The organism is Halorubrum sp. 48-1-W (assembly GCF_003287355.1).
Lineage (GTDB): Archaea > Halobacteriota > Halobacteria > Halobacteriales > Haloferacaceae > Halorubrum.
This window is the reverse complement of record NZ_QMIM01000036.1, coordinates 1-48,094: the sequence shown is the minus strand read 5'-3', so window position 1 is coordinate 48,094 and position 48,094 is coordinate 1. Positions and strand designations below refer to the sequence as shown.

The 48,094-nt window shown below is 64.4% G+C and carries 43 protein-coding genes, 2 tRNA genes and 1 pseudogene; 26 read left to right on the top strand and 20 right to left on the bottom strand.

What is annotated here, in order from left to right:
- Nucleotides 1-417: 417 nt before the first annotated feature.
- Nucleotides 418-1,731, bottom strand: coding sequence for a KaiC domain-containing protein (locus tag DQW50_RS15160; RefSeq protein WP_112080102.1), 1,314 nt, complete (start codon nt 1,729-1,731; stop codon nt 418-420).
- Between the two features lie 117 nt (nt 1,732-1,848).
- Between DQW50_RS15160 and DQW50_RS15155 the strand changes: the two genes are divergently transcribed.
- The gene (locus DQW50_RS15155; protein WP_112080101.1) at nt 1,849-2,670 is read left to right on the top strand and encodes an NAD(+)/NADH kinase; all 822 of its coding nucleotides are present in this window, start codon (nt 1,849-1,851) and stop codon (nt 2,668-2,670) included.
- Between the two features lie 62 nt (nt 2,671-2,732).
- On the opposite strand, the gene DQW50_RS15150 is transcribed toward DQW50_RS15155, so the two are convergent.
- Nucleotides 2,733-3,218, bottom strand: a complete 486-nt coding sequence (locus DQW50_RS15150; RefSeq protein ID WP_241964452.1) for a hypothetical protein — start codon at nt 3,216-3,218, stop codon at nt 2,733-2,735.
- Nucleotides 3,219-3,303: 85 nt separating this feature from the next.
- Here DQW50_RS15150 and DQW50_RS15145 point away from each other — a divergent pair, with 85 nt between their 5' ends.
- The 5 genes from DQW50_RS15145 to yciH all read left to right on the top strand — a co-directional run bounded on the left by DQW50_RS15145 (nt 3,304) and on the right by yciH (nt 9,826).
- Nucleotides 3,304-4,632, top strand: a complete 1,329-nt coding sequence (locus tag DQW50_RS15145; RefSeq protein WP_112080099.1) for a dihydroorotase — start codon at nt 3,304-3,306, stop codon at nt 4,630-4,632.
- Nucleotides 4,633-4,795: 163 nt separating this feature from the next.
- On the top strand, nt 4,796-5,845 hold the full coding sequence (locus tag DQW50_RS15140) for a MoxR family ATPase (protein WP_112080098.1): 1,050 nt from the start codon (nt 4,796-4,798) through the stop codon (nt 5,843-5,845).
- Nucleotides 5,846-5,849: 4 nt separating this feature from the next.
- On the top strand, nt 5,850-7,097 hold the full coding sequence (locus DQW50_RS15135) for a DUF58 domain-containing protein (RefSeq protein WP_112080097.1): 1,248 nt from the start codon (nt 5,850-5,852) through the stop codon (nt 7,095-7,097).
- Nucleotides 7,094-9,358: a DUF3488 and DUF4129 domain-containing transglutaminase family protein gene (locus tag DQW50_RS15130; RefSeq protein WP_112080096.1), complete on the top strand. Its 2,265-nt coding sequence runs from the start codon at nt 7,094-7,096 to the stop codon at nt 9,356-9,358. The genes DQW50_RS15135 and DQW50_RS15130 overlap by 4 nt, the downstream gene beginning before the upstream one ends.
- Nucleotides 9,359-9,532: 174 nt before the next feature.
- Nucleotides 9,533-9,826, top strand: coding sequence for a stress response translation initiation inhibitor YciH (gene yciH / locus DQW50_RS15125; RefSeq protein WP_004046732.1), 294 nt, complete (start codon nt 9,533-9,535; stop codon nt 9,824-9,826).
- A 95-nt stretch (nt 9,827-9,921) separates the two neighbouring features.
- Here the strand turns inward: yciH and DQW50_RS15120 are convergent, their stop codons facing one another.
- Nucleotides 9,922-10,755, bottom strand: coding sequence for a geranylgeranylglycerol-phosphate geranylgeranyltransferase (locus DQW50_RS15120; RefSeq protein WP_112080105.1), 834 nt, complete (start codon nt 10,753-10,755; stop codon nt 9,922-9,924).
- A 210-nt stretch (nt 10,756-10,965) separates the two neighbouring features.
- On the opposite strand from DQW50_RS15120, the gene DQW50_RS15115 reads away from it, so the two are divergent.
- The 10 genes from DQW50_RS15115 to DQW50_RS15070 all read left to right on the top strand — a co-directional run bounded on the left by DQW50_RS15115 (nt 10,966) and on the right by DQW50_RS15070 (nt 21,328).
- Nucleotides 10,966-12,012, top strand: coding sequence for a cell division FtsA domain-containing protein (locus tag DQW50_RS15115; protein WP_112080095.1), 1,047 nt, complete (start codon nt 10,966-10,968; stop codon nt 12,010-12,012).
- Nucleotides 12,013-12,682: 670 nt separating this feature from the next.
- Nucleotides 12,683-12,934: a hypothetical protein gene (locus DQW50_RS15110; RefSeq protein ID WP_112080094.1), complete on the top strand. Its 252-nt coding sequence runs from the start codon at nt 12,683-12,685 to the stop codon at nt 12,932-12,934.
- Complete coding sequence (locus DQW50_RS15105) at nt 12,931-13,326, top strand: nucleic acid-binding protein (RefSeq protein WP_241964451.1); 396 nt, start codon at nt 12,931-12,933, stop codon at nt 13,324-13,326. Before DQW50_RS15110 ends, DQW50_RS15105 begins: the two co-directional genes overlap by 4 nt.
- Before the next feature lie 216 nt (nt 13,327-13,542).
- Nucleotides 13,543-14,208 carry a thiaminase II gene (gene tenA / locus DQW50_RS15100; RefSeq protein ID WP_112080093.1) on the top strand — a complete coding sequence of 222 codons (666 nt, stop codon included), beginning with the start codon at nt 13,543-13,545 and terminating at the stop codon, nt 14,206-14,208.
- On the top strand, nt 14,205-15,530 hold the full coding sequence (locus DQW50_RS15095; RefSeq protein WP_198664697.1) for a divalent metal cation transporter: 1,326 nt from the start codon (nt 14,205-14,207) through the stop codon (nt 15,528-15,530). The genes tenA and DQW50_RS15095 overlap by 4 nt, the downstream gene beginning before the upstream one ends.
- The gene (locus DQW50_RS15090) at nt 15,527-16,081 is read left to right on the top strand and encodes a hypothetical protein (RefSeq protein WP_112080092.1); all 555 of its coding nucleotides are present in this window, start codon (nt 15,527-15,529) and stop codon (nt 16,079-16,081) included. Before DQW50_RS15095 ends, DQW50_RS15090 begins: the two co-directional genes overlap by 4 nt.
- Before the next feature lie 434 nt (nt 16,082-16,515).
- Nucleotides 16,516-17,757 carry a hypothetical protein gene (locus DQW50_RS15085; RefSeq protein WP_127341349.1) on the top strand — a complete coding sequence of 414 codons (1,242 nt, stop codon included), beginning with the start codon at nt 16,516-16,518 and terminating at the stop codon, nt 17,755-17,757.
- A 425-nt stretch (nt 17,758-18,182) separates the two neighbouring features.
- The gene (locus DQW50_RS15080; protein ID WP_112080090.1) at nt 18,183-18,881 is read left to right on the top strand and encodes a hypothetical protein; all 699 of its coding nucleotides are present in this window, start codon (nt 18,183-18,185) and stop codon (nt 18,879-18,881) included.
- 107 nt (nt 18,882-18,988) lie between these two features.
- Complete coding sequence (locus DQW50_RS18885) at nt 18,989-19,138, top strand: hypothetical protein (protein ID WP_394338595.1); 150 nt, start codon at nt 18,989-18,991, stop codon at nt 19,136-19,138.
- Nucleotides 19,139-19,141: 3 nt separating this feature from the next.
- On the top strand, nt 19,142-21,328 hold the full coding sequence (locus DQW50_RS15070; RefSeq protein ID WP_112080088.1) for a type B DNA-directed DNA polymerase: 2,187 nt from the start codon (nt 19,142-19,144) through the stop codon (nt 21,326-21,328).
- A gap of 134 nt (nt 21,329-21,462) precedes the next feature.
- Here the strand turns inward: DQW50_RS15070 and DQW50_RS15065 are convergent, their stop codons facing one another.
- Nucleotides 21,463-21,759 (bottom strand): DUF3006 family protein, encoded by a 297-nt coding sequence (locus DQW50_RS15065; RefSeq protein WP_112080087.1) that lies wholly within the window; start codon nt 21,757-21,759, stop codon nt 21,463-21,465.
- A complete protein-coding gene (locus DQW50_RS15060; protein ID WP_241964450.1) occupies nt 21,756-23,213 on the bottom strand; it encodes a lamin tail domain-containing protein in 1,458 nt (485 codons plus the stop codon). Before DQW50_RS15060 ends, DQW50_RS15065 begins: the two co-directional genes overlap by 4 nt.
- 385 nt (nt 23,214-23,598) lie before the next feature.
- On the opposite strand from DQW50_RS15060, the gene DQW50_RS15055 reads away from it, so the two are divergent.
- The 3 genes from DQW50_RS15055 to DQW50_RS17685 are packed head-to-tail and all read left to right on the top strand — an operon-like array spanning nt 23,599 to nt 25,933.
- Nucleotides 23,599-24,336, top strand: a complete 738-nt coding sequence (locus tag DQW50_RS15055; RefSeq protein WP_112080086.1) for a hypothetical protein — start codon at nt 23,599-23,601, stop codon at nt 24,334-24,336.
- A gap of 40 nt (nt 24,337-24,376) precedes the next feature.
- Nucleotides 24,377-24,892, top strand: a complete 516-nt coding sequence (locus DQW50_RS15050; protein ID WP_157964881.1) for a 2'-5' RNA ligase family protein — start codon at nt 24,377-24,379, stop codon at nt 24,890-24,892.
- A 42-nt stretch (nt 24,893-24,934) separates the two neighbouring features.
- Nucleotides 24,935-25,933: a hypothetical protein gene (locus tag DQW50_RS17685; protein ID WP_127341348.1), complete on the top strand. Its 999-nt coding sequence runs from the start codon at nt 24,935-24,937 to the stop codon at nt 25,931-25,933.
- Between the two features lie 2,246 nt (nt 25,934-28,179).
- Here DQW50_RS17685 and DQW50_RS15040 read toward each other — a convergent pair.
- The 3 genes and pseudogenes from DQW50_RS15040 to DQW50_RS15030 form a co-directional block, all read right to left on the bottom strand.
- Nucleotides 28,180-28,296, bottom strand: a pseudogene (locus DQW50_RS15040) (IS5/IS1182 family transposase); the annotation flags it as partial.
- A 268-nt stretch (nt 28,297-28,564) separates the two neighbouring features.
- Nucleotides 28,565-28,771, bottom strand: coding sequence for a DNA cytosine methyltransferase (locus DQW50_RS15035; protein WP_112080083.1), 207 nt, complete (start codon nt 28,769-28,771; stop codon nt 28,565-28,567).
- On the bottom strand, nt 28,755-29,123 hold the full coding sequence (locus tag DQW50_RS15030) for a hypothetical protein (protein ID WP_112080082.1): 369 nt from the start codon (nt 29,121-29,123) through the stop codon (nt 28,755-28,757). The genes DQW50_RS15035 and DQW50_RS15030 overlap by 17 nt, the downstream gene beginning before the upstream one ends.
- Between DQW50_RS15030 and DQW50_RS15025 the strand changes: the two genes are divergently transcribed.
- On the top strand, nt 29,115-29,501 hold the full coding sequence (locus DQW50_RS15025) for a hypothetical protein (protein ID WP_112080081.1): 387 nt from the start codon (nt 29,115-29,117) through the stop codon (nt 29,499-29,501). The genes DQW50_RS15030 and DQW50_RS15025 overlap by 9 nt on opposite strands.
- Nucleotides 29,502-29,537: 36 nt before the next feature.
- On the opposite strand, the gene DQW50_RS15020 is transcribed toward DQW50_RS15025, so the two are convergent.
- The 3 genes from DQW50_RS15020 to trmY all read right to left on the bottom strand — a co-directional run bounded on the left by DQW50_RS15020 (nt 29,538) and on the right by trmY (nt 30,635).
- A tRNA-Pro gene (locus DQW50_RS15020) sits at nt 29,538-29,610 on the bottom strand.
- A gap of 181 nt (nt 29,611-29,791) precedes the next feature.
- Nucleotides 29,792-30,010: a hypothetical protein gene (locus DQW50_RS15015; protein ID WP_112080080.1), complete on the bottom strand. Its 219-nt coding sequence runs from the start codon at nt 30,008-30,010 to the stop codon at nt 29,792-29,794.
- A gap of 10 nt (nt 30,011-30,020) precedes the next feature.
- A complete protein-coding gene (gene trmY, locus DQW50_RS15010) occupies nt 30,021-30,635 on the bottom strand; it encodes a tRNA (pseudouridine(54)-N(1))-methyltransferase TrmY (RefSeq protein ID WP_112080079.1) in 615 nt (204 codons plus the stop codon).
- A 50-nt stretch (nt 30,636-30,685) separates the two neighbouring features.
- Between trmY and DQW50_RS15005 the strand changes: the two genes are divergently transcribed.
- Nucleotides 30,686-30,892 (top strand): hypothetical protein, encoded by a 207-nt coding sequence (locus DQW50_RS15005; RefSeq protein ID WP_112080078.1) that lies wholly within the window; start codon nt 30,686-30,688, stop codon nt 30,890-30,892.
- Between the two features lie 14 nt (nt 30,893-30,906).
- Here DQW50_RS15005 and pyrF read toward each other — a convergent pair whose 3' ends face one another.
- The 6 genes from pyrF to malA all read right to left on the bottom strand — a co-directional run bounded on the left by pyrF (nt 30,907) and on the right by malA (nt 40,821).
- A complete protein-coding gene (gene pyrF / locus DQW50_RS15000) occupies nt 30,907-31,737 on the bottom strand; it encodes an orotidine-5'-phosphate decarboxylase (protein ID WP_112080077.1) in 831 nt (276 codons plus the stop codon).
- Nucleotides 31,738-31,958: 221 nt separating this feature from the next.
- A complete protein-coding gene (carB, locus tag DQW50_RS14995; protein ID WP_112080076.1) occupies nt 31,959-35,183 on the bottom strand; it encodes a carbamoyl-phosphate synthase large subunit in 3,225 nt (1,074 codons plus the stop codon).
- Nucleotides 35,184-35,413: 230 nt separating this feature from the next.
- Nucleotides 35,414-35,620, bottom strand: coding sequence for a hypothetical protein (locus tag DQW50_RS14990; protein ID WP_112080075.1), 207 nt, complete (start codon nt 35,618-35,620; stop codon nt 35,414-35,416).
- Between the two features lie 111 nt (nt 35,621-35,731).
- Nucleotides 35,732-36,265: a DUF5815 family protein gene (locus DQW50_RS14985; RefSeq protein ID WP_112080074.1), complete on the bottom strand. Its 534-nt coding sequence runs from the start codon at nt 36,263-36,265 to the stop codon at nt 35,732-35,734.
- An 85-nt stretch (nt 36,266-36,350) separates the two neighbouring features.
- Nucleotides 36,351-38,573: a CDC48 family AAA ATPase gene (locus DQW50_RS14980; RefSeq protein ID WP_112080073.1), complete on the bottom strand. Its 2,223-nt coding sequence runs from the start codon at nt 38,571-38,573 to the stop codon at nt 36,351-36,353.
- A gap of 253 nt (nt 38,574-38,826) precedes the next feature.
- A complete protein-coding gene (gene malA / locus DQW50_RS14975) occupies nt 38,827-40,821 on the bottom strand; it encodes an alpha-amylase MalA (protein ID WP_112080072.1) in 1,995 nt (664 codons plus the stop codon).
- A 265-nt stretch (nt 40,822-41,086) separates the two neighbouring features.
- On the opposite strand from malA, the gene larC reads away from it, so the two are divergent.
- Nucleotides 41,087-42,673: a nickel pincer cofactor biosynthesis protein LarC gene (larC, locus tag DQW50_RS14970; protein ID WP_112080071.1), complete on the top strand. Its 1,587-nt coding sequence runs from the start codon at nt 41,087-41,089 to the stop codon at nt 42,671-42,673.
- A gap of 182 nt (nt 42,674-42,855) precedes the next feature.
- Entirely contained in the window at nt 42,856-44,160 is a 1,305-nt protein-coding gene (gene aspS, locus DQW50_RS14965) for an aspartate--tRNA(Asn) ligase (protein ID WP_112080070.1), read from the top strand.
- A 49-nt stretch (nt 44,161-44,209) separates the two neighbouring features.
- Here the strand turns inward: aspS and DQW50_RS14960 are convergent, their stop codons facing one another.
- The 3 genes from DQW50_RS14960 to DQW50_RS14950 all read right to left on the bottom strand — a co-directional run bounded on the left by DQW50_RS14960 (nt 44,210) and on the right by DQW50_RS14950 (nt 45,761).
- Nucleotides 44,210-44,515: a DUF5827 family protein gene (locus tag DQW50_RS14960; protein WP_112080069.1), complete on the bottom strand. Its 306-nt coding sequence runs from the start codon at nt 44,513-44,515 to the stop codon at nt 44,210-44,212.
- 171 nt (nt 44,516-44,686) lie between these two features.
- Nucleotides 44,687-45,286 (bottom strand): superoxide dismutase, encoded by a 600-nt coding sequence (gene sod, locus DQW50_RS14955; protein WP_112080068.1) that lies wholly within the window; start codon nt 45,284-45,286, stop codon nt 44,687-44,689.
- 391 nt (nt 45,287-45,677) lie between these two features.
- Nucleotides 45,678-45,761 (bottom strand) — tRNA-Ser (locus DQW50_RS14950).
- 97 nt (nt 45,762-45,858) lie between these two features.
- Between DQW50_RS14950 and DQW50_RS17680 the strand changes: the two genes are divergently transcribed.
- The 3 genes from DQW50_RS17680 (at nt 45,859) to DQW50_RS17670 (ending at nt 48,068) form a co-directional block, all read left to right on the top strand.
- Nucleotides 45,859-46,278, top strand: a complete 420-nt coding sequence (locus DQW50_RS17680; protein WP_127341347.1) for a hypothetical protein — start codon at nt 45,859-45,861, stop codon at nt 46,276-46,278.
- Nucleotides 46,279-46,403: 125 nt separating this feature from the next.
- Nucleotides 46,404-47,090, top strand: a complete 687-nt coding sequence (locus tag DQW50_RS17675) for a hypothetical protein (protein WP_127341346.1) — start codon at nt 46,404-46,406, stop codon at nt 47,088-47,090.
- Between the two features lie 501 nt (nt 47,091-47,591).
- Nucleotides 47,592-48,068: a hypothetical protein gene (locus tag DQW50_RS17670; protein WP_127341345.1), complete on the top strand. Its 477-nt coding sequence runs from the start codon at nt 47,592-47,594 to the stop codon at nt 48,066-48,068.
- Nucleotides 48,069-48,094 lie beyond the last annotated feature (26 nt).

Genomic DNA, 48,094 nt, shown 5'->3' with positions numbered 1-48,094 from the left:
CGGCCGGTGGCCGCGAGGAGCCCGCGCGAGGGAGTCGGTGGTCCGACGCGAAGCGGAGGACCACCGACGAGGCTGGGGAGGCGTGAGGTGCGGGGCTGTGCGGGGCGGGTGGGACTCAAAGGGGCAGTCGCGAGGCGGGCGCAGGTGACGTAAGCAGCGTGGCGCAGAGCGCCACGGGCAGCCGGCGCAAAGCGCCGGCGACATCGCAGGGAGCGAACAGAGTGAGCGACTGAGGAGCACAACGAGCCTGCGCCCGCCTCGCGGCTGGGGCTTTGGAGGTGTTCACCTCGCCAGCAACGATCCTCCTCTGTTCACACCAATATCAATCGAAACAACCGTACTACTAGCAGTCAAATTCTACCGATCCTTCCAGCGGAGAACGCAATCGAAGAACAGGGGTTCGACGGAACCTCCGCTTCAGAAGATGTTCGCCTGCCGGTAGACGGACATCCCCTCGTTCGTGATCTCGTAGGGCTTCGTCTCCCGGGAGTGGTTCGCGTTGCGGATCTTCTGGATCTCGACTGCGAGGCGCGTCTCCTGGAAATCCGACCCGCGAACGTACTGGAGGACGAACACGCCGTCGGTCAGGTACTCGACGAGGCCGTACCGCGAGGCGTACGGCGTCTCGTCGCTCGCCTCGGAGGTGAGGAGCGTCGTCACGCCCGCCTCCTTCAGCAGGCGGGTGAACCCGAACACCTCCGAGCGCCGCTTGGCGGGGTGGTCGTACATCATCTCGAGAAGCGAGACGGAGTCGAGCACGAGCCTGTCAGCGCCGAAGTCCGCGATGAGCCGCGTGAGGTCGTTGCGGATCGACGCCAGCGAGTTCGCCATCTCGATGGGGTCGAGCGAGACGACCGCGAGCCGCCCCTCCTCGGCGTGCTCCTGGAACGACCAGCCCTTCTCATCGGCGGTGGCGAGGATCGACTCCCGGCTCTGCTCGAGCGTGATGTACACGCCCCGTTCGTCGGACGCCAGCGCCTCGTTGAGGAACTGTAACGAGAACGTCGTCTTCCCGGTTCCCGGCCCGCCGATGACCGCCAGGAGCGACTGGCTCGGCACGCCCCCGAGGATCATCTCGTCGAGCCCCTCGATCCCGATGTCCGTCCGATCGATGTCGGAGTCGAACTCCTCGGCTGTGTCCTCGTCGAATCCGGTCGGCCCGTCCGTCGTCTCGCCACCGCCGCCGAACGGGTCGCCCTCGCCGAAGGATCCACCGCCGAACGGGTCGCCCTCGCCGAAGGAACCGCCGCCCCCGCCGCCGCCGCCACCGAACGGGTCGCCCTCGCTGAAGGAATCGCCGCCCCCGCCGCCGCCACCGAACGGATCGCCCTGACCGAAGGAGCCGCCACCACCGCCGAGCGGGTCGTCGTTCCCGTCCCCATCGTCGTCGTCGGTTTCGCCCTCGCGGCCGGTCTCGTCGACCGCCTCGTCCCGACGTCGATAGCCACCGAACGGGTCGGCGTCTCCGTCGGATCCGGTCCCTTCATCCGGTTCGTCCGGGCTCACCTCGGGTTCGGGACCGTCGTCGGTCCATTCGCCGTCAGTCCGGTCGTCGCCGCCGCTCCCGTCGCCGTCGACGTACCCCTCGTCATCGCCGTCGCTGTCGGCGACGCGCTCTCTATCGGCGTCGTCTCCGTCCGTTTCGTCGTCTCCGTCCGTTTCGCCGTCTCCGTCCGATCCCTCCTCCAGTTCCCGCAGCGCGCGCTCGAACCAGTCGTCGTCATCGCTCATGGTTCGGGGCGTCCCTCGGGGATCGCCATGTACCGGGCAACGAGGGCCGCCGGCTTGAAGCTTTCCGGCTGTGGCGAGGTCCACACGCTTTTAGCCCGGCCGGCGAAATCCGCCGGCATGGAAGTCGGCATCGTGGCTCGGAAGGGGAACCCGGAGGCTGCGTCGGTCGCAGTGGGAATACGCGACGCCGTACGGGACCGCGGGGCAGCCGTCTGGATCGACGAGGAGACCGCGGGCGACCTGGACGTCGAGGGACGGCCGGTCGACGCGCTCGTCGACTGCGATCTGGCGGTCGCGGTCGGCGGCGACGGGACGTTCCTGTTCGTCGCGCGCAACGCGGGCGACACGCCGATCCTCGGGGTCAACCTCGGCGAAGTCGGGTTCCTCAACGCCGTCCCGCCCGAGATCGCGGAGGAGGCGGTTCTCACGGCGATCGACGGGTTCCGGGAGGGTGCGATGGCCGTCCGGGAGGTCCCCCGGCTCGCCGCCCGGACGGACGACTGGGAGTCCGTCCCCGCCGCCAACGAGGTGGTCGTTCAGGGCGACCGCCGCGGACCCGGCGGCGGCGTCGACTACGAGCTTCGCGTGGACGGCTCGCCGTACGCGAGCGGTCACGCCGACGGCGTCCTCGTGGCGACGCCGACCGGCTCCACCGCCTACAACCTCTCCGAACGGGGGCCGCTCGTTCACCCCGACGTCCCCGGCCTGATCGTCAACGAGATGGCCCCCGAGGAGGGTATGCCTCCGCTCGTGGTCGACGTCGACGCGACGGTCTCCGTGTCGGTGTCGGACCCCGACGGCGCCGTGGTCGTCACCGACGGTCGAAACGCCTGCGACCACCCCGGTCCGGTCGAGGTGACCGTCGAACGGACCTCGCCGCCGATGCGGATCGCAGGCCCGGAGTCCGACTTCTTCGAGGCGCTGAAGAAGCTCTCCTGACCGGTCCGGCAGGAGACGCACAACGTTCGGACGACGGAGCGACCGATCATCCGAGCCTCCCGTCAGTACCCGCCGGGGAGCGCGAGCACGACGGCGAGCGCGAGGAGCGGGACCGTGGCGACGACCGCGTACCACAGTCCGGCGGCGACGAGCAACGCCCACGTGGAGACGCCGTAGCCGGTCGGGTCCCAGTCGACGCCCAGCCGAGGCAGTCCGACCGCGGCGACGACCGGCCCACCGAGCGCGACGACCCCGCTGGCGACGAGCGCGGTCGTGAAGAAGCCGTTACTCCAGCCCGGCCCGGCGCTGTCGACGAGCGCGACCGTGAGCAGGACGCCGGCGAGGTACGGGACCGAGAGCGCGAGCGCGACGCCGACGTACGAGGGGCCGACCCGTCCGCGGGGCGGTAGCGCGCGTATCAGTGCCCGGAATCGCGCCACAGCCAGGAACGGGGTCCAGAGGACCGCGGCGACGAGTCCGGGGACCGCGAACAGCACGAGCGTCCAGAGCCAGCCGACGGCACTGCCGACGAGGGAGGGGAGGGCCATGGGCGAACTGCTACCGCTCGAAACAAACGTTTTGTGGCCGGCCGGGACCACTACGATTTAACCGGCGCGCCACGAGCGCGTAGGCATGCTCATCACGGGTGCGGAACTGGCCGACGGGCGGGTCCGGGACGTTCGGACTCGGGACGGGAGGATCGTCGCGGTCGAGGAAGGGCTCGACCCGACCGCCGGCGAGCGCGTCGTCGACGGTCGCGGGAGACACCTGCTTCCCGGCGCGATCGACGTCCACGTCCACTTTCGGGAACCGGGCGGGAGTCACAAGGAGACGTGGGAGACCGGCTCGAAGAGTGCGGCCGCGGGTGGCGTGACGACCGTGGTCGACCAGCCGAACACCTCGCCGCCGACCGTCGACGGCGACGCCTTCGACAGGAAGGCCGACCTCGCTGTCACCTCCCACGTCGACTACGGGATCAACGGCGGCGTCACCCCCGAGTGGGAGCCGGAGGCGCTGTTCGACCGGCCCCTGTTCGCGCTCGGCGAGGTGTTCCTCGCGGACTCCACCGGCGAGATGGGGATCGACGCCGACCTGTTCGCCGAGGCGGTCGAGACGGCTGTAACCCACGACGTGCCGGTGACGGTTCACGCCGAGGACGCGACCCTGTTCGACGAGTCGGCGCTCTCGGGCGATCTCGGGGGGGCCGGCACCACTGCGAACGCGGACGCCTGGTCGGCGTACCGCACCGCCGAGGCGGAGGCGGCGGCGGTCGAGCGCGCCCTGGCGGTCGCCGACGACGCTGGCGGACGGATCCACGTCGCCCACACCTCGACGCCGGAGGGGGTCGACGCGGTCGCCGAGTCAGCCGTTGCGGGCGCGGCCGCCACCTGCGAGGTCACCCCCCACCACCTCTTCCTGTCGCGGGAGAACGCCGGTCGGCTCGGGACGTTCGGCCGGATGAACCCGCCGCTCCGCTCGGAGGAGCGACGGGCCGGCGTGTTCGAGCGCCTCCGCGACGGCGACGTCGACGTCGTCGCCACGGACCACGCACCCCACACGGTCGACGAGAAGCGTACCGGGCTCGCGGACGCGCCGAGCGGGGTTCCGGGCGTCGAGACGATGTATCCCCTGCTCCTCGAGTCGGTCCGGACCGGCGAGCTGTCGCTCGAGCGCGTCCGCGACGTGGTCGCCGCCAACCCGGCGTCGATATTCGGGCTCGACCGGAAGGGCCGGATCGCGGCGGATGCCGACGCCGACTTCGTCCTTGTCGACCTCACGAGCCCGCGGGAGATCGAGGCGGGCGCGCTCCACTCGAAGTGCGGGTGGACGCCTTTCGAGGGCTCCCGCGGCGTGTTCCCCGAGCTGACCGTTGTTCGCGGCGAGCCGGTGTACGAACGCGATCCCGTCACCGGCGCGGAGGAGTTCGGCGACCCGACCGGCCGGAACGTCCGGGAGCGGTAGCACCGGAAACGGACCGGGCGAGGACGGGGAACACCGGTGGCGGAACGCATATCCCGTTGCTGTCCCTACCCTCGTGTACGAGATATATCATGTGTCGTGTTCACACAGATCATTGCGGTCGGGAAAGGGGAGTCGTCGTGACCGTGGGCGATTCTGGAGGGCGATGAACGACTCGCCCGACGCGACCGGCGTCGATGACACCTCTGGCGTCGACGACACCTCTGGCGTCGACGACACGTCCGGAGCCGACGACCCGATCGCTCCGAACGCGAACCTGTCGGATCGCCCCGCGCTGGACGTCGACGCTGCGGCCGAGTTGGTGGATCGGCTCGTCGAGAACGTCGAGTCGGTGATCGTCGGGAAACGCGACGCGGTCGAGCACGTCCTCGTCACGGTGCTCGCGCGCGGACACCTGCTCGTCGAGGACGTCCCCGGCGTCGGCAAGACCACCCTCGCGAAGGCGGTCGCTCGCTCCGTCGACGCCTCGTTCAAACGGGTTCAGTTCACGCCGGACCTCCTCCCGTCGGACGTCACCGGCGTGAACGTCTTCAACCAGCGGACCGACGAGTTCGACTTCCGGCCCGGGCCGGTGTTCGCGAACGTCGTGCTCGGCGACGAGATCAACCGCGCCCCGCCGAAGACGCAGTCGGCCCTGCTCGAGGCGATGGAGGAACGACAGGTGACGACGGACGGGGTCACCCGCGCCCTCCCGGACCCGTTCTGCGTGATCGCGACCCAGAACGACGTGGAGCCGGGTCGAACCTACGAACTGCCGGTCGCGGAGGTCGACCGCTTCACGAAGAAGATCCGGCTCGGCTACCCGGACGTCGACGCCGAGGCGACGATCCTCGACCGGACCGTCGGCGAACACCCGATCGAGTCGGTCGAGCCGGTGGCGACGCTCGAGGACGTCCGGCGGGCCCGCGCGACCGTCGCGGACGTCGTGGTCCGTGAACCCGTCAGGACGTACGTCGCCCGGTTGGCCGAATACACGCGCCGAAACACGGCGCTCGGCGTCAGCCCCCGCGGGAGCCTCGCGCTGTTGCGGACCGCACAGGTCAGGGCCGTCCTCGACGGCCGCGGCTACGTGATCCCCGACGACGTCCAAGCCGAGGCCCAGACGGTGCTCGCCCACCGGATCCGGACGGACGCCGGCGCAGCGGGTGGAGCCGACGTCATAGCGGAGGCGCTCGACAACGTCCCGGTGGAGTGAGCGCATGTTCGACGCCTCGCTCACCCGTCGCGGCCGGGTCGTCCTCGGGGTCTGTCTCGTCGGCGCGGTCATGACCGTCGCAGTCGGGGGGCGGTCGCTCAACGCCGTCGTGCTCCCGGGTGTCGTCGCGCTCGCTGCCGGCTACCTCCAGGTCTCCCGACTGGAGCCGCCGAACGCCCGCCGCTCCGGGATCACGGGTGGACACGTCGGCGAGGCGCGTGCGGTCCGGATCGACTTCCACGGCGACGCTCCCGGGTCCCCGGTCGAGCGGCGGTTCGTCGCGGACGTCCGCGACCGCCTGGACTACGGCTTGGAGGCGGAGTACGACGCGCGCGGGGGAACCCGGACCGCCGTCGGCGACGAGGCGGCGACGTATCGGCTCCGGTACGTCGAACGGGGCGAGCGACGGCTCGGGCCCGTCGAGGTGACGGCGACCGACGTGCTCGGGCTCTTTCGCCGTCGGCTGACCGTCGACGTACGCGATCGGGTCGTCGCGTACCCACGGTTGTACGCGATCCCCGCGTGGTTCCGACGCGGGTTGTACGCCGACGAGGCTCTCGGGGCCAGCCGCCAGCGCGAAGAGTTCGACCGGCTCCGGGAGTACGCCCGCGGCGACTCGCTCCGTGACGTCCACTGGCCGGCGACGGCGAAACACGACGAGCTCGTGGTCAAGGAGTTCGCGGCCGAGACCGACCGCCGACGGGTGTCGGTAGCCGGCGGAACGCGCTACTCGGCCGACGACGACGCGGCCGACGTCCTCGCGAGCGCGGTCGCCAGCCTCGGGTGCTCGCTGCTCGACGACGGGATCCCGGTCGACGTTCGCCTCCCGGCCGGCGAGGTCGCCGCCGAACCGGGACCGCGCGGGCGACGTGCGCTCCTCGAACTCGCCGCCCGCACCGGTCCCGGGCCGATCGAGGACCCGGACGACGCCGACGTCTCGGTCGTCGCGGAGCGGAACGACGCGCGGATCGACGCCGAGGGTCGAACCGTCAGGCTCTCCGAACTCGAAACGGTGACGACGGGACGATCCGGGATTCCGGCCGCGGACGCCGGCGTCGACCGGGATCGGCCGGTCGCGACGGGCGTCGGTGCCGCCACCGATGGCGGCTCGGTGACCGTCACCGACGGCGGCTCGGAGGCCGTCACCGACGGCGGCTCGGGAGCCGTGACAGAGGGCGATGGAGGGGCAACGGACGTGACGGGGCGGAAGGAGCCGGAAACGGCGACCGGGCACGGGGTGAATCGCCGGTGACGGGCTCTTCGGCCGTCGGCCGGTCGGACGATAGCCGAGATTCGAGTCTGTTGGGCGTCGTTCCCTCCGGATTCACCGAACCGGCAGTGATCGGCGTGGCGGTCACGACCCTCGCGTACCTGCGGGCGTTCACGGCGATCACCGACATCGTCGGCGGAACCGCCCGTCTGGTCGTCGTGGTGGCCGTCGCCGCCGTCTGCGGGGCGGCGCTCGCACGGGTCGTTCCACCACGGACGGCGGTCCGGTTGGCGGTCGCGCTCTTCCTCGCCGGGCTCTTCGCGTACTACCTCACGATCCCGGGGAGCCGGGTCGCGCTCGGGTCGGTCGGGGCGATCGTCATCGACGTGGTCTCGCTTCTGACCGGGCTCTCCGTGCTCCGGCTCGTGTCGGTCGACGTGTGGGTGCTCGTGGTCGTGCCCGTCCCGACGTTCCTCGTGGCGTACCTCGCTGGACGGGGTCGACACGTCTCCGCCGTCACGGTCGCCGGCGGGACCCTCGGGTTCTTCGTGCTCACCGGGGACGCGGGCGACGCGGTGACGCTGGCCGGCGTGATCGGTGCCGCGGTGGCGGTCGGGCTCTCGACCGTGTCGGTCCCCGGCGGGATCCGGAGCCACGGCGGGACCCTCGCCGCCGTTCTCGCCGTCATGGTGCTCGCGAGCGCGACCGTGACCGTGTTGCCGGCGGGCGCGGCCCAGCCGTGGGGGGTCGACCGCGGCGCACCCGGGATCGAGTCCGCCGTCGTCGGCGGCGACGAGATCGAGATCGTGGGGACGACCCGACTCTCCCCGGAGGTGCGGTTCACGATGGAAAGCCCCGTCGAGCGCAACTGGCACGCCGGCGCCTACGACACCTACACCGGCGACGGATGGGTCAGATCCGGCGAGGAACGCCCGCTCGACGGCCCGCTCTCGGGACCGCCGGGGGACACGAGGGCGGTCGAATCGACGCTCACGGCCGAGACCGAGATGGAGACGCTCCCCGCGCCCTGGCAGGCCGTCGACGTCGGCGGCGTCGTCGGGGACGCGGCACAGGTCGACGAGCGCGGGACGATCCAGCCGAGTTCGTCGGTCCGTCCCGGCGATCAGGTCGTCGTCGAGAGCCGAGTCGTCGACGCCTCGCCCTCGGAGCTCCGGAACGCGAGCACCGACTACGACCCGGCGGTCGAGGAGCGGTACACCCAGCTTCCCGAGAGTACACCCGACCGGGTGGGAGAACGCACCGCGGAGATCCTCGCGGAGGAGGACGCCGAGAACCCCTACGACCAGGCGGCCACGATCGAGTCGTACCTGATCGAGGAGTACGACTACTCGCTGACGATAGACCGACCCGACGGCGACATCGCCGACGCGTTCCTCTTCGAGATGACGGCCGGCTACTGTACGTACTTCGCGACGACGATGGTCGCGATGTTGCGCTCGCAGGGCGTTCCGGCACAGCTCGCGACCGGCTACACCAGCGGCCAGCAGGTCGCGGACGACGAGTACGTCGTCCGGGGGCAGAACGCACACGCGTGGGTGATGGTGTACTTCCCCGAGCACGGTTGGGTCGAGTTCGACCCGACCCCGAGCGCCGAGCGCGACATGGCCCGCGACATCCGGCTGGCCGAGGCCCGTTCGGACGGCGTCGAGGGCGTCGACACCGAGCAGTCCGAGTTCGACATCTCACCGGGCGTCGAGGAGGAGCCGACCACGACCCCGGAGCTCGACGGCGACACCAACGGGAGCGAGTCCGACTCGAACGGGTCGGACGTGGACTTGAACGGCTCGAACTCGACCGCGAACGAATCGGTTCCCGAGGAACTCAGACCGGACACACCGGCGACGACGACCGCGTCGGACGGGGGCGGACCCTCGCTCCCATCGTGGGAGGTCCTCGGTTACTGGCTGTTCGTGGTGATCGTCGCGACCGCGGGCGCGCGTCACGTCGGCGTGACCGACCGGGCGTACCACGCGGCACGGCTCCGGGTGCCGGGTCGCTCGCGGACGCCACGCGCCGACGCGGAGCGCGCGTTCGCGGACCTCGAGCGGATCCTCTCCCGGCGGTACCGGGCGCGTCGCGCGGGCGAGACACCGCGGGCGTACCTCGACGGGCTCAGGGCGCACGGGGTCGACGACCGGGTCCACGCGGTCGGTGACGTCTACGAACGGGCGGCCTACGCCGGGGACGTGACCAGCGAGGAAGCGGACGCAGTGAGGCGGACGGTGCGGCGGATCGCTCTGGAGTCGACGCCCCTCGTCGGCGGGCTGTTCGAGCGGACGTGATCCGGTCGCTCGGATCGACGCGGGCCGGTCGCTCGGATCGACGCGGGCCGGTCGCTCGGATCGACGCGGGCCGGTCGCTCGGACGCCCTTCCCGCAGGAAGCGTCCGCGGTCCGGCCGGATCGGGGCGGGTGCCGACACTATTTAATACGGGCATCCTGTACTCTCGAACTGTAATGTCGGAAGTCTGCTCGACGTGCGGGCTGCCCCAGGAACTCTGCGTCTGCGAGGACGTCGCGAAGGAGTCCCAGCAGATCAGCATCCGCATCGACGAGCGCAGGTACGGTAAGGAGGTAACGGTCATCGAAGGGTTCGACCCGAAGGACGTGGACATGAGTTCGCTGTCCTCGGATTTGAAATCGAAGTTCGCCTGCGGCGGCACCGTCGAGGACGGCGCTATCGAGCTACAGGGCAACCACTCGGGTCGCGTGGAGGACTTCCTCCGCGATAAGGGATTCAACGTCGCGTGACCGTCACCTGACCGCCCGCCGTCGAGCCCACCTCGTCGTTTTTCGAGATCCGTGAGCCGCCGGCCCGTTCGTCGTCTCCTCCCGCGCCCGACCGCCTACACCACCAGCACGCCCCGCCCGACGACGAACGCGGCCGTTGCGAGGAACGTCCCGTACTTGAAGTGACCCTGCGCAGTGGCCGGGTCGGCGAAGGCCTCGTAGGCGGCGTACAGCATGACCGCGTCCGCGACCGCGACGAGGACGAGGTAGGCCGCCCCGAACGTCCCCAGCAGGTACGGGAGCGGGCTGACGCCGACCGCGACCGCGAGGGTCGCGACCCCGACCCACAGCGACCGACGCGCGCCGATCGCGACGGGGAGCGTCCGGAGTCCCTCCTCGCGGTCGCCCGCGAGGTCCTCGACGTCCTTTATCACCTCGCGGGTGAACGTCGAGAGCGCCGCCAGCGCGCCCAACACGAGCGGGGCCTCGAGGCTCCCGACGGCCGCCCCCCCGAAGAGGAACGTCGAGCCGACGAGGTAGGAGACGAGCGCGTTCCCGAGCCCGGGCGTCCCCTTGAACACCGTCGTGTAGGTGACGAGCGCGACGAGGTTGACCGCGGCGATGGCGAGCGCGACGAGCGGGAGGAGGACGGCGAACCCGATCGCGAGGCCGAAGAGCGCCGCCGAGAAGCCGAGCGCGCCGCGGGGGGAGACCGCCCCGCGCGGGATCGGGCGGTCGGGGCGGTTGATCGCGTCGATGTCGCGGTCGAAGTAGTCGTTTATCGCGTTGCCGGCGGCGACCGCGAGCGCGGTGGTCACGACCGCCACCACTGCCGGGACGGCGGAACCCCCAACCCCGGCGACGAACGCGCCCGTGGCCGTCAACACCCCGGCAGCGACGCAGTTCGCCGGCCGCGTCAGCTCCAGTCCCCCGCGTAACGTGTCGTGCAACTCGTTTCCGTCCACCGGCGCGCGAGACATAAACGGCGCGGGATCGGGCGGGGTGTCGCGGTGGGATCGGGCGGGGTGTCGACGTGGGATCGGGCGGGGTGTCGACGTGGGATCGGGCGGATCATCGGTGACACGGGAGCCACCTCGAAGGGTTCGACCCGTTTCCGTGTCTCACCAACGTTTATGACGTGAGCCATGGATAGCCCGATCATGGCTAAAGGCCTGGACGTCGGTACGATGAACATCCTCTCGGGTCGACAGGAAGGCTCCGAGACGGTGTTCGTACAGCAACGCAACTCGTTCGTCGAGATCGAGTACAGCGACATGGCCGAGCAGATGCTCTCCCGAAGCGAGGTCCTCCACATCCGCAAGGACGACAAGGTGTACGTCGTCGGGGACGACGCGCTCAACTTCGCGAACATCTTCAACAAGGAGACGCGCCGGCCGATGCAACACGGGATCTTATCGAGCGACGAGTCCTCGGCGATCCCGATGATCAAGCTCATCACCGAGCAGGTGGTCGGCGAGCCCTCCCGTCCGAACGAGCGGCTGTTCTACTCCAGTCCGGCGGACCCGATCGACTCGCCGCTCACGACGCTGTACCACGAGAAGACGCTCGAATCGATGCTCGGCGACATGGGGTACGACCCCGAGCCGATCAACGAGGGGATGTCCGTCATCTACTCCGAGCTCGCGGACAACAACTTCACCGGGCTCGGGATCAGCTTCGGCGCGGGGATGACGAACGTCTGCCTGGCGTACTACGCCGTGCCCGTGATGAAGTTCTCCATCGCCCGCGGGGGCGACTGGGTCGACGAGCAGACCGCCCAGGCGACGGGGACGCCGGTCGACAAGGTCACGAGCATCAAGGAGGACGACTTCGAGCTCGACTTCCGGACCGACGTCGGCGGCGTCGAGGGCGCGCTCGCGATTTACTACGAGAACCTGCTGGATTACGTGATCGAGAACATCACCCGCGAGGTCGACGAGGAGGACGTCGAGGAGGGCCTCGACGTGCCCGTCGTCGTCACCGGCGGTACTTCGAGCCCGAACGGCTTCGAGGACCTCTTCGCCGACCACCTCGCGGACGCGAACATCCCGTTCTCGATAAGCGACGTCCGCTCGCCCGCCGAGCCGATGTACAGCGTCGCGAGCGGCGCGCTGGTCGCCGCCCGCTCCGAGGAGGGCGCGGACGAGGACGCCGGGTCGGCCGAGCCGACGGAGGCCGCCGAACCGGCCCCCGAGTCCGAGGAGTGATCGGACGCGTCGCCCCCTCGAGTCGGAGCAGTGGACGGTCGAACCGGGCGGAGCGGTCCCCTCGATCCCGATCTCCAGTTTTATTGATGCCCGCGACTCGCCGGCATCTCCGGAGCGACGCGACGACCGTCCGGTCCTGCCGGCAACGATCCGTACTAACACGAACAATTATGAAGGATAGCGGAGTAGGGTCGAGCGTGGCATCCGTAGTACACGACTGATCCGCGATCGGAGCCCGGATCGCCGGGCACGGTTCCTTTCGAGGACGAGGATCACGAGGCGGACGGCACAGACCGGGAACTACCGACGGCGGCCGAGGCGGTCGCGCGTTCGGCAGTGACGTTCGACCCGACCGACACCCGGCGGATCCCGAACGGGACCGACGAGTGGAACGGGTACGCGGGGTCGCTCCACGTCGAGGAGTGACCGCGACCGGCGGCTTTTATCCGAACCGAGACGTAGCACCGCGTGGCCGATGACGATCCACCGCTCCGAGCCGGACTCGGCACCCGGCGACGACGAGCCCTATGAGTGCCGAGGCCGCTATTTTTGACGGTAGAGGGCGACTCTGAGGGAATCTGGTTATGGCCACGGTAGACATAGGTCCCGGTCAGGTCCTCACCGATTAGGCGGACACGGATTTAAGAACGTTGCCGAGTAATCATCCGATATGGCCGCCGAAATCTCTGATCGGGTTCGAGAACTCGCTGAAGCCCGCGGCCTTCCGGAGTCCGAAGTATTCGAACAGGCACTCGAACGCGGTCTCGAAGACCTGTGGGAGGATCTCGTTCTCGCTCGGTACCTCGACGGCGAACTCGCCCGCGAGAAAGCAATCGAACGTGTTGGTCGGACGAAAGTCGAGCGAGCGGAGCGAGAGCGTGAGGTCGTCGAGGAAGACGTGGACTGGGGTTTGAACGCGTGACGCTTGCGGCCGTCTCGGACGCAGGACCGCTCATTCACCTCGCCGAAATCGATTCGATCGAACTGCTCGCGGCGTTTGACACATTCCTCGTTCCAGAGATAGTTTACCAGGAGGTCGAAGTCGGTGGTGTTCCCGACGGATTGGCCGACCTCTCGTACGAACTCGTCGAAGCCGATGAAAGCCAAGTCGGAGCCGAAGAACTGGACGCCGGAGAACGCGCCGCGATTGCGGTCGCTGAAGAACGGGGCATCGTTCTCCTAACCGACGACCTCGCCGCCCGGGAGGCAGCTTCCGACGCGGGCGTCGAAGTACACGGCTCTATCGGCGTAATTGCGCTCGGTTACGATGCCCCGCTCGATCAGGCAGTCGAGACGCTCGGAGAATATTTTTGATCGCTATGAATACACTCCGAGGTGTGCGTGTCGAGGTCATCCTTTCCCGTGAATCGATCGGTCTCGCGACAGCCCCACGTGACCCGCGTCGCCCACTCTGACACGTCTGAGTTCCCGCCTCGCTCCGGTTCGCGCGCCCCGGTCCGTGACGGATCCTCCACGATATAAGCTCGTTGTATCACCAAGTTATATATCGCCCGAACACAGCGTTCGGACATGGGCTTCACCGAGGACCTCGAGGAGGTTGCCGAACCCGTCTGGCGGGCCATCCTCGATCACCCGATGGTCGTCGAACTCGGCGAGGGAACGCTGGACGAGGCGCCGTTTCGCTACTGGGTCGAACAGGACTACTACTACCTGCGGGAGTACGCGCGGGTGTTCGCACACGGCGCGGCGAAGGCGCCCGACCTCGGGCGGATGGGGACCTTCGCGGAGTTGCTCGATTCGACGATCAACACGGAGATGGACCTCCACCGGGCGTACGCCGCCGATTTCGGCATTTCCGAGACGGACCTCGAAGCGACGGAGCCGTCGCCGACGACGCGAGCGTACACCGACTTCCTCGTGCGCGTCGCCGCGACGGGCACGTTCGGCGACCTCGTCGCCGCACTGCTCCCCTGTATGTGGGGGTTCAACGAGACGGGCAACCGACTCGCTGCCGAGGGCCTGCCGTCCGACGACCGTTACGCGGAGTGGATCGAGACGTACTCGGGCGAGGAGTTCACGGAACTCACCGACTGGTGTCTGGACCTGATGGACGACGTGGCGGCGGACGCGACTCCCGAACGACGGGAGCGCTACCGGGAGCTGTTCCACACGTCCGCTCGCTACGAGTATCGGTTCTGGGACGCCGCCTGGCGACGGGAGGGGTGGGCGGTGTGAGCGACGACCGGACCACCGTCTCGACGGTAACCGGAGGCACGGTCAGCGAGTATCTCGCCGGGACGGGCCCGTCGTGGGTGGCGGGCGCGATCGCTGCCGGGCCGGCGACGATGGCCAGCCTGATCGCCGGCGGCGCGAGTTTCGAGTACACCCTCCTCTGGGTGGTCGTCCTGTCGGCGGCCGCGGGCGCGCTCGCGCAGTACCTCGCGATGCGGCTCGGCCTCCTCACCGAACGCGGCATCGTGAGCGTCGTCGAAGAGCACCTCGGCGAGCCGTGGGCCTGGGTCCTCGTCGCCGACGTGGTCATCGCCGCGGGCGTCGCACAGCTCGTGATCATGAACACCGTCGCGTCGGTCTCGGCGTCGCTGACCGGGGTGGACGCCCGGGCCTGGGGGCTGGTCTGGGCCGTCGTTCTCGCCGCCGGTCTCGCCGGGCGTGGCTACCGGTTCCTCGAACTCCTCGCGAAGGCGCTCGTGTCGGCCGTCGTCCTCGCGTTCGTCGCCTCCCTGTTCGTCGTTCCCGTCGACTACGGGGCGGCCGCGAGCGGCCTCGTCCCCTCGTTGCCGCCGGGCGGCGCGTTGCTCGCGGCGGGGATCCTCGGCGGCGCGGTCCACATCACGCTCATCACGATGCACTCCTACACGATGCGGGCCAGAGGGTGGACCGCCCGGGAGTACGGGCTCGCCACCGTCGACGTCGGCGTCTCGATGCTTTTCGCGTTCGGGGTCTACAGCGTCGCGATCTTCCTCGTGGCGGCGAGCGTCCTCTCCGATCCGCAACTGACGACCATCGGAGCTGCGGAGGCACTAGGGCCGCTCGTCGGCGAGAATGCGAGGTTGCTGTTCCTGGTGGGTCTCGGCGGAGCCGCCGTCTCCACCCTCGGCGGGAACACCATCGTGCCGCCGTTCCTCGTCGCCGACAAGTTCGGCTGGGGGACGACCGTGGCGGACGCGCGATACCGCGTCCTGCTCGCCGCGTTCGCGCTCGTCTCCGGTCTCGGCGCGTTCATCGGCGGCGAGGTCATCGGACAGCTCGTGCTCGTCCTCGCGTTGGGGACCGTTGGGACGCCGTTCGCCGTCGCGGTCGTGCTCTTCCTGCTCAACAGCGGCGCCGTTTCCGAGCCGGCCTCCACGCCCGCGAACGCCGGCGGGCTCGCCCTGTTGGCCGTCTCCGGGACGCTCGCGACGAACTTCCTCCGCGAGCAGGCCGGGGGCGGCATCGACGCCCTCACCGGCGCCGTTCTCGCGTTCGCGATCGTGCTCGGCGTCGCGACGTTCGTCCTGTTCGTCAAGTACGTCCGGGAGGAGGTCTCGTTCGCGTGACCGATCCGCGGATCACTCCGGTCGGCTCCACGCTGATCGTCGGGCCGTCAGGGGCCGGCAAGACGAGGGCGACCGCACGGGCGCTCGAAGACTGGCTCGACGAGCGCGGCCCGCGCGACACGGTGGTCTTCGAGTTCGGTCCCGAACTGGAGCGGGACGGTCGCGTCGTCGGCGGTCGGCTCGACCGATTTATGTCGATACCCGACGACGTCTGGGTCGGCCGCGTCGACGCCAACGCCCCACGTTCTCAGGGAGAGACGCCGGCCGACGTTCTCGCCCTCGCCCGCGAAAACGCCGAGCGGGCGAACCGGCGGTTCGACGCCGCGCCGCCGGACCCCACAGCCGTCTTCGTCAACGACGCCACGATCGCCTTCCAGCACGAATCGGGAGCGCTCGAGGGCTTCCTCGCGTACTGTGACGGTGCGGACCGCGTCGTGGTCAACGCCTACGAGGGGGACGAGTTCGGGAGCGACAACGCCGTGTCCCGACGCGAGCGGGCGGTCCTTCGGCGTCTCCGGGCCTGGGCCGATCGAACGATCGAACTCGAGTGATAGCTGCCGCTTCGACGGTGAGAACACGGGAGAGGTGGGCCGGAACGAACCTTGAACCACGGCCGCGAATCGAAGAATTGCTCCCTGACTCAAATTCCCCCGGCGGCCGTTTCACATTGATTGCGAGGGCAGAAGCCCACGACTTTAGTCGTGGGTAACTGACACTGCGGTAGAACTGTTGAATCACCCGAGTCTGATCGAAACGGTGTGCGAGATACAGAGGATGGATACAGCAGTTTGGCAGTTGTCCGTGTAGTGTACGTTCCCTGATTGAAGCAATACTGGCGAGCACATAGCTCTGTGTTAGCACATGTTGGATAACACATAGGTTTATATTATCTGCGGTAGAGTATAACATGAAGAGCGCGTACCTCGCAGTAGGAATAGATTTCTCACGCGTTGGAACCTGACGCTCTCAAAGTCGAGTGACTACCATGACAAACGAAGAGTTCAAACAAGCGCGGAGCATAAACCGGCGAACCGTACTGAAGAGCGCGGGGGTGGCCTCTGGTACAGCGCTTGTCGGAGTCTCGTTCAGTGGCGTGGCCGCAGCCAAGGGAGGCGGGAAACCCTGCCACAAGGCCTTCGAGTGTACTGAAGGTGATGCCTACGTCAAATTCGAGTTCGTTACTGAGACGGATGAGGATGGGAACATCACCGACTGCTATTTCCAGGAGGAGACGGACACTGGACTCGTCGAAATCACGGACTGGGACAGCAAAGATGGAGAGGAGTGCGAACCAGTCTCCGTCGAATGGGAGGCGGACGGATACGTCGCGACGACGGTGATGGCCTTCGGCGGTGGCGACTGTGACACTGTGGATGACCCGGGCACCGTCTATATGTCGGGCCTCGAGAACAACGGGGGGAACACGGCTGCTATCAGCAACCTCCAGTTCTGCCTCGAAGAGACGCCGTTCCCGGACTGTCCGATGTACGGAACGTCACGGGTTGGAGGCGAAGAGGGCAAAGTCGACATCTGGAGTATCCGATACGACGCTGATGAAGGCGAGCTCGTCGAAGCCGTCGTCGGGGACATTCCGGACAACAGTTCCGATGCGAACTACCCGAATGGACTCGCGTTCGATCCGGCCACCGAGGTCTGGTACTTCGCCGAAAAAGGTGGCCTCCTCAAGACGATGAACGAGGACGGCTGTCTCGGGATCAAGGTGTACAACGGTATCTCCGGCGGAGGCGACATCGCAGGTGCGACGGTCTACGACGGTGCATACTACTTCACTCCGCAAGGCGGCGACGCCCTGTTCAAAGTCGAATTGAATAGCGACGGAAGTGTCGTGGAAGACAGCGGGAGTGTGACGGCGGAGAACGTTCGTACGCTACCAATCACCGGCAACACGTTCGGTGACATCGCTGCTGATGACAACGGAGTGCTGTACTTCAGTGTGAACGGAGCGTTCTTCAAAGTCGATCTGGCCGATTCGGCCAACGACGAAGTCATCGTCTCCGGCGAGAGTGACCGTGACAGCTACGCGGTTCTCAGCCAGCTCGCATTCGACGATACCGAGACCCTCTGGGCACACGACGCGGGTGACGGCGAGTGGCGGACCGTCGACCCAGCGACCGGTGAGGTGAGCGACGTGGTCGCGACGACCAAGCAGTACACCGACCTCGCGACGTGTGGGACGTTCGAACTGAACGAGAACTGTGAAGAATAAGCGTAATCTTAGATAGATTTTTTTTTTGCGACGGAGCCGGATGGGAGGTTCAAGCGTCGCCCGCGAACCAGTTGGCTAGCCACCGTTGTCGATTTCTACCCCATGCCGAATCGATAATTTCGCGATGTCTGGAACCGCCAGAGTAGATGGATCGTTCCGCTCGGAACATGAGTTCCGGATTTTGATGTAATTGCTTGAGTGGATCTTGTTTCTTCGTATCGTTCTGACCTTGGTTTTCACCACTACCGTTTGGTGTATCGCTCAGTACTATCGTTTCCAAGTTGCGGAATGGTAACTCGTAGGAACATGATTTAGATTATACTACATTCCTCCGATAGCGACTGGATTCCACAGTGGATACCACTTCCACTTTCACCGTCCGTCCATGGCTCACCCCTTTTACACGTCTGCCCATCCACGCTACCATGTACACTCGTTCCCGACGACCCACCGCCGATCTCCCGGAACTCGCGCCGGGCGTCACGCTCGTCGACGTCGACGACGAACTCGGAGTCACACCCGTACAGGCGCTCCTTCTCGATCGGGTTCTCGGTAGCGACGGGCCGGCGTTCTGGGTCGACGGCGCGAACAGAGCGAACACGACCCACCTCCGCGAGCTCGCACCGGCCGATCGCGTGCTCGATCGGATCGAGGTGGCTCGCGGGTTCACGTCCCACCAGCACACCTCGCTCCTCGATCGGCTGGCCGGCCGGCTGGCCGTCCGAGAGTCGCCGTCGGTCGTCGTCGCGACCGGTCTCGACGGAACGTACCGCGCCGGCGACGTCGACGGGGAACTCGCGAAGCGGATGTTCATCCGCGCGATCGCATCGGTCGCCCGTGTCGCTCGAGTCCACGGCGTACCGGTCATCGTGACGCGGTGTCGCGAGGACGAGTTCTCGAAGCCGCTCCGCCGGTCCGCGAGGACGCACCTCCAGTGCCGGAAGACGCCCTTCGGACCTCGCTTCGAGGACGCCTCGGGCGACACGGAGACGCTCGTCTACCACACCGAGGACGGTTGGATGCAGACGACGCTCGCGTACTGGCGTGAGGTCCTCGAACACCGCGCCCGGATGCACGAGGCGTCGACGGTCGAACGCACAACGGCTACGCCGGGGATGCGGTAATGGGTCGGACGAACCCGACGTATCGAGACCAGTTAGGAGCGATCGAAGACGAGTGGAGCGCCTTCAGACGAACACTACGCCGTAGGGATCGATCCCGATTCGACCACTTGTTCGTCTACGCTCGCGATCACGCCGACGCGGCCGGCAATCTCAACCACTCGGACCCGTTGGCACCCGTGTGGATGGCGATCGCCCTCGAACAGGAGCGCCGGATCGCCGAACTGGAGTCTCAGGTCGAATCGCTCGCCGACGCGTAGTCCGTGACGCTCACTGTGGATCATCTCGGCGACGGTCGCGTCGCCCGATGGACGCTCACCCCGGACGGCGTCGCTCGCGAGGTTCACGAGGACTATCGGCCGACGCTGTTCGTGGGTGATACAGCGGGCGACCTCTACGGACGAGCGGGCGGGCCTGATCCGACGCCACCGCCACGGAACGGGCTCTCGGACACACTGAGCGAGCTCCGATCCGTTCTCGATGGCCAGAACGCGGTCACTGGACTCGACGTCGAGGCACATCGGCAGACGTTCCGGACGGACGCACGCCCGCTGCTCCGCGTCGACGCTACGTCGATCGAGGCAGTCAGGACGATCGCGGGGCGAGTCCGGCAGTTCGGACAGCCGGACACCTACACCTGTTACAACGTCGATTTCACGCGACAACTGCGGTTCTGCCTCGAAACGGACACGCCGGCCGGCCCCGACCGATCGGTGCGTGACCTACGAACGCTGTACCTCGACTTCCCGAGCCACGTGTCGGGCGTCGAGTCGTTGCCGCAGCTCTCCGTCGACGGCGACCGGGTCGGGTCATCACCGCACGAGGTCGTTTCCGGCGTTCGATCGGCTCTCGACGAACGCGATCCCGACCTCCTAGTCCTATCGACCGCGGACCTGGTCCCGTTGCTGTTCGAGACAGCCGACGCGTACGGTGTCGAGTTCGAGTTCGGCCGGCGACCGGGCTACACCAAGCTCGCCGGCGAGTCGACGTACACCTCCTACGGCACCGTGGGACACTCTCCTGCCCGGTACACGGTTCCCGGACGCACCATCGTCGATGAGTCCAACTCGTTCTTCTATCACGAGTCCGGGCTGGAGGGCTGTCTCGACCTCGTCGAGCGCTCCGGACTCCCGCTACAAGAACTCGGATGGGCCTCCATCGGACGGGTCTTGACGGCGATGCAGATCCGCGAGGCTCGGCGTCGTGACGTACTCGTTCCGTGGCGAGCGTGGCGTCCGGAACTGTTCAAACCGGCCTCGACGCTCGATGATGCTGATCGGGGGGGGACGACGTTCGCCCCCGATGTCGGCGTCCACGAGGACGTCCACGAACTCGACTTCGCATCCCTGTATCCCAACATCATCCGGACTCGCAACGTTTCCCCCGAGACCGTCCGATGCGGGTGTTGTGACAGCGAGGACGTGCCGGGGGTGGGCTACTCCATCTGCGATCGAGACGGCTACCTGCCGGAGGTCCTCGGTCCGCTAATCGATGCCCGGAGTGAGATCAAAGAGCGGATTCCCGATGCTGACGACGAGGAGCGCGAGCGGCTGGAAGCAGCCTCCACAGCGATCAAGTGGATCCTCGTGTCCTGCTTCGGGTATCAGGGCTTCTCGAACGCTAAATTCGGCCGTATCGAGTGTCACGAAGCGATCAACGCCTACGCTCGCGAGATCCTCCTCGACGCGAAGACCGCACTGGAGGAGGCCGGCTGGCGCGTCGTACACGGCATCGTCGACTCCGTTTGGGTGACTCCCGCCGACGATCGCGACCAACGCCCGCTAGAAGTGGTTACAGCCGAGATCAGCGAGGAAGCGGGTATCGAGCTGGAGTACGAATGCGCGTTCGATTGGGTGGCGTTCTGCCCGATGCGAAACTCCGAGTCGGGAGCGCTGACCCGGTACTTCGGAAAGCGCCGTGGTGAGACGTATCCCGAGGCAGGACTCGGCGACGCGATCAAGACACGCGGTATCGAAGGGCGACAGCGCTCAACGCCGGCGTGGGTCGAAGACGTCCAGAGCGAGGCGCTTCGCGTGTTCGATGAGACGCGGTTGCCCGAGGCGGTATGTGACGTGCTGCGGCGGCGTCTCCGTGAGTTACGAGAGGGGAGGGTGGATCCCAGCGCGCTTGTCGTCGACAACCGGGTCTCGAAGGACGTGGATGATTACTCGATGGAGACGCTCACCGTCGCCGCATTGAAACGAGCGCAGATCGAGGGGGCGAGACTGGCTCCAGGCCAGATCGTGCGGTACGTGGTCGTTGATGCGGACGCACGAGGCGCGTCGCGAGTCCGATTAGCGTTTGAGGACCTAGGGCGGTACGACACTGCGTGGTACGAGGACGCCGCTGTGCGCGCCGTCGAGAGCGTACTGGCACCGGTCGGCTGGCGTGAGAGTGAGATCCGGCAGTACCTCAGTGGGACGAACGACGAGACGTTAGCGAGTTTTTGAGAACGAGACTCTAATTTGGGTAGCCTTCTCTGAACCCGATCACAACTGGTCCCGCGGTGCCCGCTCAGTCGCGAACCAGTGCGCGCGCCGATCAGGTCGGTCTCGATCTGCTCGCGCTTGTACTTCGCGTCGGCCTACGCCTCCTCGTCGGACGGCGGTCGCTTCGAGAGCCGGTCGAATCGGTCCTGTGCCGCCTCCGCTCGGCTCGCCGTCCGCTCGGGTTCGTACACAGCGGACTCGATGTGCCCCTCGCGGAGCGTCACGGAGAGGATGGCGTCGGCGTGCCGTGCGTCCGAGGGGAGCCGTGACGCCTCCAGAACCGCGTTCCCGACCTCCTCGCCGTCCCGTTCGAAGAACACGGTCGCGAGCCCGTCCTCGGCGTTGTCGACGACCGCGGTGTACTCGCCGTCCGGAAGTTCGATATCGTTCATTCGTAGCTCGCCTCGAGGATACGTTCCCCCTCTCCGTTCGAGACTATCACTGTGTCGCCGTCGTTGTTCCATATCGGCGACCCCGACTCCCAGTACAGCTCGGTCTCGGTGTCCGTGCCGCTTCCGGTCCGAAGCGTCACCGTCTCGCCGGCATCGAGCGTGAACCCCTCCGGGAACTCGTAGCTCTGATCCGCCTCGTCTTTCACGGTCCACCCGGACAGGTCGATCGGCTCGTCGCCAGTGTTCTCGAAAACGACGTACTCGTCGTTGAGGTTCTCGCGGTCGTCGCCCTCGGCGTCCGCGTTGATCGTGGCGACCTCCAGCGCCGCACCGGCCTCTGTCGACGTCGTCTCGTTCTCCTCGTCCGTGTCGCTCGTCTCGTTGCCGTCGTCCTCGGTCTCGTCGCTGTCACTCTCGGAATCGCCCGTAACCGGCTCGCCCCCGAGCCGAGCGCGTTCGACGACGTCGTCGCTCGTTCCCGGCTCGATCGGGTCGCCATCGCGGATCGAGAGCGGGTCGGTGGGTGCGTCACGTTGCGTCCGTACGGAGACGCCGCTCCCGTCGGTCACGAACACGACGTCGCCGTGCGTCGCGGTCCAGTACGTCGGGATGGACCGATTCGACAGCCGCTGGAGGACCTCCTCGTGCGGGTGTCCGTACTGCGAGTCGTACGCACTCGAAACGACGACCGCCCGCGGCCCTACCGCGTCGATGAACGGCCCGCTCGTCGAGCTCGACGAACCGTGATGGCCGGCCTTCAGCACGGTCGACCGTAGCTCCGTGCCGTACGTGTCGATCAGGTACGCTTCTTGATCGTCCTCGGCGTCGCCGGAGAGCAGGAAACTCGTCTCTCCGTGTGTGAGCTTGAGCACGATGCTGTTCTCGTTGCGCGCTTCGTTCTCGAGGTACGGCTCGGGTGGTCCGAACACGTCGACGTCGACGTCACCGAACGAGATCGCGTCGCCCTCGCGCGTCTCGTACAACGTCACGTCGTGTTCTTCGACGGCGTCGAGGTACTCGTCGTAGGTCTGTGTGGTCGCGGCGATACCCGGATCGTAGATCGCGCCGATCCCCTCCGCTTCCGTCTCGTAGTAGTCGATGACCTCCGCGTTTCCGCCGATGTGATCCGCGTCGTTGTGCGAGGCGACGAGGTGATCGATTCGAGTGATATCGTGCCGCTGGAGGTACTGTAACATGTGCTCGCCGTCGTCGTTGTAGTGACCCGTATCGACGAGCATCGTCTCTCCCTCCGGACCGACGATGAGCGTACTGACCGATTGACCGACGTTGATGTAGTGGACTTCGAGGGTGCCGTTCGCCGTTTCGACCGTCGATCCGTCGCCCGCGTCCGGTTCTGTCGATGTCTGTTCCCCTGGTACTGCTCCCACACAGCCCGCGAGGAGGACGATCCCCACCGTCAGGAGGACCTGTAGCTTGCCTCCCGGTAATTTCATATTCCATTAATATTCTACACGGACAAAGAGGTGTGGATCTGTTAACGCATCACATTGATCTAGTTCACGATCGCTTCTTCGATGGGGGTCGCGTTGTTCGAGGTGACGGAGCGATCACCGACACAAGATATCGAACGCCGGGTATGGGTCGATGGTTGGAAGTCGGGTGTAAGAGTCCGTGAGATAATCGAAGGAAACCACTCGTCTCTCTCCAAACGCTCTCAGCGCCGCAACACGCGCCGAGAAAGAGCCGTCAGTTCGTGACTACCGCTCCCGGCCACGCCCTGGAGTCGGTGGCTTCTCTCCGAAGCTGGAAGCGATAGGTCTCGTTTCCCTTCGATTCCGAGCGGAAACTACTATGTACTGCTGTTCACAGGAGTAGGATATGTCTGAGGAGGTCGCGGAATCGGACGATCCTGATCAAAGCGCTCTCCTCTCGATGTACGACCAGCTACGACAGGAAGTTCGAGCTCACGGGAAGCGAAAGACCCGGCGAAACCTCGGTTCCTTCACCGTCATCGGGCTTATCGTGGGGTACATTTTCACCAGCAACGGGGATGGGCGTGTCCTCGTTCTCGTCCCGTACGTGCTCGCATTTCTGTATTTAGCACACATCTCTTCGGTGAACTACGTGATCCAGTTGGCCGCTCTCCTCGCGCTGATCGAAACGCAGATCGACGTTCCCGGCGCGGAATACGAGTACTACCACGGTGGACTCGATATCGACACGAGTCCTCGATTCGAAAGTGTTGACGGAGTTGATTACGATCAGGCGGAGCTTCAGGAGACGGTACAGTCACACGTTCGAAATACGATGAAGTGGCTCGCTGTTGTCGCCTATCTCGGCGCTGCCTTAGGTGGTTCCTATATTCTCTTGACTCAGGGGCTTCCGGAGATCGGGTTTGAGGTCCCTTCATGGCTCTTGTTCTCGAAAGCGACCTACTTGGCCGCTCTCGTTCTCCTAACTCAAGCCTATCTGTTTTGGTGTCCGATTCGTGGTGCCTGGAATGCGTACGGGAACCACCGAGATGTCTTGAGTACACGTGTCAGAGACGCTTATAAAGAGGACCTCAAGGGAAACATGGAAGAACTACATTTGAATCGGGATTCTGACGAGAGCTGAAAGCTGAAGCATTATGCTAGCTCTTCGTGAAACGACATCCATGTCCGATGTCTACTCGATCTGGCTTCAACCGGATCATGATTCTACGGAATATCGTCGGCTGAGTGGATTGATCGACGACTACTCACACCGATACGACGATGCGCCGGTCTTCGATCCACACATCACTCTTCTCGGCGGGCTATCTGGCGAGCAGGACACCATCACCGGAACCACACAGACGCTCACTCAAGAGCGTGATTCGTTCGAAGTCTCATTCCCTCATACCCACTGCTCAACGACGAGGTACCAGTGCGTCTTCCTGTTGGTAGAGCCGACTCTGGAGCTTCTGTCCCTACACGAGAGTGGAGTAGAGGCGTTCGAAACCGCTGGTGAGATGTACGTACCACACCTAAGCCTCATTTACAGCGATATGAGCCTCGAGGAACGATTGGAACTCGTCGAAGAGATCGAGTCGGAGTCGCTACCTGAAGCGGCTCTGTTTGACACGGTAGCCGTCGTGGAGACCACGGGAGACGCCAAAGATTGGGAGACGATCGCGGAGTATGAGTTCTAATTTTATCAGAAATTTTATTATAATTCGAGAAAACATCTAGTCATGTCGAGATATCATAGAGGGCGAGCCGAAGCAACTGAACAGGTTGTCGTAAACGAATTAAACAGCGATCCAACGCCTCCGGAAGTTCAAGAGGCTGCTGACATGGAGATGGGAGAACTCCTTGCTCAGAGTATTGAAGAAGATTTCAATCGTATCCATGAGGCACGGCATGTCGGGAATTCATACGCCAGCGTCGGAGATATTGTCGTCAACACCGGGGATCGTGAAGTGTTTGCCGAGGTCAAATCAGTCGAATCAGGTACTGGAACGCTCTCAAACTTGGGTGGCAATGTGCTTACTGAATTCGGTTTGTTCGAAGGAGCAATCTCATGGACAAAGTTCCGAGATCGACGGAATCACTCACAGTGGGTTAATAACGAACTGGACCGATTTGATTATCCGGGGAACCGTGGTGACAGAGAGGAGAAAGCCGGTCACATCAAGAACGTGCTTGACATCACGCGGAATACCTATCCTAAGGCACGTGAGATATTAGAAGGCAACCCGACCGATGACGAGCAGTTGGCCGCAGAAATTGTTCGTAATATCCACGAACGAGACACTAAAGAACGATTGTCGTACCTAGATCATCTCGAAAGCTGTCCCCAGAATCAGGACAACATTCGGAAGTTCATTCTGCTAATAATCGCAGGACAACACACGCATTCACAAATAAAACAACACTGGTCGATTCAGGTCGATGAACTCGAATCTGTACTGGCAAACTACCGGGTCTACTACGCAAATAAGCAGGACCACACTGTCCGAACAAAAGATCCAACGGGCTACTTTACTGAGCTTGCTACCTACGACTACAGTATCGCATTCAACGAAGGGAATACCAGTGTCAAAGTAATCGCAGACGATGGAAATTCTGAGAGGTTAGTGATGCGAGGACAGTTGTACTGGGGGAACAAGTTCCAAGGAATAGCTACACCACGACTCAACACGTTTGAAGAAGAGGTCCTGACGGAGTTGAACGATCACGTCGGACTCTGATTGTCATGGCTCTGCTGAAATCCTCAGTATCTGACAGAGTTAGCGGACTGGATACAGAGGATGTGTACCGAAATATAAAAAGGAGAGTCTAGTACCTTAGATCCAGGGCGAACGAAATCAATACTCGATGGCGTTCACGGTTTGAAAATTAGCACAAGTTATCTTTCTACAAGTCGAACACAATACTAGATGTCCTGTGAACGCTCGAGAGGTCAGCCTATGCTGTGTAAACCCGTGTATGAGCGGAGTCTTTCAATATACTCAGGAGATATAATCGTACAGACTGTTCCAGAATATATAGCGTCGTACGTGATTCGGACAGACCCTGATGAGCATGGGATTGAGCTGTATGATATGACATACAACCGAACGCTACATGTTCGGCCACGGATAGTCTGGGAGACGATGTCTGCAACCGGTGATTGGAGCGGCTATTGGCCGTGTATTGGTCGTAAAGCGATACACGTGCTGGATGGAGTGGATTTCCGAACGTTTGTCGTACAGGCACATCTCCGATTTACAAATAAGCAGTCAATTCGCAACCTGTCTCCGTCAGTTTGCTGTAGTTGGGAAGAATATGCCGGCGACCGTTATCAGTATCCATTGGACATGGAGTGGGCAAAGTTTCGGACACCGGAAGACCTGGCAACCGCACTTAATAATCCATTCTCACATTCGTGCTTTGGTGTGCTTCTTGAGTGGTTAGATTGTAATACAAAATTAACACGTAAACTACAGGACTTTGCCGAGACTATGCCAGCACTTGCTGACGTGCGGCTCACTGGCATTGAGATGCTACTAGAGGAACCCGAACTGTTTTGACATCAGAAGAATCATCACTCGAATTTAATTATCATACGGTGACCGGTCTGTCGTGAATACAGAGAGAACCTTGTGTTCTGTGCGCCCGCATTGACTTGGTCCTACGCATACATCGGGGACCAATTGGCCCTCACTGAGATCAACCCTTCCTTCAACTATAGTCTCTTGTTGGTGATCACACACAGTACACCTCTGAAGGACGTTGCTGTTTTTACGCGACACGACTCAATATGATGAGACAAGTCATTAAGTATGTAGTATCTACTCATGTAAGGTTATGAATAGAAGTTCCAACTATCATCATGATTTATTACTCACAGAAACAATGCCATCTTAGGATCCGCGTGGACGCTAAACTGAGACCGCGCCGGGCCTCGGAGTGTACCAAATGAAAAGCAGAATTGGAACGTGTAAGTTTTGTGAGAATCAGAAGGCGACGATCTATACAAACAATGAGGGTGTAGAGTTCATCCAGTGTTCGAAACAGAAAACAGATGACCGGTGTGGGACATGGATGAAACCGAAGCATAGCCCTGAATAGCGTCGCTACAGTTCGGGTAGTGGCTAAATTCAATCGCACTAAGCCTAAAGACATCAAAACTATCTCCTCGATAGATTAGGACGGATCAATGACTCATTTGCGCCCTGTATTCAGAATAGTTGCTGAAACCGATCATCTATTGATGATTTCAACGGAGTCATTGTAGTGAGTACACGGAACAGAGGTCTACGAATCCAAACCGTATAGGTTCTATTCGAACACCGATTAGAACTCGTCGACTCTGTTGAAATCCTATCGTTCCAACATTTGTCTCGCTGGAATAGCCGTTAGGTAGGTGTGCGTATTCACCAGAGTTGTCGATCAGAGTCCACAAATGTCTATAGAAAATACGGTACAAATATGCCCTCCCGCCGTACTGTCATTGGGTCACTTGGAGTTGCCGCTTTGGGTGGACTCGGTGCTTGGTTGTGGTTAACTCCCGCAACAGGATACGTCCAAGAGAAATCGATCGAGGCAAGATACCGAGAAGGGAACCAATTACGTAGTGAATCGGTTATAACCGTCACTCTCAGCAATCCACCCGGCTCCGACTCGCCTCAAATCAACTGGCTACACGATGATTGGCAGGACCGGTTTGAATCCCCTTCTACTCCCGTAGTTTCTGAATCGTTATATAATGAGCTCCAACAAGTCTACGAAGAGGTACGTTATGTCGTCGGAGTTTGTAGCCCATCGTGGGGTGAGGACGAGGGGACGACAGGCTGTTACAATGCGAGTGTAGGTCGAGAAGATTTCAATCGCGTTCAAGTCCACGACCGCGTGACCGCCTCGAAAACCACCAACGCTGGTCTCTCAATACACCGCGTTAACGGAGAGTGGTCGTTCGATGAAACGTGACCGGTAGACTCTCTATATCTAACGTTCAGAGTGCCTTGTCGATGTTGTGAGTGAGACAGCCGACAACGAGTTCACGGAACTGCTTCCACCAGTGCCGTGAGCGGACGAACGCACCGTACTTGCGTTTGAGGCGAGAGTTTACTCGAGTCCTCCACGGCGAACAACTCGACTTCCGTCCCCTCCTCGACATCGACCTCGAAGTGACGGTCGAGTACGACGTCCCCATCGGCCATGTCGCCGTCGTATTATCATGTATCACCCGATACCATATATCTTTTCGGGAGGATTCAGAAGGGTAGCGACCGCCGGATAATATCGGCTGGATCTAAAACGGTGATCTGGTCCTTACTTTTTAAACGCGCTCGTCGTACTCCTCTCGTGGTCTGACTCGCTTCGTATGACCCTCTTCTTCAGTCATCGGTAGTGCTCACCTCCTCCCCCGGAGTAAACGTCTGAAGACTCGGCTCGGTCCCCGTCAGTGCCTCCTTCACGAGTGCTCTCGCGAGGTTCACCGGCACCGCGTTCCCGATCTGCTCGGTCGTCTCGCCTTTGTTCCCGGCGAACCCGTAGTCCGGCGGGAACCCCTGTGTTGCGGCGAGTTCACGCGGCTGGAGCATCCGATACCGGAGGTGGAGTCTCCCATGGGAGCAGATCCGGAACGCAGAGCGCGTGCCAGTCCTTCGTCGTCACCGTTGGGAGTGGTTCGTCGACATCAGCGGTGTCGCTGTTCCCGTAGTACTCGACGAGGAACGGAGAGACGAGGTGTCCGTCGGTGTTGCTCGCGGTCACCGTGTGGAGCGGCTGATCGTCGGCCGTGTACGTCGCGTAGCTGTGGAGTCCGCGAGCCGGGCCGTTCTTCGGCTTCACGAACGGCTGCGCCTTGATGTAGTGGATCGCTCCACGCGTCGCGATCGTCGGTAGCGGCTCCGACTCGGCGTCGAGCGCTCTCGCGTTCGAGTGTTGCCCCATCACCATCGGCGTCCCGCCGTCGACTTCGACACGTGCCGGCCCTTCCACGAGGAAGGGTTCGTCGCGGTCGGCTGCCGCGTCCTCCAGCTCCTCGAGCGCGAGGACATCCTCCTGGAGCGACGCGACATCGTCCGGGCTGATGTTCGCGATGATCTCCGCGTAGGGCTCGAGCTCGTCCGCGCAGTGGTCGCGGATCCCCTTCGCGATCCGTCGATCGTGTTGTTCGAGAGCGGTCGTGAGCGGGACCAGACGGACCCGCCGACGTCGCTCCAGTCGATGATCTCCGCCGCGGGTCGCCAGTCGTCGAGATCGACGTCGATCTGCCGCTCGACGCTGCTCATATCTTCACCTCCTGAGACAGCACGAGAGCGTCGCTAAGTGGAAGAAAAAGGTGGAAAAGGTATATGTATCCTATGGGCCGGCACGAATTTGAATCGTGGTTACGGCCACCCGAAGGCCGAAGGATACCAAGCTACCCCACCGGCCCGCACCTGAACGAAGGCCGTTCGCTCTTTTAATCCTTCCGAAAGCTGGGGGTCGGCGGCGTCACCGGGTGCGCGGTCGTCAGCGTCGGTATCACCCGAGAAGCGTGGTGACCGTCCCTGGCCAACCCGATACGATCCACTCCGTTTCCGTGAGCTATCGGAACACGACCGCCGAAGCCCCGGTCACTTCGCGTCGTCGCCGGTCCCGAAGTACCGGTCACGGTGTGCTCGGCAGCCAGGATTGAACGCGGCGCCGCACGCGGGGCAGGCGTCGTCGCCGTCGAGGTACGTCCGGGCCGACAGGGTCTCACTGCAGACGCCACACAGCACCGCGGGCACGTCGAATCGCGGGTCCGTGGCGGGCGCGATCGTCGTCTCCCGGTCGGTCGGTGGCGTCGTCATCGTTTCGTAATCAGTAGCTTGCGTACCCGTCGGTGTCGAGCCAGTTGTGGACCACCGTGATCGTGTGGTCCGCGTGGAGCACTTCGGGCCCGACCCGCAGGCGACGCCCGGCGTGCGATCCGATGGCGTCAGCCTCCGCGGGTGTGAAGTCGTGATGGTCCGAGAGGACGAACACCGGGTCGTTCGGCGGCTCCGCGTCGACGAGGGGGTCGCCCTGCTCGTGGAGCTGGACGAGCGTCCCGTCCGGACCGTAGCCCTCCTCGCCGACGAGCCGGTCGAGCGTCGTCTCGAACCCCATCCGTCGTAGCTCGACGCCCGGGGAGACGTCCGCGGGCATGTGGCCGATCGCGTCCTCCCGGGCGTCGAGCGCGTCCCGAACCCGCACAGCGACGTTCCGCTCGTCGGGGTGGAGGTGCCGAAGGGTCGCGGCGTCGAACGTGACGGTGAGTTCGTCGGCACAAACGAGGTGGACCCTGACGTCCTCGCGGATGCCGTGTGAGAGGAAGACTCCCGTCGACACGCACCGACAGAGGAGGTCGAGCCGGCCCGCACCGGGGATGTCCGAGAGCGAGATCGCGTCCGGCTCCGTGGGGACGTCGTGGCCGACGACGACGAACTGGCGCATACGCGTCGGTCCGCCCGAACCGTGATAAGCGACCCGACCGACGATCGTACATGAGCGTGGCCGGACTCTGTCAACTCTGTGAGAACGCTCTCGCCCGACATACCTGTCGATACTGTGGACGACAGGTCTGCCGGGACCACTGGAACGAGACGGTCGGTGCGTGTACCGCCTGTGCGGAGGCGGTCGGCGGAGACACCGACGGCGACACGCCCGACAGCTTCGACGACGACCACCCGGATGGGTCCCGGCTCGACTGACCGCGGAGCGGGGACTACCGGTGTCGATTCAGTCGTCGCTTGAGCCGCTTCGCCGCGTCGCCGGCGGCACCGAAGTACGTCGCCTCTTCGTCGGGACGGGGCGCCTCCTCGCCCGCGAAGACGATCCCCCGTGAGGAGTTCACGAGCCCGACGTCGACATCCGTGTTCGGATACGCCGCGAGCCCGTGTTCGACCGCCGTCTCGGCGTCGCCGCCCTGTGCGCCGACGCCGGGGACGAGAAACGGGATCTCGGGAACGAGCTCTCTGACCGCCGCGAGTTCGTCGGGTGTCGTCGCGCCGACGACGAGGCCGACGTTGCCGTTCGCGTTCCAGACGTCCGCGAGCGCGGCGACCCGCTCGTATACCGGCTCGCCGGAGGCGAGTTCGAGGTCCTGGAGGTCGCTTCCGCCGGGATTTGACGTCCGACAGAGCACGAACACGCCCTTTTCCTCCCGATCGAGAAACGGCTGAAGCGAGTCGCGACCCATGTACGGGTTCACGGTGATCGCGTCGACCCACTCTAAGACCTCGGCGTACTGTCGGGTGGTGTTGCCGATGTCGGCACGTTTGGCGTCGAGAAGCACTGGAACGTCCTTGCCGGCGGCGTAGGCGACGGTTTCTTCGAGCGCGTGCCAGCCGTCGGCGTCCTCGTAGAACGCCGCGTTCGGTTTGTAGCAAGCGGCGTGCTCGTGTGTCGCGTCGATGACGCGTCGATTGAACGCCCACCGTGGGAGGTCGGCATCGGCGAGGAACTCCGGGATCCGGTTCGGGTCCGGGTCGAGCCCGACCGAGACGACGCTGTCGACCCGTTCGATCCGGTCTGCGAGTCGTTCGAAGAAGCGCATGCCCGGGTCTGTGACGGCGTCCGGACTAAACGTTGTGTTCCGTCCCAGTCGGTCTCGCGGCGGCTCCGGCTGCGAAGATGGCCCAACGATTCAAAAGCCATGGCGAGCCACACCCGCCGTGACCTGAGAACGGTCCCACGGCAGCCGAGGCGGGTGTGCGGCGAACTGTCGTGGAAGCGATATCGCCGCCTGTTCGCTACGTTCGTGCCGTTCCAGCGGCGCTACTCGCCCCAGTTCTCGACGCGCTTCGGGCGGTCCGACACCGCCATCACGTCGAGGTCGTCGCCCGCGTGCTCGAGTGCCTCGAGTGCCGCCTTCGCGCTCGCGTGCGTCGAGAAGTAGGTGATCTCCTCCTCGACGGCCACCTCCAACAGCTCGCGCTGGCGGGAGACGATGAGGTCGATCTCGCCGCGGCGCGCGGCTTCGATGAGGTCCGTCGCCGTCGACAGCTCGAAGTGCTCGGAGAAGCCCTCGACGAGCGCCTCCCCCTCCGACGTGTCGGGGTCGGGGAACTCCTCCGCGGAGAGGTCGACGACGGCGGTTCCCGATTCGGGGATCGGCTTGCCGGTCGCGTCCTGGGCCTTGTCGTACGCCTTCCCGAACGAACGGGCGGTACCCATCACCTCGCCCGTCGACTTCATCTCGGGGCCGAGCCGTGGGTCCGAGCCCGGTAAGCGGTCGAACGGGAGGACGACTTCCTTCACGCTCAGGTGCTCCGGGACCTGCTCGTCGACGTCGAGGTCGGCGAGCGCGAGGTCGTCGGTCATCACCTTCGCCGCGAGCTTCGCGATCGGGACGCCGGTCGCTTTCGACACGAACGGGACGGTTCTCGAGGACCGTGGATTCGCCTCGAGCACGAACACATCGGCGTCCGCCGCCGGATCGTGAACGCCCGTCACCGCGAGCTGGACGTTGAGGAGCCCGACCGTGTCGAGCGCACGGGCGATGTCCTCGGTTACCTCGCGAACCCGTGCGAGCGTCTCCTCGTCGAGCGAGCGCGGCGGGATCATACACGCGGAGTCGCCGGAGTGGACGCCCGCGCTCTCGACGTGTTCCATCACGCCGCCGATCAGGACGTCGTCGCTGTCGGCGACCGCGTCGACGTCGAGTTCGACGGCGTTGTCGAGGAACTGGTCGATCAGGATCGGCTTGTCCGGCGAGACCCTGACCGCCTCTTCGATGTAGCGTTCGAGTTCCTGGTCGTCCTCGACGACCCGCATCGCGCGGCCGCCGAGCACGTAAGAGGGGCGCACTAACACGGGATAGCCGATGCGGTGTGCCAGATCGAGCGCCTCCTCGCGGCTCGTCGCGGTGCCGCCTTCCGGTTGCTCGACGCCGATCTCGTCCATCAGGACGTTGAAGCGGTCGCGGTCCTCGGCTAAGTCCATCGCCTCGACGCTCGTCCCCATGACCTCGCAGTCGAGTCCGCGACGCTCGATCTCGTCTTTCAGCGGTTCGCCGACGTTGACCGACGTCTGCCCGCCGAATTGGATCATCACGCCGTCCGCACCCGTCGTCTCGATCACGTCGGCGATCTCCTCGGCGGAGATGGGTTCGAAGAAGAGCCCGTCGGAGGTGTCGTAGTCGGTCGAGACAGTCTCGGGGTTGTTGTTGACGACGTGTGCGTCGATGCCGAGGTCGCGGAGCGCGCGAACCGCGTGGACCGCACAGTAGTCGAACTCGACGCCCTGTCCGATCCGGATCGGACCGCCGCCGACCACGACGACGCTCTCGGCGTCGCGGTCGACCTGGACCTCGTTCGACGCGCCGGCCGTGCCGGCACCCGCGAGGAACTCGGGGAGCCGAGCGGAGTAGTAGTACGGGGTCGACGCCTCGAACTCGCCCGCGCAGGTGTCGACCTGCTTGAAGGTACGCTCCGGAACTGCGGACTCGACGTCGCCGACTGCGGTCTCCGTGCCGCCGTCGCCGGCGACCGCGGCGATCTCGGCGTTCGTCCGACCGGCCATCGCGGCCGCGGTGAAGTCGCCCTCTGCGGCCGCTGTGGTCGCGTCAGCGACGTTCTCGAAGCGCTCGACGTACCACCGGTGGACGTCCGTGAGTTCGACCACGTCGTCGACGCTGTAGCCGCGGTCGAACGCCTCGAACATCGCGTACGGGCGGTCCGGGCTCGGCCGCTCGAGGTACGTCGTCTCGAGCTCCTCGTCCGGTACCGCCTCGAAGTCGACGGCGGGGTCGTACTCCGAGGAGCGCAGCGCCTTGGTAAGGCTCTCCTCGAACGTCCGGCCGATCGACATCGCCTCGCCGGTCGACTTCATCGCCGTCCCGAGCTCGAAGTCGACGTCGTCGAACTTGTCGATGGGCCACCGTGGTACCTTCGTCACCACGTAGTCGATGGCGGGCTCGAAGGCGGCGGTCGTCTCGCCCGTGATCTCGTTTTCGATCTCGTGGAGCCGCTTGCCGAGCGCGACCTTTGCGGTGACGCGGGCGATCGGGTAGCCGGTCGCCTTCGACGCGAGCGCCGAGGAGCGCGACACGCGCGGGTTCACCTCGACGACGCGGTATTCGCCGCCGGGCGTGCCGTCGTCGTGCCACGCGAACTGAATGTTACAGCCGCCCTGGATGCCCAGGTCGCGGATGACCTCGAGCGCCGCGTTCCGCATCTCCTGGTGGCCGTCGTCGGGGATCACCTGTGAGGGGGTGACGACCGTCGACTCGCCGGTGTGGATTCCCATCGGGTCGATGTTCTCCATGTTGCAGATGATGATACACGAGTCGTCGGCGTCGCGCATCACCTCGTACTCGAGTTCGACCCAGCCGGCGATCGATTCGGTGATCAGCACCTCGCTGTTCCGCGAGAGCCGGAGTCCCTTGCGGACGCGCTCGACGAGTTCGTCGAACTCGTGGACGACGCCCGATCCTGACCCGCCGAGGGTGTAGGTGGTCCTGGCGATAACGGGAAGCCCGCCGACCGCGTCGACGGCCTCCGCGACACGGTCGACGAGGTCCGCCTCGGTCAGCGCGGCGACCGACTCGTCCTCGTCGAGCGAGATGGTCGTCGACTTCGGGACCGGCTGGCCGAGGGCTTCCATCCGCTTCCGGAAGAGGTCGCGGTCCTCCGTCGCGTAGATGGTGTCGAGCGGCGTGCCCATCACGTCGACGTCGTACTCCTCCAGGATCCCCTGTTCGGCGAGTTCGGCGGTAACGTTGAGTCCGGTCTGGCCGCCCAGCCCGGCGATGACGCCGTCCGGCTCCTCGATCCTGATGACCTCCGAGATCGCCTCGGGCGTGATGGGTTCGATGTACACTCGGTCGGCGGTCTCCGGGTCGGTCATGATCGTCGCCGGGTTCGAGTTCACGAGGACGACTCGCGCCCCCTCCTCCTGGAGCGCGCGACACGCCTGCGCCCCGGAGTAGTCGAACTCCGCCGCCTGTCCGATCTGGATCGGTCCGCTACCGATGAGTAGTATGGTGCGGTCCTCGCTCATTGTCGCGAGGGAGTACGCTCATCGTAATAAGGTCGACGATAAAGTACGAATCTCGCAGTTGATTTGCGATTTTCGCAAGACACTCGTCGACACACGGCATGGTATCGACTCGAACGGGCAGACCGGACCCAGCCCGTACGGGCCCGTAGCGACCGAGCCCCACGCGGCGCTCTCCGTGACGGTTCGATCCCGTCGATGTGGTCCAAGGGACACCCGAGAGGAAGGGAACGCTAGGTGTTCAACTCGTAGCGGTACGGTCGCCCGGCGATCACGTCTACCTCCCCGCGTTTGGCCCACCGTCCCAACACGGTCGCGACCCGATGCGGGCTGTCGATCCCTTCGGTCTCCTCTAACAGCGCCAGGATCTCCCGCGCCGTCAGCGGCTCCTCGGCGTCGGCGAGCACACCGCGGATCCGTTCGTACTCGTGGGTGTGCATGTGTCTTACGTACGGCCGCCGACGGTATAGGTTTCAGTGAGACAGGAGTCCGACGTGTGTCGGACAGAGCGGTTCGCTACCGGCCGATCCCGGATCGGACCGGCGCCCGAGTCAGGCGTACGGGTCCTCGGCCTCGAGGTCGCGGTTCGCGCGGTACTGCTCGACGAACGCCTCGACGTCGAACTCCATCATGTCCCGTTCGAACCGCGAGAGAGCGTCGTCGTCGTCGGCGTGGCTCACGGCGTGTTCCATCAGCTCGACGACGAGTTCGACTATCACCTCGTGGAGTCGACGCGAGTCGAACTCCGCTACCCATACCATCGCGTAGCCGACGTCCCCGTCGCCGCTGGCGTCGTGTGTGACGACTGACTCCGGAAACTCCTCTAAGACGACCCCGAGGAGGTGGGGCGTGTCGAACTCGGGCATCTCCTCGCTGGTCGTCTCGATGGCCTCCCGGAGGACATCGACGAGGAAGTCGGGGAGGAAGCGCTCGGGCGGGTGAACGTCCATCACGACCGCGTGCGTGTCGCCGCAATCGCACTCGAACTCCCGCATGCCGAGGTCCAACTCGCCGAGGCCGACGGTCTCGCCACACGACAGTTCCAGCGTGTGGTCGTCGTCGCCGGGGACGCGCGGCTGGGACATGGTACGTCTTGGCCGTTGTGGCGGTTAAAAGGCGCGGAACCAGGCCCGACCGCGTCGGCGACCCGATCGCGTGCCACGTCGGCCGTTACTGGAAGCCGACCCGTCCGCCGGTGTCTCGGAGCGCGTCGCGGCCGCCGCCTTTGAACTCGCGTTCGACCTCCTCGTAGTAGGACAGGATGTCGTCGGTGATGGTCGGCCGGACCGACTCCATCGCCCGCCGGAAGTGTTTCATTTCGACCTCCTCGGCGTCGTCGTCGTCCCGGAGCGCCTCGATGGCGGCCTCGCGAGCGATCCCCTCGAGGTCGGAGCCGACGTAGCCATCGGTGATCTCCGCGACCTCACGGAGACTCACGTCGGGCGCGAGCGGGGTTTCGGCCGTGTGGATCTCGAGGATCCGCTCGCGACCCTCCTGGTCGGGCTGGCCGATCATGACGAGCCGGTCGAACCGGCCGGAGCGGATCAACGCCGGGTCGATCATGTCCGGCCGGTTGGTCGCACCGATCACCATGACGTTACCCATGTCCTCCAATCCGTCCAGTTCGGTCAGTAGCTGGTTGACGACGCGTTCGGAGACGTTGTTGCCCATCTCCTGGCCGCGCGAGGGCGCGAGGCTGTCGAGCTCGTCGAAGAAGATCACGGTCGGGCTCACCTGCCGGGCCTTCCGGAAGGTCTGGCGGATCGCCTTCTCCGACTCGCCGACCCACTTCGAGAGCAGTTGCGGGCCGCGAACGGAGATGAAGTTCGCGTTCGTCTCGTTGGCGACCGCCTTCGCCATCAGCGTCTTTCCGGTCCCCGGCGGCCCGTACAACAACACGCCCTTCGGCGCCTCCACACCCATCCGTTCGAACTTCTCGGGGGACGTGAGCGGCCACTCGACGGACTCTTTGACCTGCTGTTTCGCGTCGGTCAACCCGCCGACGTCCTCCCAGGAGACCTTCGGTAGCTCGACGAGTACCTCCCGCATCGCGGAGGGTTCGACCTCCGTGAGCGCGCCAGCGAAGTCGTCGCGTTTGACGATCATTCGGTCGATGAGGCTCGGCGGGACCTCCTCCTCGTCGAGGTCGATCTCGGGGAGGTACCGGCGGAGCGCCTTCATCGCGGCCTCCTTGGTGAGGCTCTCCACGTCGGCCCCGACGAAACCGTGCGTCTCGTCGGCGAGGTGATCGAGCGAGACGTCGTCCGAGAGCGGCATGCCGCGGGTGTGGATCTGGAGTATCTCCTTTCTGCCGACCTCGTCCGGGACGCCGATCTCGATCTCGCGGTCGAACCGCCCCGGGCGACGGAGCGCGGGGTCGACGCTGTCGACCCGGTTGGTCGCGCCGATGACGACCACCTGTCCGCGAGTCTCCAGGCCGTCCATCATCGTCAGCAACTGGGCGACGACGCGACGTTCGACCTCGCCGGTGACGTCCTCGCGTTTCGGCGCGATGGAGTCGAGCTCGTCGATGAAGACGATCGAGGGCGACTCCTCTTTGGCGTCCTCGAAGATCTCGCGGAGCTGTTGTTCGGACTCGCCGTAGTACTTCGAGATGATCTCCGGGCCGGCGATCGAGAAGAACGACGCGCTCGTCTCGTTGGCGACCGCCTTCGCGAGTAGCGTCTTCCCGGTTCCCGGCGGGCCGTGTAACAGGACGCCCTGCGGGGGCTCGATCCCGAGTTTCGAGAAGATCTGCGGGTGTTTCATCGGGAGCTCGACCATCTCGCGGACGCGCTGGATCTCGTTTTGGAGCCCGCCGATGTCCTCGTAGGTGATCCCGCTCCCGGTCTTTTCGAACCCGGAGATCGGCTCCTCGCGGAGTTCGACCTCGGTGTCTTCGGTGATCAGACAGACGCCGTCGGGCTCGGTCTCAACCGCGATGAGCGGGATCGCCTGGCCCGGCGAGCGCATGAACGGGTGGTTCGTCGAGGACATCACGGGCACGATGTCGCGCTCGACGACCGGCCGCTTGAGGATCTGGCGTTTCACCATGCCCGCAGCGTCCGACCCGAACTGGACCGACGCCTCCTCCGGCGGGGCCAACACGAGCTTGTCGGCCTTCTCGGCTTCGGCCTTCCGGATGGTGACGCGCTCGCCGATCCCGACGTCGGCGTTCTGGCGGGTGAACCCGTCGACGCGGACCGTGTCGGTGTTCCAGTCCTGCCGGTCCGCACGCCACACCTTCGCGGCGGTCGTCTCCGCACCGTCGATCTCGATGATGTCGCCGGGCGAGAGCTTGAGATGGAGCAGGGTGTCGGGGTCGAGTCGTGCGATGCCGCGTCCCGAGTCGTTCGGGTACGCCTTCGCCACTTCGAGTTGGACTTCGTTCATGATTCCTCGCGGGGGATGGTCGTACCTGTACTCGGTTCGGGAATAAGCCTGTTGCTCCGAGGGGTCCGCTCCACCGGTCGGGCGGTCCGTCCTCCGCCCGAATTGTGGTATGTCATCTTATCTCACGGTACGATTCCCTCGTTTAAAACCCCGTCGCAACCGTGCGTTTTCGTCGGGTGGACCGTCGAGAGACGGTCAACTGTCGGGAGACGGGAGAGTTCGGTCGAGCGGGTCGGTATCCGGGGGGACGGTCTCAGTCTGCGACCTCGAAGACTGCGACGTCCTCGACAGTCAGCCCTCCCTCCGCCGCCCGCGACTCCCCGGAGACGAGGTCGGTCGCGTCGACCGTCTCGCCGATCCCGACGGTGGCTCGTTCGGGCCCGAAGTTGAGCAGGACCACGTAGCTCGCGTCCTCGCCCTCGCGGCCGAAGGCGACGACCTCGTCGGCGTCGCCCGCGCCCGCCGTCTCGTACTCGACGCGAACGAGGTCGCTGTGGAACCCGAGCGCCGGATGCTCCTCTTTGAGCGCGAGCAGGTCGTCGTAGTGGGATCGGACGTCGTCGCGGGCGTGATCCCACGCGAGCGGGTCGCGGTTCCCCCGCTGTCCGAGCTCCTGGCCGCCGTACAGCATCGGGACCCCTGGGAGGGTGAACAGCGCGCCGGCGGCGGCCTTGGCGGCGTCGTCGCCGCACTCGACGATGTACCGCGTCTCGTCGTGGTTCTCCAAGTAGAGCATGAACGCGGCGTGGTCGGGGAAGCCGGAGCGCGCCCGGCCCTCGACCGCGTCGAGGACGGCGTCGGCCGGTTCGTGGCCGCGGCCGACCTGCCGGAGGGTGAAATACAGCGTGGTGTCGAAGTGGACGTCGAACATCCCCTCGTGGAAGTCGGCGATGTACGGGATCGTCTCGTCGAGGAGCAGGAACTCGGGGTCACGCGCCTTGAGCCGCTCCCTGAGTTCCTTCCAGAACGATTCGGGCACCGCCCACGCCATGTCACACCGGAAGCCGTCGGCGACCGTAGCCCACGTGTCGGCCGCGTCGAGGAGGTGTCGGCGGACATCGAGGCTGGTGAAATCGAAGTTGGCGATCAGCTCCCAGTCGAAGTAGGTTCCCGGCTCGCCCGACGCCTGCCACTCGTAGCGGTCGCGGTACGGCGAGTCGGGGTTCCGGTAGGCGTCCTGGAACCACTCGTGGTCGCGCGCGGAGTGGTTCAAGACGAGGTCGAAGAGCACCCGCATGCCGCGGTCGTGAGCCGCGTCGACGAACGCCTCGTAGTCGTCGCGGTCGCCGAGGTCGTCGGCGATCGAGAAGAAGTCCGTGATGTTGTACCCGTGGGGCGCGCCGTCGTGTTGGAGGACGGGGGTGAGCCACAGCGTGTCCACGCCGAGGTCGTCGAGGTAGTCGAGCCGCTTTTCGAGCGCCTCGAAGGTGGTCTCGGCCTCGTCGTCGTCGGCCGCGTACCCGCGGACGTAGACCTCGTAGAGCGTGGCGTCCGTCGCCCACGCCGGCGGCTCGTTGAGGCGGGTGACGCCGACGTCCCCGCCGTCGCCCAGCCGACCGATGCTCACCGCGTCGGCGACGCTGTAACTCGCGCCGACGGCGACCCCGTGGACGCGAACCCGGTCGCCGATCGCTGTGAGCGGAACGCGAAGCTCCCGGTCGTCGACCGTCACGTCGCCGCGGGTCACGCCGTCGCGGTCGTCGAGGAGGAACTCCACGTCGAGGTCGGCCGGGTCCCGCGTCGAATCCGGATGTGGCGTCGGCGTCGCGCGGACGACCGCTTCCTCGCCTTCGATCTCGGCGTCGAGGCGGACGCGCGGCCGGCCGTCCTCGCGCTCCGCCGGCTCCGATCTCGCGCCCGACCCGGAGCCCGAGACGAGGCCGCTTTCGCCGCCGCTCCCGTACGGTCGGGCCGACCCGCTCTGTCCGCTGTATCCGCTCCGTCCGCTGTACCCGCTTCGCCCGGCGATACCGGCGGTCCCGGAACCCTCGCCGGTCGGTCGGCGATCGCCCGGGAAGACCCGGACCGTCAGGTGATGACGTTCCTCGGGGGTCTCGAGCGTGACCCTGTATCGTCCGGGCGCGTCCGGAACGAACGCCTCGACTGCCTCGTCGTCGACGCTCGCCTCGCTCGCGATCGGTGCTTCCGTGACCGACCACCGGTAGGTGGCGTCGGGGTCCGGGTCGCGCGGTGCGAGCTGTACCACGTCGCCGACGGCGGCGAACTGCGGCGGGCCTGGATGGTCCATTGTTATGTCCCGACTCGTCCACTTCGGGCTTAGGTCTTCGGAAACCACAGCAGGTAGACATACTGAACGTCCCTGATAGATGGACGCGTCGAAAGGGGCCCCTTTCGGCGTTTCATCGCCGTTCACGAAACTGGATTCGTTCTTGGTAGTTGATTAATATCCGGTGTAGTGGCCCCCGATCCGTTCGAATCCCGCGCCGACGATCGGTTCCCGCCGGCGTCGCCGAGTGGAACGGCTCTTTATGATCGACCGCGTTCGTGATCCCATGCGTACCCTCGCTTTCGACGGTCGGACCGGCGCGGCCGGCGACATGATCTGTGCTGTGCTGATCGCTGTCGGCGCCGACCCCGCGGTGCTCGATCCGGTCGAGGAACGGCTCCCGGTCCGCTACGAGGTCGGCGAGACGGTGAAAAACGGGATCCGAGCGACGACGGTCGACGTGCTCCTCGAGGAGGGAGAAGGGGGCGGTGCCGATGCCGACGCTCGCGCTCGCGACGACGCCCATAGCCGCTCTCACGATCACTCACACGACGACGGCCACGATCACTCGCACGACCACTCACACGACGACGGCCACGATCACTCGCACGACCACTCGCACGATCACTCGCACGACCACTCACACGACGACGGCCACGATCACTCACACGGCCACTCACACGACGACGGACACGATCACTCGCACGGCCACTCACACGACGACGGACACGATCACTCGCACGCGGAGGGAGCCGGCGTCCACCGGACCTACCCGGAGGTCGTCGCGATCGTCGAGTCGATGGATCTACCCGAGGCGGTCGAGACGACCGCGTTCGACGCCTTCGAACTGCTCGGCCGGGCCGAGGCGTCGACGCACGGGACCGACCTCGAGGACACGGCGTTCCACGAGGTGGGTGCGGACGACGCGATCGCCGACGTCGTCGGCACAGCGTTGCTTCTCGACGACCTCGACGTCGACCGCATCGTCACCACGCCCCTGGCAGCGGGCAGTGGCGAGGTCGAGATGAGCCACGGCGTCTACCCCATCCCGGCGCCGGCGGTCGTCGGGATCGCCGAACGCGCCGGCCTCACGCTGGTCGGCGGCCCGATCGACCGCGAGCTCCTGACGCCGACCGGCGCGGCGATCCTCGGGGCAGTCGCCGAGGGCGTCGACGCGCTTCCCGAACTCCGGGTCGACGACGCGGGGTACGGGGCCGGCGACGCGACCTTCGATCGGTACCCGAACGTGCTCCGGGCGATCGTCGGCGAGGGCGGCGGTGACGTCGCCGATGAGGCGGAGTCGATCCGCGGGGGCGATGTCCGTTTCGGCTCCGGGGGACTCGTTCACGACGAGATCACGGTCCTCGAGACCAACCTCGACGACGCCGCGCCGGAGGTCCTCGGCAGCCTCCAAGACTCGCTCGCGGAGGCGGGCGCTCGCGACGTGACGATCGTGCCGACGACGATGAAGAAGTCCCGACCGGGTCACCTCGTGAAGGTGATCTGTAAGCCGGCGGACGCGGCGGCGGTGGCCGACCGACTCGCCAGGGAGACCGGCACCCTCGGCGTGCGGCAGGGCAGTGCGACCCACCGGTGGATCGCCGAGCGCTCCTTCGAGACCGCGACCCTTCGGATCGATGGAGCCGACCACGAGGTGTCGGTGAAGGTGGCTGCGACCGCCGACGGCGACGTCTACGACGTGAGTGCCGAGTACGACGAGGCGGCAAACGTCGCTACCGAGACCGGGGTCCCGGTCCGCGACGTGCTCCGCCGGGCAGAGGCGAGCGTGCGGAACGAACTCGCCGCCGTCGACCCGGACGCCCCCGTCGGGGGGGACGCCGCCGTCGACCCGGACGCCGACGCCGACGAGTGACCGGGCCGGCAGACGAGGAACGCGTGGATCGACGGTGCGGTCGGTCGGGCTCGCGGGCGGTGGTCCGAACCGTGGCCCGGATCCGCGGGTACATCCGGGTCAGGACGCGAGGACGCCGGGCCGTCGACGCGAAGACGACAGGCCTATGACCGACGCCCGGCCACTCGGAGGTAAGCTACCCTATGATCGAGCGTATCCACACGTCGGAGGTCGACCCGGACGCGGACGAGGTCGCGATCGCGGGCCACGTCCACGAGATCCGGGACCTCGGCGGGCTGGTGTTCCTCATCGTGCGCGACCGCGAGGGGCTCATCCAGGTCGTCTTCAAGGAGGAACGTGAGCCGGAGCTGTTCGAGGCCGTCCAGGACGCGAACTCCGAGGACGTCGTCCGGATCGTCGGCGAACCCCTCGAGAGCGACCAGGCGCCGGGCGGGGTCGAACTCGCGCCGACGGAATACGAGGTGCTCGATACGGCGGACTCGCCGCTCCCGCTCGAGATCTCGAAGGACGTCGATGTCGACCTCTCGACCCGCCTCGACAACCGGGCGCTCGACCTCCGCAAGCCGGAGACGCTCGCGGTGTTCTCGCTGCGCTCGAAGCTGATGACCGCGATGGAGGAGTGGTTCGACGAGGAGGGGTTCGTCGACATCAAGACGCCGCTGATCTCGAAGGGCGGCGCAGAGGGCGGCGCGGAGCTGTTCCCGATCCTCTACTACGACCGCGACGCGTTCCTCTCACAGAGTCCGCAGCTGTACAAACAGATCTTGATGGCCGCCGGCTACGAGGCCGTCTACGAGACCGGAACCGCCTTCCGCGCCGAGGACTTCGCGACCTCCCGGCACGTCTCCGAGATCGCGATGTTCGACGTCGAGGTGGCCTACATCGAGGACCACCACGACGTGATGGACGTCCAGGAGGAGTCGCTCCGACACGCGATCCGGGCGGTCGCCGAGGGGGCGGAACGCGAACTCGATCTGCTCGACGTCGACCTGACGGTCCCCGAGGAGGACTTCCCGCGGATCACCTTCGACGAGGCGCTCGACCTCCTCGAGACCGAGTTCGGCCACTTCCCCGAGGACCCGACCGACCTCGACACCAAAGGCGAGAAGCTGCTCGGCGAGCACTTCTCGGAGCAGGGGCACCCCGCGTTCTTCGTCGTCGGCTACCCCGACGAGAAGTTCTACTACATGCAGGACGTCGAGGGCGACGACATCGCCTCCCGGAAGTTCGACCTCATCTACCGAGGCCAGGAACTCTCCTCGGGCGGCCAGCGCGAACACGACGTCGACCGCATGGTCGAGGTCATGGAGGCGGAGGGCGTCGAACAGGCGAACTTCGAGTTCTACATCGAGGCGCTGAGCTTCGGGACGCCCCCGCACGGCGGCTACGGCCTCGGCATCGACCGGCTCGTCCAGCAGGTCGCGGGCCTGGACAACATCAAGGAGGCGATCATGTTCCCGCGCGACCCGAACCGGCTGGAGCCGTAGAACGCGAGTCGTCTCCGTTCGTTCGAGCCGCCGCGTCCGTTCGTCCCCGCTATTCGTCGGCCTCCTCGTCGGCGTCGACGTCCTCCACGTCCTCGGCGAGTCCGTAGTAGCCGGGGCTGTCGTCGGTCGGCGGCTCGGCGACGACCATGTCGTCGGCGTGGACCATCACCCACGGGATCGCCCAGTCGATCAGCACGGCCTCGGTGTCGGCGTCGATCTCGGCGTCGGGATCGAGCCCCTGGAGCAGCCGCCCGATCTCCGGGATCGTGTACAGCAGGTCCGGATCGAACAGCTCGGCGGGCTCGTAGAAGTCACACGGGTACGTCTCCTCGAAGGCGGATCTCGGTTCCGGCATGTCCGACGATCAGGGGCGTGGTTCGGTAAACGCTGGCGATGTGCGTCACAGCTGTCCCGGTCGACGGCTTGCGCTCGTTCGATCGGCGCGATCGGGTGGCCGTAGCTCACGGGCACAGCGTCGCAAAAAACGTCGGGGTTCGACGCGCGGATGCGCGTGTCGGCTGTCGGGTTACTCGAACAGCTCGACGGCCTGCTCGTAGCGGGCGGACGGCTCCTCCCAGTCGACGACCTCGAAGAAGTTGTCGACGAACTCGCCGCGGGCCGGGCCGTAGTCGTGGTAGTAGGAGTGTTCCCAGACGTCCAGCGCGAGGACCGGGTGACCGCCCCAGATCGCTCCCTGGTCGTGTTTGTCGACCACGACGTTGCGGAGCTGGTTCGAGAACGTGTCGTAGACGAGGAGCGCCCACCCGCTCGCCGCGGAGGCCGCCGCCTCGAACTCGCCCTTCCAGGCCTCGTACGAGCCGAAGTCCTCCTCGATGCGGTCGGCGAGGTCGCCCTCGGGCTCGTCGCCGCCCTCCGGCGACATGTTCTGCCAGAACAGGTCGTGGAGGATGTGACCCGAGGAGTTGTGGGTCACGTTGCGGATCGCGCCACTCGACGAGGAGAAGTCGTGCTCCTCGCGGTTGGCCTCGAGCGTCTCCTCGGCCGAGTTCCAGCCGTTTACGTACCCCTGATGGTGGGTGTCGTGGTGCCATTCGAGCACCTGTTCGGAGATGTGCGGTTCCAGCGCGTCGTAATCGTACGGAAGCGGATCGAGTTCGTAGCTCATGACTGTATCACCTGTCACCAACATGGTGAGGAAACCTGTTAAAGATAATGCGGTACGTGATACCATACGTCATTGGAAGTGAATGTTACCGAGTAACTCCGAACGCGAACGGTATGCTCGCGGTTCAGGCTGAAACGGTCGATCGGCGGACGGGAGCGAGACGATCGGTTCGCCGTCGGGGCGTAATCGGTATTGGTTACGACAATGGGAGAAGCGCAGGACGGCGCGACCCTGCGCCGCGCTCGGACGGTGGGACTGGGATTCGAACCGAATCGAGACGGTCGCTCTCGCTGCTCGCGGCGTCGCCGCTCGCTTCGCTCGAGCGCTACGACTCGCAGGCTTCGAATCCGCACACGACGCTCGCGCGGCGCGACCCTGCGCCGCGCTCGGACGGTGGGACTGGGATTCGAACCCAGGAAGCCGTGAGGCTACCGGTTTTCAAGACCGGCGCAATGGGCCACTCTGCCATCCCACCTATATTGTGTTGGGTACCCCGACGCAGTCATGCTATTTCAGACTCCTCAAGACGAAATAAACGATGAAACACCAGCCATTCCACGCACGAATGAACCGTGTCGGAACAGCCGAAATCCACCGTCATGGGGTATGTCCCGATGAATAATCCCGACAAAGTTGAAGGTATCGTTCTTATGAGTGCCCTATCCCGAGGTTCACTCAACGAACGACAACTGGTCGCCTACGAAAACCACCGAAGAGAACCCTCATGGCTTGCGCGCATGGGGAAATCCCCCGACAAACTCGAAGGGTCCGCCCACGACACCGCCAAGGTTTACGCAAACATCCTCGACAAGTTCCACCGATGGGCGTGGGAACGCGGCGGCGGATACACTCTCGACCTCGACCACGAAGACGCTGACACATACATCCGCCATATGGTCCTCGCCGAGGACGAATACTCGACCACGTATCTCAACAACATCGTAGATCTTGTCGTTCCCTCGTCTGGCATTTTTCGCACCATCACACAGTGAGGGTGGTGGGGGAGACAAGGTGGACAGGCGTACATGCCGAACAGAGACAAACACCGACAGAGTATCTAACCGTCTTATCAGTCTCTAAGTATATTTTAAGTAAACACAGGGAGTGAACGAACACGATGGATGAACAAGAGATCGACCGATATAATCACGTCATGTATGCCTCAAAGTCACATATTAATCAGTTCTTCGTGGAGAATATTTCTGAATCGGATCGGATAGTAGTCTCCGAATCAGAGAATTCTGGCTCATCGTTTGAGATTGGTGTGGACTGGTTTGCGAAGTTGAACTCAGAGTTCTCTGGTGAAATTGGTACAGAAGAGATTCACGAGCTCAATTTCAATGACTCATTTCTCCAAGTGAAGAAGGCGGTCAATATGCTCTCGACTTCTGATGGGGTATATCCGATTTCAGCTCTCAAAGAGGTAGAGCCGTCTCCGACAGGACTGTATCATTTTGACTGTCCTCTACAGTTGTTGCCCACTGACGACGCATTTGACGATAGAAAGTACGTAGAGGTGGTTGGGTTACAAGACGACGTGGAGTTTAGAGGAACAACATCTTGGGACAATTGGGGTTCAAGAAGTCATGCTTTGACAGCGATGAGGACAGTTGATCCGTATCCGTTCAAAGGAGTGCTAAAACCACTACAGATCGATAAGAGAGGACTTGAGACGGTCACATACTCTGTTCAATATCTCTATATTCTCGCTCCAGATGTAGACAAGAACAGAGAATGGAGAGAGTATCGGCAGTTGTTAAATCTTCATCCAGGTCAGGACGATAACCAAGAAGCCGATTTGTAGGCTGTTCTCTCACACAAAGTGAGGACGCCTCCGGTATAGTATTCTGTATAAAAGATGCGTCCGGAGATTAGATCTGTGAGGTTTTCGCTTGTGGGTAGAGTTATCCAATGGTGATACAACGCATCAGGAGCATGGGCAAAAAGAAGGAGCCAAACGTCAGGACGCTACCGTGTATGGTCTGTTGAGACTCTAAGAGCTATCTCAATACGGCCCACATGGGTACTCACAAACAGACAAAGCCTCAGACGGTTCCTGCGTATCGGGATTGGGTGTCGGAGAATTGTACACTGGATCGAGATCATCCAGCCACTGCTTCGAATCAACTTCTCAAGTCGCAACTCTGGCGAGAGAACAAAGATTTCTTTGAACGATGGCAGGATTGGGACTAATTACGAAATTCGGAGTCAGACATCTCAGAGTTATAAAATAAAACAGCGAATCAGTCTCCGGATATAAGCCATCCAGCAAACGAGTTATTACAGACAGTCATAGACAGAGTATATGGATCCTCTTGATGAAACTGTGCGATCTGTTTTGACTGATTTTGCGGACGAAGAATTAGATGGCTCTTGGAACGGCAGAAGAGAGCGTGAGGCTGTCAGTCTTTTCGCCTTCGGTCATCTGGTAGAACAAGCACATTCTGGAGGGGCGATAACGGACTCAAAACAGATTGGACTGGAGGTGCCTGTACCACAGGTCACAATGGATAGCGAGAACGGCGATAATAAAAAGAATCAGGTGTGTAAGGACGTGGTCATTTGGCCTGAACCCCGCATGACCTGTTGGGATGAGAATCAGGAGCCAACCGTTCCGCCCATGTCAATTATTGAATGGAAATTCGACCGAGCCAGTATCTACAACGGTGATGTAGAGTGGCTGGAGACCTTCACTGAACAATATCCGAATTGTGTCGGATACGCGGTGTCAGCAAATCAGTCGAAATCAAGATTCAGTACCTCACAAAGCATCCTCGGCTAGCTGTTTCTGAAGCCTGAGTTCCACGG

Excerpts from the sequence above, each read along its gene's own strand:
- DQW50_RS15160 (WP_112080102.1), bottom strand. The coding sequence starts at position 1,731 with ATGAGCGATGACGACGACTGGTTCGAGCGCGCGCTGCGGGAACTGGAG.
- DQW50_RS15155 (WP_112080101.1), top strand. The coding sequence starts at position 1,849 with ATGGAAGTCGGCATCGTGGCTCGGAAGGGGAACCCGGAGGCTGCGTCG.
- DQW50_RS15150 (WP_241964452.1), bottom strand. The coding sequence starts at position 3,218 with ATGGCCCTCCCCTCCCTCGTCGGCAGTGCCGTCGGCTGGCTCTGGACG.
- DQW50_RS15145 (WP_112080099.1), top strand. The coding sequence starts at position 3,304 with ATGCTCATCACGGGTGCGGAACTGGCCGACGGGCGGGTCCGGGACGTT.
- DQW50_RS15140 (WP_112080098.1), top strand. The coding sequence starts at position 4,796 with ATGAACGACTCGCCCGACGCGACCGGCGTCGATGACACCTCTGGCGTC.
- DQW50_RS15135 (WP_112080097.1), top strand. The coding sequence starts at position 5,850 with ATGTTCGACGCCTCGCTCACCCGTCGCGGCCGGGTCGTCCTCGGGGTC.
- yciH (WP_004046732.1), top strand. The coding sequence starts at position 9,533 with ATGTCGGAAGTCTGCTCGACGTGCGGGCTGCCCCAGGAACTCTGCGTC.
- DQW50_RS15115 (WP_112080095.1), top strand. The coding sequence starts at position 10,966 with ATGGCTAAAGGCCTGGACGTCGGTACGATGAACATCCTCTCGGGTCGA.
- DQW50_RS15110 (WP_112080094.1), top strand. The coding sequence starts at position 12,683 with ATGGCCGCCGAAATCTCTGATCGGGTTCGAGAACTCGCTGAAGCCCGC.
- tenA (WP_112080093.1), top strand. The coding sequence starts at position 13,543 with ATGGGCTTCACCGAGGACCTCGAGGAGGTTGCCGAACCCGTCTGGCGG.
- DQW50_RS15085 (WP_127341349.1), top strand. The coding sequence starts at position 16,516 with ATGACAAACGAAGAGTTCAAACAAGCGCGGAGCATAAACCGGCGAACC.
- DQW50_RS15080 (WP_112080090.1), top strand. The coding sequence starts at position 18,183 with ATGTACACTCGTTCCCGACGACCCACCGCCGATCTCCCGGAACTCGCG.
- DQW50_RS15065 (WP_112080087.1), bottom strand. The coding sequence starts at position 21,759 with ATGAACGATATCGAACTTCCGGACGGCGAGTACACCGCGGTCGTCGAC.
- DQW50_RS15060 (WP_241964450.1), bottom strand. The coding sequence starts at position 23,213 with ATGAAATTACCGGGAGGCAAGCTACAGGTCCTCCTGACGGTGGGGATC.
- DQW50_RS15055 (WP_112080086.1), top strand. The coding sequence starts at position 23,599 with ATGTCTGAGGAGGTCGCGGAATCGGACGATCCTGATCAAAGCGCTCTC.
- DQW50_RS15050 (WP_157964881.1), top strand. The coding sequence starts at position 24,377 with ATGTCCGATGTCTACTCGATCTGGCTTCAACCGGATCATGATTCTACG.
- DQW50_RS17685 (WP_127341348.1), top strand. The coding sequence starts at position 24,935 with ATGTCGAGATATCATAGAGGGCGAGCCGAAGCAACTGAACAGGTTGTC.
- DQW50_RS15035 (WP_112080083.1), bottom strand. The coding sequence starts at position 28,771 with ATGCTCCAGCCGCGTGAACTCGCCGCAACACAGGGGTTCCCGCCGGAC.
- DQW50_RS15030 (WP_112080082.1), bottom strand. The coding sequence starts at position 29,123 with ATGGGGCAACACTCGAACGCGAGAGCGCTCGACGCCGAGTCGGAGCCG.
- DQW50_RS15015 (WP_112080080.1), bottom strand. The coding sequence starts at position 30,010 with ATGACGACGCCACCGACCGACCGGGAGACGACGATCGCGCCCGCCACG.
- trmY (WP_112080079.1), bottom strand. The coding sequence starts at position 30,635 with ATGCGCCAGTTCGTCGTCGTCGGCCACGACGTCCCCACGGAGCCGGAC.
- DQW50_RS15005 (WP_112080078.1), top strand. The coding sequence starts at position 30,686 with ATGAGCGTGGCCGGACTCTGTCAACTCTGTGAGAACGCTCTCGCCCGA.
- pyrF (WP_112080077.1), bottom strand. The coding sequence starts at position 31,737 with ATGCGCTTCTTCGAACGACTCGCAGACCGGATCGAACGGGTCGACAGC.
- carB (WP_112080076.1), bottom strand. The coding sequence starts at position 35,183 with ATGAGCGAGGACCGCACCATACTACTCATCGGTAGCGGACCGATCCAG.
- DQW50_RS14990 (WP_112080075.1), bottom strand. The coding sequence starts at position 35,620 with ATGCACACCCACGAGTACGAACGGATCCGCGGTGTGCTCGCCGACGCC.
- DQW50_RS14985 (WP_112080074.1), bottom strand. The coding sequence starts at position 36,265 with ATGTCCCAGCCGCGCGTCCCCGGCGACGACGACCACACGCTGGAACTG.
- DQW50_RS14980 (WP_112080073.1), bottom strand. The coding sequence starts at position 38,573 with ATGAACGAAGTCCAACTCGAAGTGGCGAAGGCGTACCCGAACGACTCG.
- malA (WP_112080072.1), bottom strand. The coding sequence starts at position 40,821 with ATGGACCATCCAGGCCCGCCGCAGTTCGCCGCCGTCGGCGACGTGGTA.
- larC (WP_112080071.1), top strand. The coding sequence starts at position 41,087 with ATGCGTACCCTCGCTTTCGACGGTCGGACCGGCGCGGCCGGCGACATG.
- aspS (WP_112080070.1), top strand. The coding sequence starts at position 42,856 with ATGATCGAGCGTATCCACACGTCGGAGGTCGACCCGGACGCGGACGAG.
- DQW50_RS14960 (WP_112080069.1), bottom strand. The coding sequence starts at position 44,515 with ATGCCGGAACCGAGATCCGCCTTCGAGGAGACGTACCCGTGTGACTTC.
- sod (WP_112080068.1), bottom strand. The coding sequence starts at position 45,286 with ATGAGCTACGAACTCGATCCGCTTCCGTACGATTACGACGCGCTGGAA.
- DQW50_RS17675 (WP_127341346.1), top strand. The coding sequence starts at position 46,404 with ATGGATGAACAAGAGATCGACCGATATAATCACGTCATGTATGCCTCA.
- DQW50_RS17670 (WP_127341345.1), top strand. The coding sequence starts at position 47,592 with ATGGATCCTCTTGATGAAACTGTGCGATCTGTTTTGACTGATTTTGCG.